General features: G+C 37.7%; 50 protein-coding genes and 1 pseudogene (1 of these 51 running past the window's edge). 31 read left to right on the plus strand and 20 right to left on the minus strand.

What is annotated here, in order from left to right:
- Positions 1–129 precede the first annotated feature (129 nt).
- Positions 130–1,572, plus strand: a complete 1,443-nt coding sequence (locus FJR05_RS04070; RefSeq protein ID WP_168642920.1) for a phosphoglucomutase/phosphomannomutase family protein — start codon at positions 130–132, stop codon at positions 1,570–1,572.
- Between the two features lie 118 nt (positions 1,573–1,690).
- On the opposite strand, the pseudogene tnpA reads toward FJR05_RS04070, so the two are convergent.
- The 4 genes and pseudogenes from tnpA to FJR05_RS04090 form a co-directional block, all read right to left on the minus strand.
- Positions 1,691–2,176: pseudogene (gene tnpA / locus FJR05_RS04075) on the minus strand (IS200/IS605 family transposase).
- 279 nt (positions 2,177–2,455) lie between these two features.
- The gene (locus FJR05_RS04080; RefSeq protein WP_168642921.1) at positions 2,456–3,442 is read right to left on the minus strand and encodes a metal ABC transporter solute-binding protein, Zn/Mn family; all 987 of its coding nucleotides are present in this window, start codon (positions 3,440–3,442) and stop codon (positions 2,456–2,458) included.
- A 219-nt stretch (positions 3,443–3,661) separates the two neighbouring features.
- Positions 3,662–3,934 carry a hypothetical protein gene (locus FJR05_RS04085; RefSeq protein WP_168642922.1) on the minus strand — a complete coding sequence of 91 codons (273 nt, stop codon included), beginning with the start codon at positions 3,932–3,934 and terminating at the stop codon, positions 3,662–3,664.
- A 71-nt stretch (positions 3,935–4,005) separates the two neighbouring features.
- Positions 4,006–5,349, minus strand: coding sequence for a Mur ligase family protein (locus FJR05_RS04090; RefSeq protein ID WP_168642923.1), 1,344 nt, complete (start codon positions 5,347–5,349; stop codon positions 4,006–4,008).
- Between the two features lie 510 nt (positions 5,350–5,859).
- Here FJR05_RS04090 and FJR05_RS04095 point away from each other — a divergent pair.
- Complete coding sequence (locus FJR05_RS04095; RefSeq protein ID WP_168642924.1) at positions 5,860–6,453, plus strand: thylakoid membrane photosystem I accumulation factor; 594 nt, start codon at positions 5,860–5,862, stop codon at positions 6,451–6,453.
- Positions 6,454–6,568: 115 nt separating this feature from the next.
- Here FJR05_RS04095 and FJR05_RS04100 read toward each other — a convergent pair whose 3' ends face one another.
- The 3 genes from FJR05_RS04100 to FJR05_RS04110 form a co-directional block, all read right to left on the minus strand.
- Positions 6,569–8,863 (minus strand): ATP-dependent helicase, encoded by a 2,295-nt coding sequence (locus FJR05_RS04100; RefSeq protein WP_168642925.1) that lies wholly within the window; start codon positions 8,861–8,863, stop codon positions 6,569–6,571.
- Positions 8,864–8,967: 104 nt separating this feature from the next.
- Positions 8,968–15,051, minus strand: a complete 6,084-nt coding sequence (locus FJR05_RS04105) for a PAS domain S-box protein (protein ID WP_168642926.1) — start codon at positions 15,049–15,051, stop codon at positions 8,968–8,970.
- Between the two features lie 202 nt (positions 15,052–15,253).
- Positions 15,254–16,330, minus strand: a complete 1,077-nt coding sequence (locus FJR05_RS04110) for a RuBisCO accumulation factor 1 (protein WP_168642927.1) — start codon at positions 16,328–16,330, stop codon at positions 15,254–15,256.
- A gap of 257 nt (positions 16,331–16,587) precedes the next feature.
- Between FJR05_RS04110 and FJR05_RS04115 the strand changes: the two genes are divergently transcribed.
- The 4 genes from FJR05_RS04115 to FJR05_RS04130 all read left to right on the plus strand — a co-directional run bounded on the left by FJR05_RS04115 (position 16,588) and on the right by FJR05_RS04130 (position 19,746).
- Positions 16,588–17,541: a response regulator gene (locus FJR05_RS04115; protein ID WP_168642928.1), complete on the plus strand. Its 954-nt coding sequence runs from the start codon at positions 16,588–16,590 to the stop codon at positions 17,539–17,541.
- The gene (locus FJR05_RS04120) at positions 17,513–17,692 is read left to right on the plus strand and encodes a hypothetical protein (protein ID WP_168642929.1); all 180 of its coding nucleotides are present in this window, start codon (positions 17,513–17,515) and stop codon (positions 17,690–17,692) included. The genes FJR05_RS04115 and FJR05_RS04120 overlap by 29 nt, the downstream gene beginning before the upstream one ends.
- Positions 17,689–18,378, plus strand: coding sequence for a bifunctional demethylmenaquinone methyltransferase/2-methoxy-6-polyprenyl-1,4-benzoquinol methylase UbiE (gene ubiE / locus FJR05_RS04125; RefSeq protein WP_168642930.1), 690 nt, complete (start codon positions 17,689–17,691; stop codon positions 18,376–18,378). The genes FJR05_RS04120 and ubiE overlap by 4 nt, the downstream gene beginning before the upstream one ends.
- A gap of 129 nt (positions 18,379–18,507) precedes the next feature.
- Positions 18,508–19,746: a DUF445 family protein gene (locus tag FJR05_RS04130; protein ID WP_168642931.1), complete on the plus strand. Its 1,239-nt coding sequence runs from the start codon at positions 18,508–18,510 to the stop codon at positions 19,744–19,746.
- Between the two features lie 56 nt (positions 19,747–19,802).
- Here FJR05_RS04130 and FJR05_RS27135 read toward each other — a convergent pair whose 3' ends face one another.
- Complete coding sequence (locus FJR05_RS27135; RefSeq protein ID WP_254446706.1) at positions 19,803–20,093, minus strand: cupin domain-containing protein; 291 nt, start codon at positions 20,091–20,093, stop codon at positions 19,803–19,805.
- 240 nt (positions 20,094–20,333) lie between these two features.
- Here FJR05_RS27135 and FJR05_RS04140 point away from each other — a divergent pair, with 240 nt between their 5' ends.
- The gene (locus FJR05_RS04140; protein ID WP_168642932.1) at positions 20,334–21,275 is read left to right on the plus strand and encodes a DUF1186 domain-containing protein; all 942 of its coding nucleotides are present in this window, start codon (positions 20,334–20,336) and stop codon (positions 21,273–21,275) included.
- Between the two features lie 377 nt (positions 21,276–21,652).
- On the opposite strand, the gene FJR05_RS04145 is transcribed toward FJR05_RS04140, so the two are convergent.
- Both FJR05_RS04145 and FJR05_RS04150 read right to left on the minus strand, forming a co-directional pair.
- Positions 21,653–23,365 carry a diflavin flavoprotein gene (locus FJR05_RS04145; protein WP_168642963.1) on the minus strand — a complete coding sequence of 571 codons (1,713 nt, stop codon included), beginning with the start codon at positions 23,363–23,365 and terminating at the stop codon, positions 21,653–21,655.
- Positions 23,366–23,554: 189 nt separating this feature from the next.
- Complete coding sequence (locus tag FJR05_RS04150) at positions 23,555–25,273, minus strand: diflavin flavoprotein (RefSeq protein WP_168642933.1); 1,719 nt, start codon at positions 25,271–25,273, stop codon at positions 23,555–23,557.
- A 420-nt stretch (positions 25,274–25,693) separates the two neighbouring features.
- Between FJR05_RS04150 and FJR05_RS27555 the strand changes: the two genes are divergently transcribed.
- The 12 genes from FJR05_RS27555 to FJR05_RS04205 all read left to right on the plus strand — a co-directional run bounded on the left by FJR05_RS27555 (position 25,694) and on the right by FJR05_RS04205 (position 37,207).
- Complete coding sequence (locus FJR05_RS27555) at positions 25,694–25,825, plus strand: hypothetical protein (protein WP_256376170.1); 132 nt, start codon at positions 25,694–25,696, stop codon at positions 25,823–25,825.
- Positions 25,826–26,497: 672 nt separating this feature from the next.
- Positions 26,498–26,788 carry a hypothetical protein gene (locus FJR05_RS04155; RefSeq protein WP_168642934.1) on the plus strand — a complete coding sequence of 97 codons (291 nt, stop codon included), beginning with the start codon at positions 26,498–26,500 and terminating at the stop codon, positions 26,786–26,788.
- 120 nt (positions 26,789–26,908) lie between these two features.
- Positions 26,909–28,090: an acyltransferase gene (locus tag FJR05_RS04160; protein ID WP_168642935.1), complete on the plus strand. Its 1,182-nt coding sequence runs from the start codon at positions 26,909–26,911 to the stop codon at positions 28,088–28,090.
- A gap of 660 nt (positions 28,091–28,750) precedes the next feature.
- A complete protein-coding gene (locus FJR05_RS04165; protein ID WP_168642964.1) occupies positions 28,751–30,166 on the plus strand; it encodes a SulP family inorganic anion transporter in 1,416 nt (471 codons plus the stop codon).
- Between the two features lie 43 nt (positions 30,167–30,209).
- Complete coding sequence (locus FJR05_RS04170) at positions 30,210–31,073, plus strand: universal stress protein (RefSeq protein ID WP_168642936.1); 864 nt, start codon at positions 30,210–30,212, stop codon at positions 31,071–31,073.
- Between the two features lie 578 nt (positions 31,074–31,651).
- Positions 31,652–32,293 (plus strand): hypothetical protein, encoded by a 642-nt coding sequence (locus tag FJR05_RS04175; protein WP_168642937.1) that lies wholly within the window; start codon positions 31,652–31,654, stop codon positions 32,291–32,293.
- 143 nt (positions 32,294–32,436) lie between these two features.
- The gene (locus FJR05_RS04180; RefSeq protein WP_168642938.1) at positions 32,437–33,246 is read left to right on the plus strand and encodes a pentapeptide repeat-containing protein; all 810 of its coding nucleotides are present in this window, start codon (positions 32,437–32,439) and stop codon (positions 33,244–33,246) included.
- Between the two features lie 50 nt (positions 33,247–33,296).
- Positions 33,297–33,524 (plus strand): hypothetical protein, encoded by a 228-nt coding sequence (locus FJR05_RS04185; protein WP_027402827.1) that lies wholly within the window; start codon positions 33,297–33,299, stop codon positions 33,522–33,524.
- Positions 33,525–33,549: 25 nt separating this feature from the next.
- On the plus strand, positions 33,550–34,899 hold the full coding sequence (locus FJR05_RS04190) for an AAA family ATPase (RefSeq protein WP_168642939.1): 1,350 nt from the start codon (positions 33,550–33,552) through the stop codon (positions 34,897–34,899).
- The gene (locus FJR05_RS04195) at positions 34,896–35,654 is read left to right on the plus strand and encodes a retron system putative HNH endonuclease (RefSeq protein ID WP_168642940.1); all 759 of its coding nucleotides are present in this window, start codon (positions 34,896–34,898) and stop codon (positions 35,652–35,654) included. Before FJR05_RS04190 ends, FJR05_RS04195 begins: the two co-directional genes overlap by 4 nt.
- A gap of 282 nt (positions 35,655–35,936) precedes the next feature.
- A complete protein-coding gene (locus FJR05_RS04200) occupies positions 35,937–36,455 on the plus strand; it encodes a hypothetical protein (RefSeq protein WP_168642941.1) in 519 nt (172 codons plus the stop codon).
- 128 nt (positions 36,456–36,583) lie between these two features.
- Positions 36,584–37,207, plus strand: coding sequence for a 4Fe-4S single cluster domain-containing protein (locus FJR05_RS04205; protein WP_168642942.1), 624 nt, complete (start codon positions 36,584–36,586; stop codon positions 37,205–37,207).
- 128 nt (positions 37,208–37,335) lie between these two features.
- Here FJR05_RS04205 and FJR05_RS04210 read toward each other — a convergent pair whose 3' ends face one another.
- Both FJR05_RS04210 and FJR05_RS04215 read right to left on the minus strand, forming a co-directional pair.
- Positions 37,336–38,031 (minus strand): DUF305 domain-containing protein, encoded by a 696-nt coding sequence (locus FJR05_RS04210; protein WP_168642943.1) that lies wholly within the window; start codon positions 38,029–38,031, stop codon positions 37,336–37,338.
- A 181-nt stretch (positions 38,032–38,212) separates the two neighbouring features.
- Complete coding sequence (locus FJR05_RS04215; protein ID WP_168642944.1) at positions 38,213–39,106, minus strand: hypothetical protein; 894 nt, start codon at positions 39,104–39,106, stop codon at positions 38,213–38,215.
- An 82-nt stretch (positions 39,107–39,188) separates the two neighbouring features.
- Between FJR05_RS04215 and FJR05_RS04220 the strand changes: the two genes are divergently transcribed.
- Positions 39,189–40,088, plus strand: a complete 900-nt coding sequence (locus FJR05_RS04220) for a metallophosphoesterase (protein WP_168642945.1) — start codon at positions 39,189–39,191, stop codon at positions 40,086–40,088.
- Between the two features lie 118 nt (positions 40,089–40,206).
- On the opposite strand, the gene rpmB is transcribed toward FJR05_RS04220, so the two are convergent.
- Complete coding sequence (rpmB, locus tag FJR05_RS04225; RefSeq protein ID WP_168642946.1) at positions 40,207–40,443, minus strand: 50S ribosomal protein L28; 237 nt, start codon at positions 40,441–40,443, stop codon at positions 40,207–40,209.
- A gap of 195 nt (positions 40,444–40,638) precedes the next feature.
- Positions 40,639–42,606: a molecular chaperone HtpG gene (htpG, locus tag FJR05_RS04230; RefSeq protein ID WP_168642947.1), complete on the minus strand. Its 1,968-nt coding sequence runs from the start codon at positions 42,604–42,606 to the stop codon at positions 40,639–40,641.
- A gap of 253 nt (positions 42,607–42,859) precedes the next feature.
- Between htpG and FJR05_RS04235 the strand changes: the two genes are divergently transcribed.
- The 10 genes from FJR05_RS04235 (at position 42,860) to FJR05_RS04280 (ending at position 51,153) form a co-directional block, all read left to right on the plus strand.
- Positions 42,860–43,249: a hypothetical protein gene (locus FJR05_RS04235; protein ID WP_168642948.1), complete on the plus strand. Its 390-nt coding sequence runs from the start codon at positions 42,860–42,862 to the stop codon at positions 43,247–43,249.
- A 7-nt stretch (positions 43,250–43,256) separates the two neighbouring features.
- Positions 43,257–43,442 (plus strand): type II toxin-antitoxin system HicA family toxin, encoded by a 186-nt coding sequence (locus FJR05_RS04240; RefSeq protein WP_168642949.1) that lies wholly within the window; start codon positions 43,257–43,259, stop codon positions 43,440–43,442.
- Positions 43,442–43,699: a type II toxin-antitoxin system HicB family antitoxin gene (locus FJR05_RS04245; RefSeq protein ID WP_174783572.1), complete on the plus strand. Its 258-nt coding sequence runs from the start codon at positions 43,442–43,444 to the stop codon at positions 43,697–43,699. Before FJR05_RS04240 ends, FJR05_RS04245 begins: the two co-directional genes overlap by 1 nt.
- A 26-nt stretch (positions 43,700–43,725) precedes the next feature.
- Positions 43,726–44,157, plus strand: a complete 432-nt coding sequence (locus FJR05_RS04250) for a DUF29 family protein (protein ID WP_168642950.1) — start codon at positions 43,726–43,728, stop codon at positions 44,155–44,157.
- Positions 44,158–44,264: 107 nt separating this feature from the next.
- Positions 44,265–46,985, plus strand: coding sequence for a tetratricopeptide repeat protein (locus tag FJR05_RS04255; RefSeq protein WP_254446712.1), 2,721 nt, complete (start codon positions 44,265–44,267; stop codon positions 46,983–46,985).
- Positions 46,986–47,218: 233 nt separating this feature from the next.
- Complete coding sequence (gene hisF, locus FJR05_RS04260) at positions 47,219–47,992, plus strand: imidazole glycerol phosphate synthase subunit HisF (RefSeq protein ID WP_096671580.1); 774 nt, start codon at positions 47,219–47,221, stop codon at positions 47,990–47,992.
- Between the two features lie 99 nt (positions 47,993–48,091).
- On the plus strand, positions 48,092–48,283 hold the full coding sequence (locus FJR05_RS04265) for a hypothetical protein (protein ID WP_168642951.1): 192 nt from the start codon (positions 48,092–48,094) through the stop codon (positions 48,281–48,283).
- A 189-nt stretch (positions 48,284–48,472) separates the two neighbouring features.
- Entirely contained in the window at positions 48,473–49,159 is a 687-nt protein-coding gene (locus tag FJR05_RS04270) for a hypothetical protein (RefSeq protein WP_168642952.1), read from the plus strand.
- Between the two features lie 76 nt (positions 49,160–49,235).
- On the plus strand, positions 49,236–50,009 hold the full coding sequence (locus tag FJR05_RS04275) for a DUF1350 family protein (protein WP_168642953.1): 774 nt from the start codon (positions 49,236–49,238) through the stop codon (positions 50,007–50,009).
- Between the two features lie 7 nt (positions 50,010–50,016).
- The gene (locus FJR05_RS04280; protein ID WP_168642954.1) at positions 50,017–51,153 is read left to right on the plus strand and encodes a PP2C family protein-serine/threonine phosphatase; all 1,137 of its coding nucleotides are present in this window, start codon (positions 50,017–50,019) and stop codon (positions 51,151–51,153) included.
- Positions 51,154–51,260: 107 nt separating this feature from the next.
- On the opposite strand, the gene FJR05_RS04285 is transcribed toward FJR05_RS04280, so the two are convergent.
- Entirely contained in the window at positions 51,261–51,587 is a 327-nt protein-coding gene (locus FJR05_RS04285; RefSeq protein WP_168642955.1) for an STAS domain-containing protein, read from the minus strand.
- A gap of 194 nt (positions 51,588–51,781) precedes the next feature.
- Positions 51,782–52,450, minus strand: coding sequence for a helix-turn-helix domain-containing protein (locus FJR05_RS04290; RefSeq protein ID WP_168642956.1), 669 nt, complete (start codon positions 52,448–52,450; stop codon positions 51,782–51,784).
- Between the two features lie 548 nt (positions 52,451–52,998).
- Here FJR05_RS04290 and FJR05_RS04295 point away from each other — a divergent pair.
- Entirely contained in the window at positions 52,999–54,576 is a 1,578-nt protein-coding gene (locus FJR05_RS04295) for a SpoIID/LytB domain-containing protein (protein WP_168642957.1), read from the plus strand.
- 57 nt (positions 54,577–54,633) lie between these two features.
- Here the strand turns inward: FJR05_RS04295 and FJR05_RS04300 are convergent, their stop codons facing one another.
- From FJR05_RS04300 to FJR05_RS04315, 4 genes are all read right to left on the minus strand, one after another.
- A complete protein-coding gene (locus FJR05_RS04300; RefSeq protein ID WP_168642958.1) occupies positions 54,634–54,933 on the minus strand; it encodes a ferredoxin in 300 nt (99 codons plus the stop codon).
- Between the two features lie 289 nt (positions 54,934–55,222).
- On the minus strand, positions 55,223–55,522 hold the full coding sequence (locus FJR05_RS04305) for a ferredoxin (RefSeq protein WP_168642959.1): 300 nt from the start codon (positions 55,520–55,522) through the stop codon (positions 55,223–55,225).
- A 255-nt stretch (positions 55,523–55,777) separates the two neighbouring features.
- Positions 55,778–57,187, minus strand: a complete 1,410-nt coding sequence (locus FJR05_RS04310) for an MFS transporter (RefSeq protein ID WP_168642960.1) — start codon at positions 57,185–57,187, stop codon at positions 55,778–55,780.
- Positions 57,188–57,343: 156 nt separating this feature from the next.
- The coding region annotated (locus FJR05_RS04315) for a condensation domain-containing protein (protein ID WP_168642961.1) crosses the window boundary (this coding region is incomplete at its 5' end): on the minus strand, positions 57,344–57,671 show 328 of its 2,361 nt. The annotated region continues 2,033 nt past the right edge of the window.

Raw genomic sequence — 57,671 nt, forward strand, 5'->3', positions numbered from 1 at the left:
GTAAAGGATTCACAGAATTAACACACTAGATAGAGCCTGAATGTTGCCACATCTCATCTTCAACCGCTTTGTCACCTGTTAAGAACTGACTAATGTTAAAATTCTCAGTGAGAAATTTAGGATATTTTTATGTCAGTTGTAACTAACCCAATCAAGTTTGGTACAGATGGTTGGAGGGGTGTGATAGGTGAGGAGTTTACCTTTGAACGCTTGGCATTAGTCGCAACCGTAGCAGCCAAAGTTTTACATAATACTTACTTTTCTGAAGTGGGTAGCCGAACGATTATTATCGGTTATGATCGCCGATTTATGGCAGAAGAGTTTGCCCGTGTGGTTGCCAATGCCGTCACCGCAGTTGGTTTTGATGTCCTGTTTAGCGAAACCTTTGCCCCCACTCCGGCTTACAGTTGGGCGGCTAAAGAACTCAAGGCTTTAGGGGCATTAGTTGTCACAGCTAGTCATAATCCTGGCGCATATTTAGGATTAAAAGTTAAAAGTGCTTTTGGTGGTTCAGTACCACCGGAAGTTACTCAAGAGATAGAGGCTTTATTATCAGAAAAAGTTGCCCCAGCAGCGATTCCAGGTAAGGAAAAAACCTTTGATCCTTGGCCGAGTTATTGTCAAGCATTAGCCGCTAAAGTTGATATTCACAAAATTAAAGAAGCGATCGCAACTGGCAAGTTAACAATATTTGTGGATGTCATGCACGGGGCAGCGGCTGGAGGATTAGCACGATTATTAGGGGAACAAGTTAAGGAAATTAATAGCGATCGTGATCCTCTATTTGAAGGTGGTGCGCCTGAACCTTTACCAAAGTATCTTTCCCGACTATTTACAGTTATGAAAACTCATCGGCAAACCCATAAAACCGGTTTAACTGTGGGTTTGGTATTTGATGGAGATTGCGATCGCATTGCCGCCGTAGATCAAGATGCTAATTTCCTCAGTTCCCAGATCCTAATCCCCATCTTAATTGACCACCTCACCCTGCGCCGCAACTTTCAGGGCGAAATCGTCAAAACTGTCAGTGGTTCGGACTTAATGCCCCGTGTAGCCGCATTACATCACCTTTCTATCCATGAAACAGCAGTAGGTTATAAATACATTGCTGACCGAATGTTAGCTACCCAGGTACTATTAGGTGGTGAAGAATCCGGTGGCATTGGTTATGGTAGCCATATTCCCGAACGCGATGCTTTATTATCGGCACTGTATGTATTAGAAGCTGTGGTAGAATCTGGTTTGGATTTAGGTGAATATTATCGCTATTTACAACAACAAACTGGTTTTTCATCCAGCTATGATCGCATTGATTTACCTTTAGCAAATATGGAAGTCAGAGGGCGACTATTAGACCTTTTACAATCCCAACTTTTGACGGAAATTGCGGGTAAAGAAGTCATTGGTTGTCAAACAATTGATGGTTATAAATTCCGACTAGCTGATCAAAGTTGGTTAATGATTAGATTTAGCGGCACTGAACCAGTTTTACGTCTTTATTGTGAAGCCGCAACTCTGGAAGAAGTTCATAAAACTCTAGATTGGGCAAAAACCTGGGCAGAATCAAATTAATTGATAACTGTAATTTCTAGTCGGTTTTAACCGACTTTAGCTATAAGACGGGGAATTTATTCCCCGGCTATTGATTTAACTATAAGACGGGGAATTTATTCCCCGGCTATTGATTTAACTATGAAACGGGAAATTTATTCCCCGGCTATTCGCTTATTTTTAACTGATGTTTTTGCAGTTTGCGGAGGTTTATCTAAATCAGTTTCTTGTTCTAATAATGGAATTGTCGTTCCCTACAAATGATGTATTTTTTGATTATTTACATAATTAATAGCTTCTGGTAATTGTTTACCTCCTAAAGAAATATACCATATCCTTCCTGCCAACTAAATTTTTGTTGTCCATCACTTAAAGAATGATTATAATGATAAGCACTACTGCCTTTTAAGGTTTTCACGAATTCAGCAATAGATAATTTAGGAGGAATGGAAACCACTAAATGAATATGATCTTCAATTCCACCAATGGCATGAATTATACAACCTAAATAATCGGCTTTACCAATTAAATAACCATATAATTTCTGTTCTATATCATTGGTTATCAAAGGTTCGCGTTTTTTAGTAGCCCAAATAATATGATAATACAATCTCCACAAAGCCATAATTGATTTTGAAATAATCAGGAGTTTATTGATTCAGGAAATACGTTTATCCAGTTTATCCAGGAATACGTTTATCCAGTTTATCCAGTTTATCCAGGGAATAAATTCCCTGTCTTATAGCTAAAGTCGGTTGAAACCGACTAATTTTTAAGATGTTGTTTGAGTATTTTGTCAGGTTTTGGTGATGATTTGGTTGAAACTGACTAATTTTTAAGATGTTGTTTGGGTATTTTATCAGGTTTTGGTGATGAGTAGATAACAATTTTCAAGTATCAGCAATTATTTTCTCACCGGAAATTTTAAATATGTTCCTCCCAATCCTTCTACAATGATTCTTGTATTAGTTGTCATCATTTTTTGATAGGTTTCGCCGTCACTTCCTGGTTCACCTAGTCCGTCAATATAAAGTGGTTTTTGAGAAACTTTTACTTTCGCTGCTGTCGCTACAGGTACGAGTAAATTGGAATTGGTATTTGTATCTGCAAAAATTGTTGGTACTTTAGCTTTTTGAATATCCTTAGCCAAATTTCTGATTTTTGTATCTGTCAATTTTCCTATATTTTTGACATTATCTAAATTGACTGAATAGGGAATATCATAAGCTTTGACATAATAAATCATTGCTGAATTTGTTGTAATTAATTTTCGATTTTTATCGGGAATACTAGCTAATCTCCCTTTAATCCAATTATTGATTTGATTGATTTCTTGGGTAACTCTTTTTGTGTTTTTATTATAGATATTTTTATTTTTTGGTGCTAGTTTAATTAAACTACTATTAATTACTTTGACTATTTTGATGGTATTATTTGGATTATGCCAAACATGAGGTTCAACAATTTGTTTACCGTTTTTTCTAATTTTGATGAAATTTACACCCATAGTTTTAGCAACGGCAATTTTTAATTTAGGCTTTTTAATCTCTTCAATAATTTTAATTAACCCTGGTTCAAAGTTATAACCATGATATAATACTAAATTAGCATTTTTAATAGCTTGATTATCTTCTGGCATGGGTTTATAATTTATAGGATTCATCCCAGGAGGAATTAAACAAATCAGATTAATTGTATCTTCAGCAACTTGTTTTGTTAAATCGCAAATTACGCTATTAGTTGCTACGACAAAGGGCAAATTATTATTAATATTATTATTGGTGGTATTATATGTTGTATTAATAGTTTTATTTCCGCATCCAAATAAACCCACCATTACACCTAAAATGGTAGTTTTCAATAAATGTGAAGATAGTTCTTTTGCTGACATAATTTATTGTAATTAATGAATATATTCAAAAGTCTAGAATTGAAACCTTCTAATTTTGAGAATTATAGCATTTCTCAATTACATCTTAGTCCCCTCCTCGCTTGCGGGGAGGGGGTTGGGGGTGGGGTTTTTCTATATTTATCAATCGAGAAGCGCTATATATAAAGTAATAAAGACACAGACTCGCTGTGTCCCTAAAACATTGGTTATTCTAATTTCTTAAATTCCCACCATAGGTAACTTACCTTGTAATTTTTGTAAATTAGCTTGAACACAATTAGTACAACTGCAACCAGTTTGTTCTATTACAGAATGTGTGATGCTATTTATTTGCGGTGAAGCTAGATCAAGATTTGCTTGAGTAGATGAAACCACAATTATTTGCACAGCAGATGTAGGTTTGAATTGGGAAGCGTGTGCTGGGTTAACTACCAATAGCAGAGATGCGAAAAACATAGGAAAAGCCAGCAAAATCAGTTTGACTATTTTCATAATTCACATATAAACAGTTCTGTCAGTTGTCAGTTGTTAGTTGTTAGTTGTCAGTGGTCAGTGGTCAGTTGTTAGAGAATTTTCCTACCAGTTAATACTTCTCGCACTTCCAGCATGGCTGAATAGGTGGGGAGAATGTGTAAAGTTTCATTTGCTGGTGTATGCTCTAGAGCAGTAGCGATCGCTTGGTGCAAATTTGACTCTACAATCAGATTGATGTCACTGTCCAGAGACTCCTGACTATAACGCAGACGTAAAGCCATATCATACACGCGATCGCCACTCACAATCAACGTTCCACCCCTTGCTACCAACTTTTCTGTATCCACATCCCAAATCCATGATACATCAGTACCATCGGGAGTCCTATCATTCAAAACCAATAAAGTAGTTTTATCGGTACTTTGAGTGACGACACGAATAGTTTCATTTGTTCCTACAGGGTTTTTTGATAATAGAATCCGCACCCGTTTACCGTCAATCACTAAATCTTCCGCACGACCAAAAGCAGCTTGAAAATTATTAATTCCATCCCTAATATTCACCTCATCAACTCCTAATGCTTGCGCTGCTGTAGCTGCGGCTAAAGTATTATATTTGTTGTACAAACCCACAAGAATTTGTGGCCATTCCTGACTTAATAAAGCAGGTTTACTTTTAGTAAAACCACAACTAGGACAAGTAAAATCTCCCAAATGGGACAAATAAACCCCTTGATAATCTAAAGCATGACCACAGCTAGGACAATAAATAGAATCAACAGCATGAGGAATAGCTTCTAAATAATTTTCAGGCTCATTTAAACCAAAAAATAACACCTTTTGGGGTAACTGTTGACCCAAATAGGATAAAGTCGGATCATCAGCATTGGGAATAACTACAGTTGTTGGTGGTAAAGTAGCAATCACCTTAGTCCACCGCTTACTAATACTATCCACTTCCCCATATCTATCCAACTGGTCACGGAATAGATTCAAACAGAGAATAATTCGCGGTTGTAATGGTTTTAAAACCTTGGGAACTATATTTTCATCAACCTCCAAAATTGCATAATCTACATTCAGATTTCCTAACAAACTAGCATTGTCTATCAAAGCTGTTGCTAACCCATTTTCCAGATTTGCACCCGTAGAATTATGGGCAACACAAAAACCATTCCGTTCTAAAATAGTGCATAACAGTAACGCCGTAGTAGTTTTCCCATTCGTCCCCGCAATGAGAATTATCCCATTTTTAACCTGCTGACTCAATAACTCCAAAATCCGAGGTTCTATCCGTCGCGCAATCGAACCTGGTAAAACACTAGCAGCACCAAGACGCAATGACCGCACCAAAAACGTCACACTTTTAGCCATTGATACCGCAAAACCCAAGCGGAGTCTATCTATAACCTTTATTTTCTTACCCAGAGTCATGATTTATAAATAACCTATAATTGCAAAAAGAATTTTAACCCGTAATCCCAACTTTATGTGAAGCTGCACAGAATCATAAAATCCATAAATTCATCCGTCTTTATCTGCGTTTATCTGCGTTTATCTGCGGTCAATTACTCTGGAAATCTGATTCTATAGAGTTTCATCTTAACTTGGTATAAGTTTAACTCATAAGGCTTACACATTGACAAAGTTTCTTGAATATGCAATGTGTATTTTATCTCTTGTAGGGTGCGTCAGACCCGATAAGTTAGTAAAAAACAGATTTCCTTTATCTGACGCACTCTACTCAATAAGTTATTTCCAAAGCCGAAAATCCGGTTTTAGCTTTCTTCAGCAAGCCCTAACTAACAAATAATTTTTTCTCTGAAAATACCATGTAAAGGTTATCTTAAAAAATAGTGCGTGCGTATGATTATTATCCAAACCAGTTAACATCAGTTCAGCACAAACTCACAAAAAATAGTAGCAAAGACAAGGTTTCTGTTAATGAATAGCATAAAGTGGCTTTTTTCACAAACTCAAATAATTACTAATTGGCAACGGTTAGTGTCGAAATGCTTATTGCTGCTTGTTTGCTTATTCGTAATTAGTATGCAGCCAGCTTTAGCAGGTATTAAAGATGATCGATATGATGGCAATATTTTTGTAATTTATGCTGGTAATGGTTCTCTCGTTCCCTCCAAAGAAACACTAGCACAGACATTAGCAGAACATAAACCAGCCATAGTAACATTCTACATTGATGATAGTAGCGATTGCAAAAAATATGCCCCAGTTGTTTCCGAGATGCAAGCATTCTATGGTCGCGCAACGGAAATAATTCCTATCAGCGTTGATACTCTTTTAGCTGACAAGACCTATCAACCCACAGAACCGGGATATTACTATGGAGGAAGTGTTCCTCAAGTTGTAGTTTTTGACCAGTCAGGTAAGGTAATCTTGAATAAAAAAGGTCAAGTACCTTTTGAGGAAATAGACGATAAATTGAGAGAAATATTTGATTTATTACCCCGCACTGAGTCAGTCGAGTTAAAACGACGTTCACCTAAAGAATTCAGCAGTCAGTTAGAAGACCAATAGAATAGCACAAGTAGGGGTTTAGGGTAGGGGTTTAGCAGTGCTAAACCCCTACAAATATTAGGTTTTCGTGATTTTATAAAAGTCTATGTGCCAACCGTTTTGAGTATACATTATATCACCGAGAAAATTGGCGTTTTAAAGCTGTAAAAACTGGACAAGGGGCTGATGTTTGTAAATTCTCCGGTTTATTCCAAGTAAAAGGCGCTTTTTGAGCCGCAGACATCCATAATAGTCTTTTGGCTCTAGTCATGGCAACATAAAGTAATCGGTATTCTTCGGCAATTTTCAGGTATTTTGATTCTTCCCACGCTTGCTTAATATCTGGTATAGGTTTTTTGTGAAGTCCGGCACGAATTTGGGCGCGGGCAACTTCTGATAAAGTAAAATCACCTAAAAATTGTCCTTGGGGGGGAATCCAAAATCGTCCAGGAATTAAATTTTCATGGAGAAAAGGCAAAAATACATAATCCCAGTCTAGCCCTTTGGCTTTGTGCATGGTGATAATTGTTAATTGTCCGGCTTTGGTGTATTGTGCTTCTACATTTTCTGGTTCTACAGATTCAAATCTTTCGGAATTGACAATTTCACTTAAAGTTGAGATCATTGCCCCCATAGAACTATTACCAAAAATTTGCAGATTTACCCGTTCTGCAAGTTTGTCAGCGGTTGCTAATTCGGCTTGATCATATTTTAAAGATAAGGCGAAAAAAGAAATTATTTGATAAAATGGTAATTCTAAATAAGCCCTGAGTAGACTCCGACAAAGATGAGCGGCTTTTTGGACTATTTCTGTTTGAGGTGTGGCTAAAGGACCTGGATATAGAAATTCTTCAGGTAAACTAGCTAGAGTGTTAATGTCTTGGGTAGGAATTAATTGCCGTTCGACAAGGACTTCTAAGGTAGCTTTGAGATAATCGGGGGAATGGGGGCGATCGCAAAACTGTAATAATGATAGAATTTCTTGAGGAACATGAGAACGGCGTTCTTTTTCTCCCACATCATAAAGTTTAATTTTATGTTGTTCACATATTGGTGCTAAAGCCGCACCTAACCATCGTCCTTGGCGATTTTCTCTGACTAATATCGCTGCACAAGCTTGGGGATTTTCTGTAAATAACTCAATTACTCTTTGGGAAAGTAATTCAACTGTATGATGAATATCTCTAGGGATATGAATTTCTAAACCTTGTCCCACAGGTTCAGGATTGCCATTTTCTTGATTAACTGGTTGAATTTTCTGATTTCTAAATGGTGCTTGTCTATGTTGAATTTTGGCAAAATCTTGATTATTGACCCATTCTAAAGCAAAGTTAGCTGCATCAATAATTATTTGCGTACTGCGCCCAGCTTGATCCATTTCGGCCAGTCTATCTTGAATTTGACAATCTTCGCAAAATTCTCGAAAATAAATTGGGTCAGCAGGTGTAAACGTAGAATTAATGGCTTGATTAGGATCACCAACTCTAATTAAATTCAAAGCTGATTTATCTAAATTATCTGCATATTCTTGACTAGCCAGTATTTCTAATAAATCGGTTTGTAATGGACTAGAATCTTGAGCTTCGTCTTCAAAAACAGCAAAAACTTTATTTTGTTCAATGCGGCAGGTGCTAGGATTTCGCAGAACTTTTAAAGCCCCCAATATCATATCATCGTAATCAATAAAATCCTGCAACTGCATGATTTTTTGATATTGTTCATATAATCCAGCGGCTATTCTTAAAATGTCATATTTATTATGAGTTTGTTCACTCCACTTTAATAAATCTGCTGGTGATATTCCCGAACTTTTGGCTTCATGAATCACCGTATAAGCTAAATCTGGTAATATTTCCGTTCGTAGCACCGATTGACGACGGAGTTTTTCGGTTTCTTCTCCATCAAATTGATTTCCTGCAAGTAAGCGTAGATAAATTTCTGGATAATTAGTAATCCATTGTTCTACTGCTGTGCGGATGAATTTATGACTTTGATTTGGCGTGATTAAAGTCGCATTTTCTAATTGTAATCCCGATAAATGAGGATGACGACTAGCGATAATTAAAGCTAAACCATGCAAAGTATAAACAGCAAATCCTGTTTGTGGTAAAGATAATTTCTTTAAGTTTTCCCGAATTTTAAGTTTAATATTAGCAGTGGCAGAACGGGTAAAAGTAACAACAATTAACTGTTTATAATCCTGATTGCCTGTATTTAAATAATACTCATATTGACGAGCAATGGCGATCGCTGCTGCTGCCGCCATCCCCGTAGATTTGCCCGCCCCAGGCACAGCAGACACCGCCAATGGTCCCCCTTGCCAATCCGCCATTTGCGTTTGCCCTGGGCGCAATTGGGCGCGAATAACAGCGATATTCTCTTTTAATTTAGTTAGCGCTGATACTTCGGCAATAATTGGAGAATCTGGCATAAGTTAATTGGTAATTGGGCATGGGGCATGGGGCATTGGTGAAAACTATTCTTCTTCCTCCGAACTCCGAACTCCGAACTCCGAACTCCGAACTCCTGACTCCTCTAATTCAAAAGCTGTTGAATAGTATTTACCAAGTTCTTGAGTTTAAGAGGTTTAGAGAGATATTCATTTGCCCCTGCGGCTAAACATTTTTCTCTATCACCGGGCATAACTAAAGCTGTGAGAGCAATAATGGGTAAAGTTGCTAAATCTGGATTTAACCGAATTTGTCTGATAGCTTCTAAACCATCCATTTCTGGCATTTGAATATCCATCAAAATTAAATCAGGACGATGAGATTTAGTTAGTTCGATAGCTTCCAATCCATCTTTTGCGGAAATCACTTGGTATCCTTTAGCCTCTAAATAGCTAGAGAAAGTCAGAACATTACTTTTATTATCTTCTGCCAATAAAATCACTATATTTTTCTTGACCGTATCATTAAAAGTGGTGACAAAATTACCTGGGGATGGGTTTACAGATTGAGAAGAAGAAGTAGGGATATTAGCACAAGGTAAATCAACAAAAAAACTACTCCCCACACCTATCTCACTGCTTACGTCCACTTGTCCACCGTGCATTTCCACAATCCGCTTAACGAGAGAAAGCCCCAAACCAGTTCCAGTATATTTACGGCTCAAAGAACTATCAATTTGTACAAAAGATTGAAATAGTTTAGAGATATTTTCCGGGGCAATACCGATACCTGTGTCAATGACAGCAATTCTGATAAAATCTTGCGGATGTGTAATTTTTGATTCTGGGGGATGTTCCTTCTGTGTAACCACTAGGGTAATAGCTCCCCCTTCTAAAGTAAATTTGACCGCATTATTGAGTAAGTTAATCAAAACTTGTCGAATCCGCCGTTCGTCGCCTATTAGGGTTGGTAAATGAGGTTGAATCTTCACATGAAGCTGAATTTGTTTTTGGAAAGCTTGCTGTTTAATAAAAGCTAGACTGGATTGGCAAAGTTGATTAATACTTATGGAAGTACAGTCCAATTGTATTTGCCCCGCTTCAATTTTCGACAAATCCAGAATGTCATTAATCAGTTCTAACAAGTGAGTACCGCTGCGCTCAATAGTTTGTAAACTTTGGCGTTGTCGCTCATTAATCACGCCAAATACCTGATCTTGCAACCCTTCTGAGATCCCCAGGATGGCATTCAGGGGGGTGCGAAGTTCGTGACTCATATTGGCCAGAAACTCATCTTTGAGACGGGTAGCACGGGTGAGTTGTTCATTGGAAGCAGCAAGTTGTTGATTTGTCTCTTGGAGTTGGGTTTCTGCCTGTTTGCGTTGGCTAATATCCACAATATAGCCAATTATTTCGGTAATTCTTCCCATGTCATCCCGCACTAGACGAAATTCATCCTCTAGCCAATAATAACTACCATCTTGATGGAGAAAGCGATATTGGGATGGATGATGTTCTTGTGCTTGCAGATCAGATAGCCGAGCCAAAACCTGGGGTAAGTCGTCTGGGTGAATATGATTGATCCAGAAATTCGGTTCTGCTAACCATGTTTCTTTTGTATAGCCTAAAACGTTCTGGACGTTTTTGCTGATGAAGGTTGTTTCGTAGTTTCCACTGGCTTGACAGGTATAAATAATGGCTGGACTGGCGGCAAGAACAAATTCTAGGCGGTCTTTAAGGCGTTTATTTTGTAATTCTTCGCGTCGGCGATTGGTAATATCGTAGTTAATGCCGATCATCCGTTGGGGTTGTCCTTGGGAATTGTATTGAACAACTCCATGTCCTTTGATGATGCGAATGACACCATTGCGGAGGACAATTCTGAATTCAACATCTAGTTCTTGTTTATTGGCAATGACTTGTTGAGTGGCCTCACGAAGAGCTACTCTATCATAGGGATAAACAAATTGTTCAAATTTTGCCCAAGCTCCCTGACTGGGATCAAAATTGACAGCAGAGACACCGAATATTGTATACATTCTCTCATCCCACACCAGGGAGTCGTTTATTAAATCAAAATCCCAAATGCCCATTTTTGCCGATTTTACTGCTAATTTGAGGCGATCTGAAAGGCTACGCAGTTGTATTTCTGCTGCTTGTAATTTGGCTTCTGATTTTTTGCGATCGCTAATATCAAAGTTAATACCGATCATCCGTTGTGCTTTTCCCTCACTATCACGCTGGACAATTGCATAGGCTTTGATAAATTTGATTGTGCCATCAGCCCAGATAATTCTGTATTCAGTATCAAAATCTTTTGTACCGGCGATCGCTTGTTCAATAGCAATGTAAGTAGACAGAGCATCATCGGGGTGCAAACTTGTTTTCCATATCTCATAAGTATGGACAAACTCTGAAGGGGTCATCCCATAGAGTTCGTACATTCGCTCATCCCAGATAACATTGTTATTAATAATATCCCAGTCCCAGATGCCTATTTGACCGGACTTAATCGCCAAATTAAACCGATCTGAGAGGTTATGGAGTTGTTCTTCTGCCTGTTTATTGGCTGTAATATCACGAGCAGTGGTAATTAAACGCAGGATATTTCCATGTAAATCAAACACAGGCGCGACTAAAATATCCCACCATTTGGGGATGCCCTTATGGGTGGGAGAAAATCCTTGAAAATGGCTCACCTGTCCGCTTTTTGCGGTTTCTAATGCTTGAATTGCCAGTGATTGATCCGGTTCTGTCCAATATTGTATCCATTGTTTGCCCAGCACCTGGGAGGGATCATCAATTTCCATCAAGGTTAATCCGGCCTGATTCATGGAAATAATGTTGCCATCAGGGTCTAAAATTTTCAGGCAATCGGCGTTGTTTTCAAAGATGCTGCGGTTAAACTCTTCGCTGTCACGGAGGGTAATTTCGATTTGTTTGCGGACGGTAACATCTCGATCCATGCCTCGATAGCCGCGAAATTGTCCATCTTCATCAATAATGGGGGCGGCGCTGGTTTCTAAGGTAATCAGTCTGCCATCTTTATGGAGATTAATATTTTCTAAACATTGAAACGGAGCTTGCACTGATGCAAATTTACTAACCTCCTGGAATACTCTGGCGGCTTCTTCCGGTGGCATAAAGTCAAAGGGACTTTTACCCAAAACTTCTGCGGGGAAATAGCCCAAAATGTTGATAATTTGGGGACTGCTGTAGGTGTAAATTCCATCTTCATTAACTTCCCAAATCCAATCACTAGAAGTTTCTACAAGGTTACGGAAGTGTTCTTTGCTTTGTTGTAATTCTATGGTGCGTTGGGCGACTTGGGCTTCCAAAGTCTGATTTTGCTGCTCTAAAACTTGTAGTAGGCTATCGCGCTCCTGTTCTGTTGCTTTGCGTTTAGTAATATCCTCAGCAATAGCACCAATACGGTAAATTTTCCCAGAACTATCTCTGATGGGAAAGCACCGTCCCCAGATCCAGCGAATTGTGCCATCAGATCGCATAATCCGGTATTCTTCATTCAAGAATCCTGAGTTATGAGTGGTTTTATAGGCGATATTCATGCGTTCACGATCATCAGGATGGATAAAAGTCATCCAGGAATCAGGATTTTCATACAAGCTCTCGCAGGGTTGCTGCCAAATTTGTTCGTATGCAGGGTTAACATAGAGTAATTTCCCAGAATCAATCTGACGCAACAATATTACTCCCACACTGTTCTCTGCAAACTGCCGAAATTTCTCTTCGCTTTCCTTAAGTGCATTTTCATACTGCTTGCGTTCAGTGATGTCCTGGGACATGATCATACCTGCAATCACCTTACCCTGGTCATCTCTTACAGGCAGATAATAGGTTATATAGATGCGATCGCCATAAGAAACTTCCGTGATATTAGTTTGGCCATCCAATGCTTGTCGAAAGCTAGGGGCAATGATCTCACATACTTCGGTTGAAAAAACTTCCCAAATTGTTTTCCCTTCTAATTGCTGTTTACTTAAACCCGAATCAGCGAGTCCTAAACCCCCCGCTACAATGTATCTCAGGTCATGGTCAAAAAGTAAAACTGCACCATTAGGAAAATTACTGATTAAGGTGCTATAAAGCTGTTCGCTACGCCGCAGTGCTGATTCTGCTTGTTTGCGACTACTAATATTAGTAATTGTCCCTACATATCCTGTCACCATGCCTGCGGAGTCTTTTTCGGGAACGGCTTGCCCAAATACCCAAGTTTCTTCCCCGTCAGGTCGCACATAGCGATATTCTAAACTAAAAATTTCACCTGTTTGCACCAAATTATCCCATTGAGTCTCAACCAAATCTCGATCTTCTAGATGTAGGGCTTTTTTCCAGCCTTCCCCCCTGGCTTCTTCAGGTGTCAAGCTAGTATTCTCACACCATTGATTATTAACATACACACAATTACCTGCTGCGTCAGTGCGATAAATACCTACCGGGGCTGATGCTACCAGGGCGGCATAGCGTTGTTCACTGGCTTTTAATGCTCTCTCTATTTCTTTTTGTTCTGTAATATCTTCATAGCTGGCAAGAATACCGATAATCTCACCATTAGGAGTTTTTAGCGGCATTTTGTTAGTGCGTAACCATCTAGGAATATTGTCACTTTTTGTAAAGGGTTCTTCAATATTCAACTTAGGTTGACCTGATGTGATGACGATGCGATCATCTGCCTGATAAAGTGGCGCTTGTTCTTGCCAGGGCATATCAAAATCTGTCTTGCCAACAATTTCTTCAATCAGGGATAGCCCAGCATCTAACATTAGTTGCTTGTTGCAGCCTAAATAACGACTATTGCAGTCTTTCCAAAAGACGGCTAGAGGCAGGGTGTCCATGATCAGTTGCAAGAGAATTTGGTTTTCCTCAAGTGCCTGTTCTACCTGTTGATAAATAATTTCGCTGCGTTTAGCTGCGGTGATGTCTCTTGCTGCCCAAATTACAATTTGTTCGGAAATGGGTGAAACTTTAGCACTAAACCAAACTATTTGGTTGTTAATCTGTAACTGGTATTCACACTCTGAGGTTTGCTGTGTCGCTAAGGTTTGCCCAATCACACTCACACACATATCTGCCAGGTGAGTGGGTAAAACCTCATGGACTGTTTTGCCAATCGAATCTTCCACCGGTTGATAAAAGTTATCTGTTTTAGTGGGAGCAATTTTCAGATAACGTCCCTGTTGATCTAGCACCAAAATCACATCAACCATTGCATTGAACAGTCCACGCAGTTCAGCTTCTGAGGCTACAAGAGCTTCTACAGCCTGTTTGTATTCACGTTCAAGATGATTTTTATCAGTGATATCTCGTCCCTCTGCAATCATCATGATCACCTGCTCTGATTCATCTTTCAGAGGACGTAGTGAAAAGTCTATGGTGGCTATCTGATTCCCAGATCCCAATACATCCACTTCATAGCGAATAAATTCCCCTTGGGCAGCACGGGCGATCGCTTGCTTTAACTTGTCCTGATTTTCTGGAGAATTTGTCCACCAATAAGTTTCCCAGAATGGCCGATTGACTACATCTTCTAATTGGATTCCACCAAAAATTAAAGCTGTCTGATTGGCTTCTAGTAAAATTCCGGCGGTTGTCAGCAGTCCTGTAAACTGAAAAGTATTATTGAAAATGGCTCGGAATTTTTGCTCACTGGCTGCTAATTCTCTGGTGCGTTCCTCTACTGTATGTTCTAAACAAGCATTCAGAGTTTGCAGATTTTTATAGAGTTCTGCCTGTTGAATAGCAATTAGAGCTTCTTGATCTTGCAACTTCGTGACTTTACGATTAAGTGCCGTGACATTAAGTAAACTATCAATCCTGTGACATAAGGAAATATCCGTAATATCCTGTTTGATCAAATAGTCCATTGCCCCTTTTTTTATGGCACTCACCGCCATCTTTTCATCCTCTTTTCCTATTAGGATGATCACAGGTAGTTTTGCTAAATAGTCTTTACCCATAGCTTCTAGTAACTTCCAGCCATTTTCATCGGGCAAATTAAAATCTATCAAGACCACATCAAGATCGTGAAATTTCCGAATTTCTAGAGCTTCCTGGACAGTTTCGGCTTCTAAAATTTGATACCTAGTAGTTACATCAGAATGAAGATACTGGGAATATGTGGCCCGATCCATTTCCGAACCGTCCACAATCAAAATAGTTGCCGACAATTTATCAAGGTCAGTATCAATTGGACTAGGGATGTTAGTCATGGCTGGATTGAACCATAAAGCAAGCAAATACATTGAGACTTTATGTCTATCACAAAAAAAAGTTCTAGGATATGTCTCACATCACACATTAGTTATTGGTCAGTTGTCATTGGTCAGTTGTCAGTTGTCAGTTGTTATTGGTAATTTTCTTCTTCCTTCTGACTGGTCACTGAGCGAAGTCGAAGTGCTGACTCCTCCAAACTCATTCATCAATCTGCCAAGCATCCTTGGTATATTCTTCATCAAGGACTTTCTTCGGACGAACCAAGACAATCATTTTTCCTAAGAGGGGAATTGCTGGTGCAGTTTCAAACCATTGAAAGTCAATACTATCGCCGTTTTCAAACACAAAGTAATTAGAAATATCCCATTCGCGTTGAGCGCGATCAATAACGATCATGATCGGTTCAACCTTGTTTTGATGGGGATTAGGGAAAATATCACTGTTACCAATAACGACCACCGGATCTTCGGCATTTAGTAGCACTTTCCAACCCGGTAAGGCTACCCAAGCTTGTTCTCCAGCAAATTTAACCATCCGAAATGGTTGAATTTCCGTAATAAAGGGTACGGCTTTTAATTCCTGTGGAGTTAATGGCAATTCTCCTACAACTGGTAAAATTCGGGGTAAATCTTCGTCAATTTCTAGACGATAAAATGGCAAAATCGGCGGCGCTACTTTAGGAGTAACGCTGAAATCCATTAACAGTTGTTCTAGTTGTTTTCTAGCTGTTTCGGAGTGAGCAAAGCGTAAGCCTTTGGCAATTAAGCGCGATCGCTCGGATAAGTCAGATTTTTGTTTAGCATATTTCCAAGATTGATAAGCGATCGCATCTCCTGGATGTTTACTAAAACCTTCTGGTAAACTAGGAAACCAAGAATAATCTTTAACTGCTTTGGCTATATCCCTGACTACATCGGCATCAAGTTTATATTGATAGGTCAAATCCGCAGTGGTGGCTCGATCTTCTTGGGTTAGTCCACGCAATTCATATAACACATCACTACTCTTGGTGCTATAATATGCCAATGTTGCCGATGATGAGCCACATTTTTCCATAGAATTGTAAACTTGAGAGCCAACAATTACCTGATTTTGTTGAATCGGTTCAAATCCAGTGGCTTCAAAAATGTCTTGGGGATTGTAACCGTTTTTTTGTAGATAAGCGATCGCTTGTCCCCATTCCACCCAAGTTCCCTGTTTTTGTCTCAGCTTAACTAATAATTCTGTGGCTGTTTCTTGGTCAGGATTTGGCAAATTGGGCTGTATTTCGGTCATAATTAAAAGGTGCGTCTTAAAAAGTGAATACTGTTTGATGAGCGTGAAGAAATATAAAGTTGGGAAACTATCTTCTTCTCTTATGTGTATTTTGACTTATTACTCATAAAAATAGTCATAAAAAATAAGTGAGATATATAGTTGTATAATTAGTGTATCAAAAAAATTTGCATCTCACTTGAGTCTTCAGTGCTATTATTAACATCATACAGATAGAAAATATAACAAAACAGCAGTTAACATGACTATATTTATTTATGGATAACCCCAATCTTGAGTCTAACCAAATTCGCAGTCAACGCACAACCTCTGAAAGTGCCAAAAAACTCAAAATCCTAGTTGTGGACGATGAACCAGATAATTTAGACCTACTTTATCGGACATTTCGCCGTGATTTTCAGGTACTAAAGGCTGATAGTGGAGTCAAAGCCTTACAATTGCTAGAACATGAGGGAGAGGTAGCAGTAATTATTTCCGATCAACGGATGCCGGAAATGAAAGGTACGGAATTTCTTAGTCGGACTCTACCACAATTTCCTGATACAGTGCGAATAATTTTGACTGGTTTTACCGATATTGAAGATTTGGTAGAAGCAATTAATTCCGGGCAAGTGTATAAATATATCACCAAACCCTGGGACCCAGGAGAATTAAAAGCTGTAGTCCAAAGAGCCGCAGAAAGCTATGATGTGATCAAACAGCGTACAGATAAATTACGCTGCGCTCACGGACAAATGGATTTGTTAAATGTCTTAGTAGAGCTAACTCAAGCCGGCCGTTCTGTAAAAGATGCCCTCAACCCTATAGCTCAAGTCATTGCTGAGACTTTAGCCGCCAATGGCTGTATTTTACAGCTAATAGAGCAAAACACCTTCAGTAAGACCCAAGGCGTTTACAGTGAGACGGGAACTATAGAAAATTGGTTAGAACAAGATCAATTGACTCAACAAGCGATCGCTACCAAACAAATTCAACTCTGTCTAAATATACCTGAAGATCCTAATTTAAATAGCATTAGTTACTATCAAGATCATAATGTCAAAGCACATCTAGTAATTCCCATTAGCCATCGCAGTAAAATCTTAGGAATATTATCAATCCAGTGGCAAAAACCATACACTTTACAAGAACATGAACTCAAACTGATTCATTTATCAGTAGAATTAATAGCGATTTTTTTGGTTGGTAATTGTTCTTGTTTGGAAGAATGATAGAAGAAGGAGTCAGGAGTCAGGAGTCAGGAGTCAGGAGGAAGAATGGAGAAGGGAGAAGGGAGAAGGGAGAATAAAGAAGAAAATTACCAATTACCAATTACCAATTACCAATTACCAATTACCAATTACCAATTCCCTTAATAAATGAGTAACGAAGTCCGCGCTATATTTAATCGTATTGCTCCCGTTTATGACCAACTTAACGATCAGTTAAGCTTGGGACAACACCGCATTTGGAAAGAAATGACAGTCAAATGGAGCGCAGCTAAACCCGGTGATATTGGTTTAGATTTATGTTGCGGTAGCGGGGATTTAACCTTTCGGTTAGCACGTCATATAGGGATGACAGGCAAAGTTTATGGAGTAGATTTTTCTGCTAACTTATTAAATACTGCTCAAGAACGCTGCAAAAATTACTATCCCCAACCTCCTATTAATTGGATAGAAGCAGATGTATTAAATTTACCTTTTGATGATAATTATTTTGATACAGCCACGATGGGTTATGGATTAAGAAATGTTAAAGATATTCCTGGTAGTCTCAAAGAAATACACCGTGTTCTCAAACCAGGTGCAAAAGCCGCAATTTTAGACTTTCATCGTCCCGACAATCAACAGTACCGTGCTGTGCAACAGTGGTATTTGGATAATCTGGTAGTTCCCATAGCCACTAATCTAGGTTTAAAAGACGAATATGCTTATATTAGCCCTAGTTTAGACCGCTTTCCCACTGGGAAAGAGCAAATAGAGTTAGCGCTTCAAGTTGGTTTTATGGATGTCACACACTATCCCATTGCTAACGGTATGATGGGAGTATTAGTAGTAATTAGGTGATTGGTAATTGGTGATTGGTAATTGGTGATTGGTGATTACCCTCTTCTCTACCTATTCCCTATTCCCTATTCCCTATTCCCTATTACCCATTACCTATTACCCATTCCCCATTACCTAATCCAAAAGCCTGTGGATTTGTCTAGAGTTTTATTATATGTATCTCCCCCACTTCTGGGTGGACTAATTGGCTATTATACCAACGATATAGCCATAAAGATGTTATTTCGTCCCTATAAAGCAGTTTATATTTTTGGACAAAAATTACCGTTTACTCCTGGTTTAATTCCTAGTAATCAGGAACGGTTAGGACAAAATATCGCTAATGCGATTATGAAATCGCTCCTCACACCAGAAGAAATGCAAAATCTGGCGCGGAGACTGCTGGAAACTGAACGGCTACAAGGGGGAATTTTCTGGTTATTACGTTTGGTTGTTGATCAAGTTAAAGGTGATAAGAACCCTCGCAGCACTAAGATTTTAGCGGGAATTTTACGTGATTTATTAGGTGAATCCTTACCCCGGCTTTTAAAGGTTTTAGCGCGACAAGAAACATTTTTGGAAACGCAAATTAACCAGATATTTGATAAAGTGTTACTGGAATTTCAACTTAGCGATGAACAATCTATCCGGTTGGCTGATTGGTTATTAGAGATAGTTTTACCTCCAGATAGATTGCGACAAATTATTATTGATTTTTTAACAGATAGGACAATTCAAACTATTGATGAAAGTTTTCGAGAAAAAACTAGCGGTACTTATTGGGTAGTTGCAAATTTGTTTGGGTTAAAGAATACGCTGACTCGGTTGCGGACATTTTGCTTAGATGAAAAAGAACCAACTAATAAAAGACTACAAGAATTAATTAAAGATTTAAAAATGCGCGATCGCATTAAGGAATTGTTACAAAATTTATCTTTACAAAATCTCCCCGTTGGTACAGTGCGTCAACTGCGAAAAACGATTAGAGATAGTGTGCGTCAATATCTACAAAATAGTGGTAGTGATTTGCTCAAGGAATTAACGGAATCGGCTGACTGGGAAAGGATTTCTATTGTTTTACTAAATCGTTTAAGTAGTTCACCAGTTGTTAACACTTCTTTAGAAGTTGTGGCACGGGATTTGGCATTAATTTTAGAAAAGTATCTAGAAAAAGATTTAGAGGTGATTGTCGCTCAAGCAATTCCTGTTTTATCTATAGATCAAGTAATTGTAGAACGGGTAAAGGCTACTCCTCCGGCCGAGTTAGAAGATGCAATTGAGGGAATTGTCAGAAATGAATTACAAGCAATTGTCACTTTGGGTGGTATTTTAGGTTTTGTTGTTGGTTTGTTACAAGTAGGATTTTTATTTTTGAGTCAATCTATGTAATGGGTAATGGGTAATTGGTAATTGGTGATTTCTACTGACAACTGACAACTGACAAATCAAGATTGTTGTTTACCCTTAGAGGCACAATTTTTCCTCCAGCATTGTTCTAAAAGTTGAATGTGCCAAAGTATAGCAAACCTTTGGGGATTCCAGATGATTTGAATATGATGACTAAATAATGGCTGGTTTAAATATTGCCACAGAGGAAAGTTAATTTTTGTATATTTGGGATTCATGGGAGAAAAAGATACTATATAATTAATCGCTTCCGAAGTATCTGGCAATCTAGTTAATAAATTTCGACGGCTTATACCTTCATAATTTGAGATTAAACTAATATTTAACAATTGTCTTTGTGGAAATTACGGAACTTAAAGAAATTTAACTTTTGTAAGATTTAAAAAAATATCAGCAAATTCCGAATTTCTTGCTAGTCAATACGTTATTCCGTGTTTTCTATCTTGAGGGAGTAACTATAGCTACATTATTTCATTTATAATAAATCAAGCAAAAATGGTATACTATGTACTTTATGCTTTTCGCGGAAGCATAGGCACGGCCTGTTTTTAGTCAACCCAATATTTGATATGCAGTTAGAAGAAATTTTATCGGAACTAAAAAACAATACTGGAGTATTTCCTCGTCTAGCTTTGGAGAGAGCTATTGAAGAACAGGAAGCTATTACTCCTTTGTTGTTAGCAACTTTGGAAGAATGCAAAAATAATCTGGAAGAATTATTTGAAGAAGAAGCATATATTTTGCATCTTTATGCTCTATATTTATTAGCACAGTTTAGGGAGGCTAAAGCTTATCCGCTAATTATTGACTTTTTTTCAATTCCTGGTGATATCGCAGTAGATTTTGCTGGAGATGTAGTCACTGAAGATTTAGCAAGAATTCTGGCTTGTGTTTGTCATGGAAATATTGAGCCAATTAAGCAACTAATAGAAAATCAAGAAGCTAATGAATATGTGAGAGATGCGGCTCTACAATCATTAGTTGTTCTCGTTGTTCAAGGTATTCTTCCTAGAGAGCAGGTTATTCAATATTATGAGGAACTTTTTACAACTAAATTTACTAATGAACCTGATGATTCCTTGATTTGGACTCATTTAGTAATTAATAGTACGGATATTTGTCCTATTGAATTAAAGCATCATATTGACAAACTTTATGAACAGGATGTAATTGATAGGTGGTTTATAAGTCAAGAGAATGTAAATGATGTTATTGAAAGGGGTGTAGAAGCTGCCTTAGCTAAACTGAAAAAGAATCAACGTTATTCTTGGATTGATGATACTGTATCAGAAATGGAACGTTGGGCTTGTTTTCGAGCTAATACAGATAATAAAAGGGATATGTCGTCGCTATTAGAAAACTTTAAGTCATCAAATAAAAACTATATTTCCCCCATTGCTTTGGAAAGAAGTGATGGTTTCTTAAGAACAAATACAGATAAAGCTAAAGCTAATAAAAAGAAAAAAATGCAGAAAGAGTCTCGAAAGAAAAATCGTTCTAAGAAAAAATAATTTCCCAAGGGAGTCAGGACTTACGCAACTGGCACATTAGTAAGAGGATGTTTGAAAAGTTTTAGGTTGTGATTTTAGGCACTTACAGATCCCCCCTAACCCCCCTTAGCAAGGGGGGAACTAGAGTCAAAGTCCCCCTTTTTAAGGGGGATTTAGGGGGATCTAAAAATATTTGATACACCATGAGGGACTTTTCAAACACCCTCTAAGGTGTGGTTCGGCAAGCTCACCAACCACGTCAGATATCAACAATCTGGTTATTTGCAGTATTTATGCCGTCTGGCGCACCCTACAACAGATTTTTAGAAACACCAATTAAGGGCGGGGTTTCCCCGCCCCTACAGGTTTTACAATATTAAAGTGAAACGGTATATTCTTTAATAATATGAACCTGTTTTTCGGTGGTTAATAGCAGTCATAGCATCCGGTTTGAGTAATTTACCGTTGTCTACGGTTGCATAGATTACCCAATGATCACCACATTCTAGGCGCTGCTGCACTAGACATTCTAGATATGCACAAGCTTCTGTTAAAATGGTACAACCATTATCAGCTTCTGCTGTGGGGAAGTTAGCAAATCTGTTTTCTCCAGGTTTAAAACTTTTGCGGAAATGTTTCATGTATTCCACATGAATACCTTCAGGGAGAATATTGAGGACAAATTTACCACCAGGATATAATAGTGATTCGACGGCTCGCTCTTTGGCGATCGCTACAGTAATTCCCGGTGGATTAAATGTAGCCTGAGATACCCAAGCCCCCATCATGCCTGTCGAAAATTCTCCTTGTTTGGCGGCGATGACACAGACAGAACCAATAATTCGACCTACAGCTTGTTCTGTGGGGGTTGCAGCTTGTTGGGGAACGCGCACTTTCTTGGCTTTTCGCAAACTTTGAGCAAAGTCTGTACCGACTTCTTCGCAATATTTGAGAGTGACTTCATCTGGTTTAAATTTGACTTTCAAGGTATCAAAACCGAAGCGATAACCAGCGTCTCGGAGTTTGCATTCTACCAAGTCTAAAGCTTCACCACTCCAACCGTAAGAACCAAATACTCCCGCAGGTTTGGTGTTGTCTCCTGTAGAGAGGACGATACCTAATGCGGTGTGAATAGGCGTAGGTGCGTGTCCACCAATGGTGGGAGTACCAATGATAAAACCGTCTGCTTGTTCTAAGCTGGTGCGGATTTCGTCAGCGGAAGCAAATTCACAGTTGACAGATTTCACCGCAACGCCACCTTTGGTTAATCCTAACGCCATTGCTTGTGCTAAGGTGGCAGTGTTACCATAGGCGGAAGCGTAAAGAAGTGCTACGGATATTTCTCGATCTTTTTGAGCGCGACTCCATTCACCGTAGGATTTAGTTAGTTCGATTAAACTGGTGCGTACTAATGGTCCATGACCGACAGCATACATTCTTACCTGTAAATCGGAGATTTTCTCCAAAGCTGATTCCACATGAGTTGCATGGGGAGCCATGAGGCAATTAAAGTAATAACGTTGGTCTTCTTTGAAAGTTTCCCAATGATCATCAAATACTTCTTCTCCACAGATGTGAGCGCCAAATAGCTTATCTGTAAAGAGAATTTGGGTTTGTTGGTCATAAGTACAAAGTGCTTCTGGCCAGCGGGGACTGGGTGTAGGTAAGAATTTTAAGATATGACCTTTACCTAAATCGAGGGTTTCTTTCCCCCGCATGACGAGAACTTTGATATCTTGGTCGGTGAAAGCAGCGCGTAAATTATTCGCAGCGGGAAGAGAACAAACAAAGGTAATTTGTGGTGCGATCGCTAAAATTGCTTTTAAAGTAGGAATACGATTGGGGTTAAAATGTCCCAAAATTACATAATCCAACTTTTGCACATTAATAGTTTTCTGTAATGCTTCCAGATAAATTTCTGTAAATCCTTCTGCGGGAGCGTCTGTTAATGCAGTTTTATCGGCTTCTATTAAATAGCTATTAGAAGTAGTTCCCCGTTCTAAAGCATATTCAATTTCAAACCGCAACCGGGACTTACTACGCGATCGCATTACTTTTGTGTTAGTAGCAATTGGTAGTATTTGTACGTCCCTGGGTCTGGAATCGCTCATGGATACTTGTTGGGTTGAAAAAACTTGAGAAACCCAATTTTTAGCTGATGCAACTGCATTAGAAAATGAATCTGGAAGTGTCATAGTTATTATGAAAGATGGTTAGTTAATAATTAGGTAATGGGGTGCAGGGGTGCAGAGGAGCAGGGAGAATTATATTCTTCTTTCTTCTGAACTCCTGAACTCCTCTTAATAGTAATTCCCTACTTTGCGATGACGAACTGCGGTAATTCCATCAGGTTTGGAAACTTTGCCATCTTCAACTGTGCAGTATAAAATCCAGTGATCACTACATTCCATACTATTAACAACTTCACATTCCATGTATGCGAGTGCGTCGGTAAGAATGGGTGAACCGTTTTTAGCAGTTTGGGTTTTTACGTCTGCAAATCTATCAGCACCGGGATTTAAACGTTTGAGAAAATGCTTTTTCAGGTCTTGATAGTTGCCTTCTTCCAAAACATTAAGAACAAAGCGATCGCCTACGTGCAATAAACTATCTAAAGCGCGATCTTTGGCTACAGCAATCGTAAAACCTAAAGGCTGTAAACTGGCTTGTGTTACCCAAGAAGCGATCATTGCGCCGCTAATATCACCTTTTTTGGCAGTGACAATATACAAACCATTGCTAATTCTTCCCAACGCTTTTTCCATGTTCACGTCGAGAGATTTGATTTGTTTAATATTGCGTTCCCGGACTAATAATTGTCCCAAAGCATTGCCAGCTTCTATAAATTGTTTACAGGTGGAATCTGTGGGAGTTTCTTTAATACGAATAGCTGGGAAAGCTTCCTTAATACCTAAATCAATAAATTTGCGTCTGAGAGTATCAATCGGTTCATCATCGCCACCATAGGACTCAAATAAACCTACAACTTGCTTATTTTTAGCAACGGCTAATAAAGAACTAATTGCGGCTTGTGCTTTAATTGCACTAGTAGAAGGCATCCCTACAATTAAACCAGATGCTCGACCAGCTAATTCTTGAATTTCTTGACTTTCAGCGGTGTTTAAATCCAATACTTCTACACCAACACCAGCTTTTTGCAAACCATCACCAATGGCGTGTCCTAAGCGATCGCTATGTCCATAACCAGAGACATAAAACAAACCTACAGTAGTTTCTGTTTTTGCTTGTTTTTGACTCCAATTGTGATAATATTCAGTGAGAACATCGAGATTATGATGTAGTAATGGTCCGTGTCCATTGGCAATAATTTTAATTTCACCAAGTTCACCCATTCTCTTCATTGCATTCAGCAAAGAACGAGCATTTGGTCCCATTAAACAATCATAATAAAAGCGAAAATCAGCTTCAATTGCTTCTAAATCTTCGTCGAAAGTGCGATCATCACAGTAGTGCATTCCGAACGCATCACAAGTGTAGAGAACTTGGGTTTTGCGATCAAAGCTAAAAATAGTATCAGGCCAGTGTAAATTCGGCGCACTGACAAATTCTATTTCATGTTCTTTACCAATTTTAATGCGATCGCCACTTTTGACAATTCGCTTAGAAAAAGGTTCATGTACCAAACCTTCCAAAAATTGTAAAGCTACTTTAGAAGCTAAAACAGTCGCTCTTGGTGCTAACTGTAAAATATCTTCTACCAGACCACTATGATCAGGTTCAGTATGGCTAACAATTATATAATCAATCGTTTTAGGATTAACTAAACCCTTGAGAGTTTCTAAATATAATTCACGAAACTTCTGGTGAGAAGTATCAATTAAAACTGTTTGTTCACCTCTAATCAAATATGAATTATAGGTTGTACCATTTTGTAAACCAAATTCAATATCAAAACGATCCCGATCCCAGTCAAGAGAACGAATCGCAGTAGTATTAGGGGCAATTTCTACAGTTTGTATAGTTAATCGGTTCTGAACGTTCTCTGAGATAGCTACCATTATTTCACAAGAGTAAATAAATAAACAATCATTTCTTCTGCCCCCCATTGTCGCTATTATTTTTTTTTAAAGCTGTAATGAAAAATATATTTCGGAAAATTAAAGTTATAACAATAGATACAGTTTTTACTTGAGATTAGATTAAATTAGACTACGAAATCACAAACTACAGCAATAATCAATACCCTGTTTTTTGTAAGTATTATTTATACTTGTGTCCTATTGATAAAGTATACTAACTGTAGCCGTATTAATTATAAAACTAAGTTTACTTTTAAATCTTTATAATTTATGTTTAAACTTTACTATTGCTTGATATTTATTTTGTAACTTTCTTTTAGGATAGGAAAAGGACATTATTGATGTCAATATAAAAGTGTTTTATACAAAGAGTGCATAAGTAAATTTTATTGGCATACTATGATTATAACAGCGGCAGATTCTAAAAATTGGCTGCAAGGAAGCCGTTATAGTAATCGGGGAAGTGTTTATTTGTTTGCTCCGATGGTTAACTTCAATGTGATGGCGGAAGTTGGAGACACTCCCCCCTAATTTAAGATAATTGTACTTGCTTGAAAATTTAATGAATAATTCAACAATTACATCTTGATAGTAGTGAAAAAATTCCACACCTATTTTGATATAGCGTAAACAGATGTGATTGAATTGAAAGAACTATTTTGATATTTGGTAACTGAATCACTGAATTATAATCGCTTATCAAATTACTAACTTATATACAGCAATAGTTAGAAATTTGATGTTATGTCAAAGCTTTTAGCTTCAGTATTTATGAGTTCCAAATATAAAAAAGTATTTACTCTAATTTTCCACAAGTACATATAGCTTATGGCAAAATTTGCTGATGAATCAATACAGCATCTTTTGTATAGCAATTTATAACAATTAAATAACTTCTACTTAAGAGTCCTTTCTAGAACTTGAGGACTTACGTAAAAAATTTCTGAACCTCTCTTTTATCAGTGTTATCTAGTTTCCATTTCATTCAATATTTAGTGACTTTTGCGTAAGTCATAAACTTGTTGTGGGTTCTGCAAATACTTGAAAACTTCATATTATATTTCTTCTTGATCATTTGCAAACCCAAAATACAAATAGAGAAAAACTTGTTGGGAACAAGGTGTAAATAAAGAATGTCTCAACTTAGATATTTTACAATGGTGTAAATTTTCAATATCCCAATTTAGCCAAGCTGATAAACCTATGAATAAATGGCAATATTTTTCACAATTGAACCGCTTTAAACAAGTTTTATTAAATATTTTCATAGAAAGTGCTATCCTAACAGTTTTCTGGGGCGTAAAGTTATGTAATTTCCTATATCGCACTATTTTTGTCTGGATAGTTAGCTCAGTTTATATTCAGGATGGTGTTAAATCTAATGAGAAAAAACTTGTAAGGTCACATTATCTAACAACAAAAATTGATGAATCCTTAACACTAAATTCTAAAACTAAAGTCCTTGATTTAGCGATAAAAACTAAAAAAAAGTAATCTAACTTTGTTAGGACTTCTTCTAGCAAAACAAGGATTTTAGCAAGAGATACAAAATATAAACCTGCAACTCTTGTGGTTTGCAGGATATCAACAAAAATATCACAGGAGATTAGTTGAATGACTATAATGATAGAAAAATCTGCCGAAAAAAGACTTCATCTTCCTTATTTAGATGGATTACGTGGATTAGCATCTTTGTATGTTGTACTTGTTCATGTTGAACCAGGAATTGGGGATCAATTGCCTGAATCTTGGTCATTGTTTGTGAGAGCTATGAAATATGGCGCATTTAGTGTCATCAGTTTTATTGTTCTTTCTGGTTATGTTCTGATGCTGCCAGTAGCGCGTTCTGAAAATGGTCAGCTATCGGGAGGTTTCATGAATTATATTAAGAGGCGATCGCGGCGAATTCTCCCACCTTACTATATGATTTTATTTATCTGTGTACTACTAGCCGCAGTTGTATTTATTTTCGAGAAATTTACCAGTTTTCAATGGAATGAAATAGCCGGTCTTGGCTCATTTTCACCTAAATTCTCTTTTGTTGATTTTTTGCTTCACTTACTGATAATTCATAATCTCGACGGTAGTTCATATCTAACCATTAACCCACCAATGTGGACTGTGGCCTCAGAATGGCAAATATACTTTTTCTTTCCCCTATTGTTTTTACCTATATGGCGAAGGTTTGGATTATTTGTAGTTATCATTATTGCCTTTTTAATTGGTTTAACACCTGTATTTTTATTGAGTGGATTATTTGAATCCGCCAATCCTTGGTTTTTAGGTATATTCTGTTTAGGAATGGCAGCAGCAGATATTGGATTTTCTCGAAAACCCCAGTTAGTAGCTATCAGAAATTCTTTACCTTGGGGTTGGTTGACTGTTATCTTTACTGGTATTGCTTTTATAACTGAATGGCGACGATTAGGACTGCATATATGGATTAATCAAACTTTTGCCGGTCTGGCATTTGCCTGTCTATTTATTTCCTTAACTAAGTCAATAATTGAGGACAAACAACCATCTTTAATCCTACGGATCTTACAACATCCTTTAGCGATCGCCCTGGGAACATTTTCCTATAGTCTCTATCTCACTCATGGACCAGTTTTAGTTTTTGTGCGTTACTTCCTGTTTTACCTACCAATCTCACCAGATATGTTTGCAGCAGGATGTTATTTACTAGGTACAGTAATGTCACTCATTATCGCTTACTGGTTTTACTTATACTTTGAGCGTCCATTTATGTCTAGTTTTTTGAAAAAGCGGAAAGTTAAAGATGCCGTGATTGAATAAAAGTCTCAATTAATACCAGTTTTTGCAATTTCTAATTGCGGCTACGCAGACAAAACCCAGATGCTGCTTGGGTTAAAAATACCTGATTTTTGCAATAGTCCACTCAGGTGGACTTTGTTTGTGTATTAGCGACTTTTAGTCGCCCCATATTTTTATATTTTCTTTGCCGAGATTAACATTTCCATGATATTGTAAAAATTAATAATCAAACGCTAGTCAGATGTTAAGACCAGAAAAGCCTTTAACCATTAATACACAGAGAAACTGTCCACCTTGAAGATTTAGCTACAACTCTTAGGGTAGAGGTAAGCGCATCAAGTTTCTAAATATAGCTTTAGGTGATTAACCTTGTCTAAATTTGCTGCCAAGATAAATCAATTAAAAATTAATAATTAAAAATTTAAAAAAGCAGATAACACAAGCTTCTTTGATTTTACTCCTGGCTACTATTTATGTTTGAAAATAGCTAAATATTTCTGTGTAGGTAATTCTAGAACCGCAAAGAATTACGAGTTATTAATGACGAAATTATATAGGCAAGTGGGATACTTTAAGTGCAAATGATGCCCTGACAATTTTATTTTCATGAAAACATGAGGAGGAAACTTGAACAGAACAATTTTGAAGCGGGAATGGTTTTTTAACACCCAGCGAGACATTATGGCGGGTGCTGTGGTAGGACTAGCTTTGATTCCAGAAGCGATCGCATTTTCAATTATTGCCGGGGTAGATCCCAAAGTTGGGCTGTATGCTTCATTTATTATCGCCGTCATCACCGCGTTTTTAGGCGGCAGACCAGGATCAATTTCCGCCGCTACAGGAGCGATGGCTCTACTAATGATTGATTTGGTCAAAGATCATGGTTTGCAGTATTTATTCGCTGCCACCTTCCTTACAGGGGTCTTTCAAGTTGTGTTTGGGTTGCTCAAACTCGGTCGCCAAATGCGATTTGTCCCCAGGGCAGTCATGATTGGCTATATCAATGCGTTAGCAGTATTAATTTTCCTCGCCCAGTTGCCCCAACTAAGTAATGTCCCGCCTACCGTATATGTGTTAACTCTTCTTTCCTTGGGAATTATTTATATTTTGCCTCGCTTTACCAAAGCAGTTCCTTCGCCATTGGTAGCTTTAGCGGTGATGACCATAGCAGCGATCGCTCTCAAATTAGATGTTCCCACAGTTGGGGATATGGGACAATTACCCACCGCATTACCCAGTTTTGCCCTACCCCAAGTTCCATTCACCTTGGAAACATTAAAGATTATTTTGCCCTATTCTCTAACTTTAGCGATCGTTGGTTTATTAGCTTCATTCCTCACCGCTTCATTAGTAGATGAACTCACAGACACCCCCAGCGATAAAAATCAAGAAGCCAAAGGACAAGGTATTGCAAATATAGTTACTGCCTTCTTTGGCGGTATGGCTGGATGTGGCATGATTGGACAATCAGTAATTAATGTCCAGTCTGGTGGTAGAGGCAGACTTTCAACTTTAGCGGCTGGTATTTTCCTATTAATTGCCATTTTATTTTTGCAAGATTGGGTGAAGCAAATGCCCATGGCCGCCTTAGTTGCTGTCATGATAATGGTGTCAATTGGTACTTTTCGCTGGTCATCTTTCAAAAATCTTCCTCGCATTCCCCGCACAGAAACCGCCGTTATGTTAACGACGATGTTTGTAACAATTTTCACCCGAAATTTTGCTTTGGGTGTAGTGACAGGCATAGTTATGAGTACAGTATTTTTCTCTAACAAAATTGCCCAATTGGTATTTGTAGATAAAGTATTAAGTGAAGATGGTTTACATTGCATCTATAACGTAGCTGGGCAGATTTTCTTTTTATCCAGAGATGAATTTTTAGCATCTTTTGATTTTACAGAACTTGTAGAGCGTGTCACCATTGATTTAACTCATGCTCATCTTTGGGATCAAGGGGCAGTAGAGGTACTTGATCGAGCAGTGCTAAAATTTCGCCGCAATGGTGCAGAAGTAGAACTAATTGGACTCAATGAAGCTAGTGCTACCTTGCTGAATAAATTAGCAACTTCTCAAAAATCCGCTGCTTCCAAAAAGTAGTAGTTTACCTTTTACCCTTTAATTCCCAGCGAATAAAACCAGCATGAAAAATATTTTACTTTGTACCGATGGTTCAGCCTTTGCTGAAAATGTTTACAAATATGCAGCTTGGTTTGCTAATCAATTCCATGCCAAAATCAATGTTTTGTTTGTCACCGATATTCGCAGCCAAAAAGTAGTTTCTACTATCAATTTCAGTGGTAGTCTGGGACTTGGTGCTTCTGAAGAATTACTAAATGAATTAGTGAATTTAGAACATGAAAAAGCCAAGCTAAACAATAAACGGGCAAGATTGATCTTACAAAATGCCGCTGAAACTCTTAATGCAGAAGGCTTAGAAGATTTTACTGTCACTAATAAAACCGGATTCCTGGTAGATTGTTTTCAAGAATTTGCAGAAAATTCCGATTTGATTGTTTTAGGTAAACGGGGAGAAGCCGTAGATTTTGCATCTGGACATTTAGGATCAAATGTAGAGCGAATTGTCCGTAGTACCAAAAAACCGTGTTTAGTTACCACCCGTGAATATAGACCCATCGAACGAGTTTTAGTTGCTTACGATGGTAGTTTAACAGGGAAAAAGACACTAGAATTTTTAGTCAATTCTCCTTGCTTTCAAAATTTAGAAATACATCTATTGAAAGTAACTAAAAATGAAACCTATTCCAGAGCAGAAAACAGAGTCAATGAAGCTAGATATATTTTAGAATCAGCAGGTTTTCAGATAATTTCTAGTATTAGAGAAGGTGAATCGGAAGAGGTTATTAATAAATATATTTCTGAGCAAAATATCAGTCTTTTACTGATGGGAGCTTATGGACATAACCGCATTCGTCATTTAGTAATTGGTAGTACAACTGCCCAATTACTCAGAAGTAGCAATATTCCGGTTTTACTGTTCCGTTAAGATTAACTGCTGCCATTGTAGCTAAAAGTATCTCTCGGTAGATAACGTTGGTGCAGAACTATCAAGCATTGGTGTTAGATTTGAGTGAAGTTCCCAATATTGGCATTACGGCGGCGCTGGCCATTCATCGGAAAAATTTCTGGAAAGATTGCCGCTTATGTTATTAGTTCTCTCATTTCTTGGGCATTGACGGATAGAGACATTTTTGCGATGCCAGAGTTTTTACCTAGTTGGCAAATACCTATTGCAATGATCTGGTCAAGGAATAATATGGAATGTCTTTGATTGGCATCCAATAGTAATCAAAAAGCAAAACAATGTGTATTTAACTGTGATTTTGTCCATAACTATAGCAGTCCGATTTGATTGACGCAGATAGGGGTTTAGGATTGCTACATCCCTACTTGTCACTTGTTTTAATACCTATAGAACATTCTTTTGCAGAGAAATTACCAATTACTATTTACCAAATCAGTCCACTTTAACGGTAAACTCATATATTGCAGATCCCCGACTTCTTTGAGAAATCGAGGATCTAAATCCAAAATGTTTACCCTCATGACTGGAGAATTAAGACTTTGGGCATAGAACTACGCAGTTTCGTATTTCTAGACAATCTGCAACCTCAACACGCCGCATACATGGGAACAGTAGCCCAGGGTTTCTTACCATTACCGGGGGATACATCCCTATGGATTGAAATTTCCCCTGGTATCGAAATCAACAAGATTACCGACGTAGCCCTGAAATCCGCTTCCGTTCGTCCTGGAGTGCAAGTAGTAGAACGACTATATGGACTATTAGAAGTGCATTCTGGCTCTCAAGGGGAAACAAGAGCCGCTGGAGATGCGATTTTGGCATTCATGGGAGTGAAAAAAGAGGAATGTCTCAAACCTCGCGTAGTTTCTAGCCAAATTATCCGCAATATAGACGCTTACCAAACCCAACTGATTAACCGTACCCGACGAGGACAACTGCTATTAGCAGGACAAACCCTCTATGTATTGGAAGTTGAACCAGCCGCTTATGCAGCACTAGCAGCTAATGAAGCAGAAAAAGCAGCGCAAATTAACATCCTCGAAGTTCAAGCTGTAGGTAGTTTTGGCAGACTTTATTTAGGTGGCTCAGAACAGGATATTTTAGCAGGAGCAGCGGGCGCTTTAGCCGCAATTGAAAACTCACCTGGAAGGGAAAATTCCCAAGGTAAGCGTAACGAATAAAGGAACAAGATTGACGCAACTAACATATTAGTAGGGTGCGTCAGATGTTAAAAATCTGTTTATTCTTACCCCATAATCGAGTCTGACGCACCTTACAAGAAATATTAAATGTGAAACTTGCGTAAGTCCTAAAGGAGCAAAAAATGGCAAATCAACAACATCTCAATGTATTACGTTCAGGAGCAGTTACCTGGATAGAATGGAGAAACAAAAATTCCCAAATTGAAATTGATCTTAGTGCTGCAAATCTACTAGGAGAAAACCTCCGGGGTGCAAATCTCCAAGGGGTCAATTTGAATAAAGTAAATTTAGCTCATGCTTTATTAGTGCGAACTAACTTCAGTTATGCCAATCTCAGTAATGCTATTTTTTATCAAGCCAAATTAATCGAAGCTAACTTGACTCAAGCTAACTTGAGTATTGCTAATTTGAGTGGGGCAATTTTAACCCAGGCTAATTTAAGTTTTGGCAACTTTATTGGTGCTAATTTTAGTAGTGCAAATCTGGAAAATACTATCATTAACGATGCCAATTTAATTGGTACAGATTTCCAAAATGCTAATTTAAAAAATGCTGATTTAGCAGCGTCCCAACTGATTCGCAGTAACTTATGTTTTGCAACTTTAATTGCAGTTAATTTAATTACCGCTAACTTGAGTGAAGCAAATTTATATGAAGCAGAATTAATGACTGCTCAACTTTATCAAGCCAACCTACATAAAGCTAATTTAACAAAAGCTCATTTAGGAAACGCATTTTTATCTAAAGCTAATTTAACAGAAGCAAATTTAACAGAAGCAGATTTAAGTTGGGCAAATTTAAAAGGTGCGAACTTAGCAGGAGCAAATTTAAAAGGTGCAAATATTCGCGGCACAAATTTTCAGGGAGCAAATCTAAAAGGGACGATTTTAGAGAATAACTTAGAATTATTAACACCCAAGAAATGCAATTAACGGTAACGAGGGTTAAAATAAAATCAACTGTAACACACCAGATTGATAATATGAATGCTCATAAAATCGAAACATCCTTAACTGAAGATGGAACTTTGGTATTAAAAGGTTTACCTTTCCATGCTGGTGATGTTGTGGAAGTGATTATTTTACAACCTCAAACCGCACAACATCAAATTAAATCTCTAGAAACACAAAATACCAATCTTTATCCTTTACGTGGCAAAGTGATCCGTTATGATGATCCTACTGAACCTGTAGCTTTAGAAGAAGATTAGAAATTTTATCAAGAAAAATAAATCAATGCACATTCAAAAAGTTATGATCAAAAACTTCCGCTGCTTTGAGCATTTAGAAGTTAATTTAGATCCCGATATTAATATTTTTGTTGGCAATAATGGATCGGGTAAAAGTGCATTATTGGATGGTATTGCTGCGGCAATGTATCCGTATGTGGCTGAAATTCAAAAAATTGTAAATAAAGAACAAGAAGTATCTCCAGTTTTGCAACGAGATTTACCTGTCAAGCAAAATAGCAGTGAACAAAGGAATCATCCAGAATTTACTTTATCAACTACGAGTTTACCAGAGTGGACAATTATTTACAAAGATCCGCCAAGTGAGAATGATGTAGATGATAAAAAAAGGAGAAAATCGTCAATGTTACTTGTCTCACACACCTCAAGAGCTTTACAAGAAGGGACTAAAAAGCTTTATTCTGAATTACTATATAACTGTGATACTTTACGGTATGACAAAACATCTGAATTTTCTGTCATAGCTTACTATCAAAGTAATCGTAACTTAACTAATATTGCTGATATTGAAAATATTTCCAATCAGTCTTTTGATAGATTTGATACTTTAAATAAAGCCTTTAATGCAACAGCTAACTTCACAGATTTAGTTAACTGGTTTTTTGTGCGGGAGTACGAAGAATTAAGAGAGGGAAGAAATCGCAAAGATATCAATTTTGAACTTTCTGTTTTAAAGCAGGTAAGAAATGCTATTTCTACCATTATTGCTCCTAATGCTCGTGTTTATTTTTCAGGTGCAACATCTGCAAAATTGATGGTTGAGTGGACAATGGAAACAGGAGAGAAAAGAGAACTTTTACTAAGTCAATTAAGTGCAGGTTATCGCAATATGTTGGCGTTGGTAATGGATTTTGCGCGACGTTTAGCACAAGCAAATCCAGATATGGAAAACCCATTATCAGCAGAAGCCATTTTGATGATTGATGAGTTAGATTTGCATTTACATCCAACTTGGCAACAAAAGATTATTCCTGATTTAAAAAAGGTATTTCCCAATACTCAAATTATCGCCACTACCCACAGTCCTGAAGTTGTAACAACTGTGAAACAAAATCAGGTGAAGATATTAGAAAATTATCAAATAAAGGAATGTCCTGAACCTACAAAGGGAAGAAACAGTTCAGATATTGTCAGATCAGTTTTAGGATTGAGTGATTTAAGACCAGATACAGAAGAATCAAGAACACTTACACGCCTTTTTGAAGCAATTGATAATGGTCAATTAGAAGAAGCAAAACGCCTTAAAAAAGAATTACAACACTGGGAATCTTTTGATCCAGATATGACTAGAGCAGATATGCAAATACGCCGATTAGAACGGAGGAATGCGGTGTGAAAAAAGTGCTGAAATCCCCAGAACCAGCGGAAATTAAAAACTATAAAAAGCGATATTATTCTCAATTTAAACGATGGAATGATTTAAAAAAGAATAAAGAAACTTTAAATGCAATTCGTAAAACTTTAGTATCTGATCAAAAAGGACTTTGTGCTTATTGCGAAATAAATCTACATGAAAGAGATAGATCAGTTGAACACTTTATACCCTGTCACACATCAACTTCAGAGAAAAATCATGATCTAGATTGGCTAAATATGATGGCTATCTGTCAAGGTGGACTGCAAAACGTAGAAATTCCTGGTGAAGATGATAGTATAAGAAACTCACGACCTCCGAATAATTTTCCTTGCTGTGGTGCAGCAAAGCATGGGTTCATCCCTGATGGTCAATTATTAAATCCTCTCAATTTACCAACATTACGTTTATTCAAATTCAGTAGTAAAGATGGTGAAATTAGACCTGATGAAGACGCTTGTTTAAAGTCTGGTATTCCTATAGAAAATGTTCAATTTACTATTGATACCCTGGAACTTAATGTTCAAAGATTGAAAGATCAACGATTAGTTGTAATTGATGAAATAGAAAAAGAACTTGATGATGAGACAATTGATATAAATGATTTAGAAGAGAAAGTTGCAGCCGAATATTTTGGTCATGGTACAGACGATTGGCCTCCGTTTTTCACAACTCTTCGCTGGGTTTTAGGTGCAGGTGCAGAACGACATCTTATGAATATTTCGTATTCAGGTTAAGATTATCCAGAACAATAAATAAGATCCGCTAAGATCCCCGACTTCTCTAAGAAGTCGGGGATCTGACTTGAGCAACATTTGATTAAACAAAATAAAATCTGCCCTTTCATCTATCTAAAGAAATAGATTTTAGTTTGTAATTAATCTAAAATTAACCTATTGATAAAAAAACTCTTTTTTTTGAACAAAGCTTCAATTTTTGGAAAAAGTCTGATAGATTATCGGTATTGAGTTTTTCATTGTCCACTCAATTCTCTATTATTAATTTAGTTGGTGCATATTATGGATATCTTATTTGTTCACGGTGAAGAAAGTCAAAACATCATCGGATGTTATGGAAATATAGAAGGGATTGCGGCTGTGGTTGTCACAGTATTTCCAGACAATAGTAAATATGAAATTATTGATTCCGTTTTCCGTCGTCGTCTGGGATTAAAGCCAACTGCTGATGATTTACTGGGACTGGCCAACACCCATAAAGTTAAATATATTATCGGCAATAAACTCATGGAAACCGTTTACAGTGGGGGAACATTAGAAAAAAATTATGAGTTTCCTGTTGAAATTCAATGGGAAAGCAATGAAATTAATGTTGAGAAATTACTATTTTTAACCGAATGTTATCTCAATGAAGGTAGGTTAAATTTAGCTGCTGATGTCGAAAACGTCATAGAGAAAGAATTACGGTCTTTCGACCTGCAAAAATGCCGTGATTATGGGCAAGCCAGCCACAGGATATTTGCATTCTTTCATGCGATCGCTGCCGCGCGTTCATTCATCCCCTCCTGGTCAAAAGCTTAAAAAAACCTAAAGGTTGACTGCACAAAATAATCCAATTTTAAAAAGCTTATCTTTTCTTTCTCCACACTTTTTCAGAGTCTCGCTATATTAGCAAGTAATAGGAAAAGTTGAAAAGGAGTTGAGAAAAGATGGAAACTAAGCCCATGAACCCATCTCTAGCACTCACGGACATTCCCCCCGGTTATCTGAACATTATGGGTTATGTTGACCAATCAGAAGTTAATGGACCCGGCTGTCGGGCTGTTGTCTGGGTACAAGGTTGTAACCGTGAGTGTTCTGGTTGCTTTAATCCCGACTCCTGGGCATTTGAGATTAATGATTTAGTTGCTATTGATACCCTTGCTGAAAGTATTCTCAAAAATCCCCAGAATACGGGTGTAACTTTTTCCGGTGGTGAACCATTTTGGCAAGCACCTGCACTAACAATTTTAGCCAAAAGGTTAAAAGCCGCAGGTTTAAATGTCATGTCTTTTACCGGTTTTACACTCCAGCAATTACAATCTGATTCCGCACCTCCTGGTGCAAAAGAATTATTGGCAGAGTTAGATATTTTGATTGATGGTCCTTTTGTCAAGTCTCTAGCAATTAATTCTCCTGATTCTCCTGTTTCTTCTAGTAATCAAAAAGTCAATATCTTTAATCCAGAATTTGCAGATAAAATCACTTGGGCTAGTGATCAAATTGAAGTGCATATTCTCAAAGATGGTAATCGCATTGTTACAGGTTATCAAGGTTTATTAGAATTAAGCTAATTTTAGGGAGGCTGAAAAATCAAGGTAGGTTCATTTTTCAGTCTCTCAAATTTGGAAATGCTAAAATTCTGCATACAACCAGCCGTACCGATTATAAATCAGGCGCAATATACGTTTTTCACAATAGTTTATACAGGCTTTGACTTATACCAACTTTGATACCATTGCTGCATTTGGTTAATTTCTGCTATTTGAGTTTTAATGATAGACTTAGCCAAATTACGGATTTGTGGTTTGGCAGTTTTTTTAGCAATCATCTGTGACATTTTGACAGCCATACGATGATGAGGAATCATTTGACGAATAAATTCTTTATCGAAATCTGGGGCATTTTTTAATGTTTCTAAATCCATATTCATGCAGTTCATTTTACCATTCATCGGCATTTTCATCGTGTCTGATGGATTCATCTGTTGGCACATATTCCCATGACCTGTCATCATTTCTTGATCAGTCATAGTCATTACAGGTACTTCTTTACCGTACCATGTCTTATACCAGGTTCGCATCTGTTCAATTTCGCGGGTTTGGTCTTTTTTGATAGCAACTGCTAGGTTCTTAATTTCTGGATGTTGTGCGCGAGTTGATGCGATATCAGCCATTTCTACTGCTTGCTGATGGTGCGGAATCATCATTTCTATAAAATGCTGATCTGTTTGCATCATCATTCCTTTTTTGGAGGGATTAGCTTGTTGAGATGAATGATGAGAATTGTGTTCAGAATTGGGACTTTGTGCTTGTGTGTTACTGACAATTAATAATCCACTAACAACACTACTGCTTACTAATCCAATCAAACCATAAATCAAATTTTTGCTTTTCATAACTTGTTTTTCCTTGAAAATATCAAGATTTGACAGTAAAAGTCATCAAACCTAACTGTTGCAAATACTGGGGAATAGTTATGTGTTTAACTATAATTCTAGCTTTTCATGGGAATATGAAATCAAGATGAAATGTTTTGTGATATTAATCTTTCTTAACAAAATAACTATCTATCAAATTTCAACGATTAAAAATTATCATTTCATTACCCACAACTGGACTACGGGCAATTATTTTCTCTTGAAAATCAACAACTTCTAAGTGGATAAAATTAAGTTCTTGAGAACGTTGCAATATATCTGCTGCTAGTTTATCCTGTTGAGATTTTTCCAGATTATACCAAATATCGCTAATTTTTACAGTTAAATCGCTAGTACGAAAGTTAGCTTGAAGAGGTTTTATTAGTTGAGGAATAATATTTTTATCCTTCGTATTTTTTACAGCAATGGTAATATCCGAAAACTGATTTTCAATTGCTGCTAGTAAAGCTTGTTCAGGTGTTAATTCGACAACTGGAATCGGGGTTGGTTCTGGTTCTATAACGGGGGTTGGAATTGGTTCTGGTTCTATAACTGGAGTTGGTTCTGGTTCTATAACGGGGGTTGGAATTGGTTCTGCTTCTATAGCTGGGGTTGGAATTGCTTCTGGTTCTATAGCTGGGGTTGGAGTTGGTTCTGCTTCTATAATTGATTTTGGTGGGATAACCTCTTCTACTGGGGGAACAGTTGCGACTTCAACCGATTTAGGAATAAACATAAATGTAGTTATTCCTATTGTCACCACAAAAATTACTGCAAAAATCCCTGTCAGCACCGTATCTGATACATTGTTAGATATATTTGATGGTAAAAATAAGCGGAATGTCCTTAAAAATCCATCCCAACGCGATAAAAAATTAGTTTTTTTCTGAGTATCAGCAGGTGTTTCTGTCTCCAGTTTAACTACTGTAGTTTCTAAAACACCAATCGTTCCCCGCAAAACTTGGATAATTGCCGTTTTCCAAATTGGTTGATTTTTTTGATAGAGTGTAGGTGCGGGTTCACTTCTTGTTTTTCTGCGTTTGTCTCCTGACATGGAACTTTTACCCAAATTAGCGAATCAAGAATATAGAAAACATATTTTGACTATAATCATCTATTGTGCCATTTAATAAAATATGAATATTAATCGCCGTCAATTTTTGTTTTTAAGTGGAATCAGCACCATAGGATCTGGATTTCTGGGTTGGAAATTGTCAAATTCAAATTCTCTCATAGAATCAGCAACAGCAGCGAAACCAGTCAAAAAAGATTTATTATTGCGTTTTGTCTCTGTTGCTGATACAGGAACTGGTGCAAAAGGACAATATGCTGTAGCAAATGCTATGAATTTTTATTATCAGCAAAATCCTTATAATTTAGTAGTTTTAGCTGGTGATAACATTTATAATAATGGCGAAATTGAGAAAATCAATGCAGTTTTTGAACGTCCTTATCAACCTTTACTAAAAAATGGTGTCAAGTTTTATGCTTGTTTAGGTAATCATGATATTCGCACGGATAATGGTGTTCCCCAAGTTAAATATCCTGGTTTTAATATGCAGGGACGTTATTACACATTTAGTCAAAATAAAGTTCAGTTTTTTGCGTTAGATACTAATGGTAATGCTGATTGGAAAAATCAGTTAGTTTGGTTAGATAAAGAATTAAGTCTGAGTAAAGCACCTTGGAAAGTTGTCTTTGGTCATCATCCCATTTATTCATCTGGTCATTATGGGAATAATGCAAGTTTTATTAAAACCTTTACTCCGCTATTTAAGAAATACAATGTTCAACTTTATATCAATGGTCATGAACATAATTATGAACGAACTCGCGCTATTAATGGAACTACATATTTAATCTGTGGTGCTGGTGCTGGTAATCGTCCGGTTGGTCGTTCTGAATGGACAGAATATTCAACCAGTGATTTGAGTTTTGCTGCTTATGATGTATATGCAGATAGAATGGAAGTGAGTGCTATTGGTACTAATAATCGCGTTTTTGATCAGGGTATAATTAAATTAAATAGTGTTTAATGAAAGGAATTGTAGGGGCAACCCCCTGTGGTTGCCCAAAGTCAGAAAGAAGAATAATCAATATCAAAGAAATTTTCCTCCCCCTGTTCCCTGTTCCCTGTCCCCTGTTCCCTACTATTTAGTAATGGTTGAGGTTGATTCCTGCTTCTTTGGCCATTGCGTCTAAACCTTTAAATTCTAAGGTTTTAATGGCTTTGGTGGAAAGTTTCAATTTTACCCAACGGTTGCCAGCAGCCCACCAAACCCGCTTGTTTTGCAGATTAACGTGCTGTAGACGCTTGGTGTGACGGTTAGAGTGGGAAACGGAACAAGCGTTATTGGCTTTTTTACCAGTTAGTTCACAACGACGGGACATAATAAATATCTCCTAGAGTTCTATTTTAAGACAACCTTCCTATTGTAGCTTCTGAAAGCCTGATTGACAGCTTATGTTTTGATTTGTAGGTTGGGTTGTTCGCGTGAGCGTTGCGGAGCAATAGCATGAAACCCAACAAATGCTTTGGGTTGCGCTGTCGCTTAACCCAACCTACAAAAAATGGCTAAGGTATTGTTACTTGCTGGCTTGTTCTGTTAGCTTGGTGAGTACGTCATTGGAACGTTCTACAAAGGATTTCATGCCTTCTGCATCAAAGCCTTTTTGAGATATCAGTGCTAGATCATAAACGTGCTGACACATCATATTTACTAATTGGCTGGATGGTGATTCACCATCACCTTGAATAATACTACCTTGACTCAGATTAACCAAGTTTTGAATTAACGGGTGAGCAGTATTTACTAGTAAAATATGTTCTTCGGGGAACTCGACGGTTTGCTGCTGCATCATAGCACTCATTTCTCGCATCCGGCGGAGAAATTCGGGTAATAACACCATTGCAGGTGGTGTGCCTTGAGGATCATCTGATTTCAAGGATTCGGTGCGGATGTTGAGTTTTGGCTTGTTGAGGGCTTTCTCAAATAGTTCTTTAATGACTTCTCCTTTGGTTTTGTTGGTGGTGGGGTCAACAATTTCGCCAGTTTTGTCATCGAGGAGGGTGTTATCGAGGTCAGAGTCTACCCGTGTAAATTTGACATCTCGATATTCTTGTTCTAGGAAGTTGATGAAGTGGGTATCAATAAAGGAGTCCATATATAGGACTTCCAAACCTTGATTTTTGTGCAGTTCGATGTATGTGGATTGAGTAGCTGCATCGGTGCTGTAGAATACCTTGTTTTCGTGACGTTCTTTGTTCCGTTCTAAGTATTCTTTCAGGGTGGTGTAGGGGATGCTAGTGGTGTTAGCTGGAGTGACATCTTGCCACGCATCACCTTCAGCAGATTGGACTTCAACGGCTGCGGTGTCGGCTACAGCGGCTTCTAATTTGGCTGTGCTGCGGAAGATGATGATGTCTTCGACTTGTTTTTTAAATTTATCATCGTTGAGAACGCCAAATTTTACGAATGTTCCCAAGTCTTTCCAGGCTGTTACGTATTGTTCACGGTTGTCGCGGTATAATTCTTTGAGTCTATCGCCAACTTTTTTGGCTATATAATCACCAATTCGCTTGATGGTGCGATCGCCTTGTAATGCACTCCGTGATACATTCAAAGGAATATCTGTACTATCAATTACCCCTCGCATAGGCATTAAAAACTGGGGAATAATTTCCTCACAGTTATCACTGACAAACACCTGATTGCAGAATAACTTAATTTGTCCCTTCGTCACATCTACATCAGGACGCATTTTGGGAAAGTACAAAATCCCGTTAATCACAAAGGGATAATCTGTATTCAAATGCACCCACAGCAAGGGTTCTTCTTGGAAAGGATACAAGTAGCGGTAAAAATCTAAATAATCTTCTTCAGTAAGATTGCTGGGAGATTCACGCCATGCAGCTTTTTGTTTATTTAAAACTTCCCCATCCATCTTAATGGGAACTGACATGAAATCGCAGTAGGTCTTGACAAGATTCTTAATTCGTGCTGGTTCGAGAAACTCCTCTTCTTCTCCTTCCAATGTGAGAATAATTGTAGTTCCGCGAGTGGTGCGAGGAGATTCATCTAAAACAAATTTAGGTGAACCATCACAAGTCCAACGCACAGCCTGTGCGCCTTCTTGATAAGATAGAGTATCAATTTCTACTTGTTTCGCTACCATGAAAGAAGAGTAGAAACCTAAACCGAAATGACCGATAATCGGTTGATCTGCCTTACCTTCATACTTGTGAATAAATTCCTCAGCACTAGAAAAGGCAACTTGGTTAATATATTTTTTTACTTCCTCTGCGGTCATGCCAATACCATTATCAGTAATGGAGAGGATTTTGTTGTCTTTATCAATGCTAATGGTAATTTCTGGTTCGCCAATTTCCCCATTGTATTCCCCAGCGCGGGATACCATATTTAACTTTTGGATAGCGTCTACCGCGTTGGATACCAGTTCCCGCAAGAAGATTTGATGATCTGAGTAGAGAGACTTCTTGATAATCGGGAAAATATTATCGGTATGAATACTGATATTGCCTTGTTCTAACATAGTTATCCGTCGGTTTTACTTGCAGATATATTTTATGAAAATCATTTTTCCGTGATTTTATCTCTTTTGGGGTAAGGAATACCTCTTCATTATGATTCGGATTACACTACCAGGGTTATTGTTAATGGTTTATTTTAACCCACGAAGGTGGGTTTTGCCTGTGTAGACGCGGTTTCTAACCGCCCTTTAAAACAACCTCTTAGGCATTTATAATAAAAATTAAGTATATTCAACCATCTTTAGGAATAATTCTATGGAACCGATAACTCTAGCTACTGCTATTGCTACCATCTTTCTCACTGGAGTATTACAGAAACAGGGTGAAAATTTTAGTGATTTTCTCATGCAAAAGGTTGGTGAAGCACTTGCGGTAATTCGCAAACATTCCCCAGAAACAGCAGCAGCGTTAGCAGCAGGGAATCCAGAAGTATTATCTCTCAAGCCGGAAGTTTTACAACAAATTCCCTCAGATCCGATTTTTGCAGAATTGGTTACTACTGCTGATGTAGAAGAAAATGCCACATTTCAGGAAAAGTATCAAGCCGTGAAAGCAGGAGGCACAATTAATATTATTGGTAAACAGATTAATATTTCCCAAACTGGTACAGGCAATACTCAAAATAATAACTTTAGTAACTTCTGAACTTATTATGAAAATACGAGAAGTTATTAATTTGCTTGAATCAGATGGTTGGTATTTGGTAACAACAGAAGGTAGTCATCGCCAGTTTAAACATCCCATTAAATTAGGTAAGGTAACAGTATCAGGGAAAATGGGTGATGATGTCAAGAAAGGAACGTTAGGAAGCATTCTCAGACAAGCAGGACTCAAATAATGGATAAGTATCTGATCGTTTTAGAAAGAACTGAAACAGGATTTTCCGCATACTCTCCTGATGTGTGGGGTTGTATTGCTACAGGTGAAACACTAACAATAACTTTAGAGAATATGCGTTCAGCTTTAGTTTTTCATCTTCAAGATAGCGAATCAATTCCCTCACCTCGTGGTATTGATGCTTATTTGGATGCGTTGCGGGAGTCAGAGGGTGAGGAATTTTATCTCACACATATTGGGGTAGAAGTTTTGAAGTGAGAATTTTAATTCAGGAGGTTTGAGTTATGGAAGAATTACTAGAACTTCAACAATTACTGATTAATGGCAATATTCCTGGTGCATTGCTGCTAGTTGAAGAGATGGCTGAAATGAGTAAAGATGATAAATTGAATAAGATTTTCAGTTTTGGCAAAATTATTCTTCTGCATCTAATTCAGCAAGCTGCGGAAAGACGGACAACTAGATCATGGAATTTGTCTATTGCTAATGCAGTGAAAGAAATTCAACGCACAAACAAACGTCGTAAATCTGGGGGAATGTACTTTACAACTGAAGAATTGCGAGAAACCCTAGAAGATGCCTATGATTTGTCATTAAATGGTGCAGCCAAAGAAGCATTTGAAGGTAGATATGAAACTGAAGAATTAGCAGCAATGGTAGATAAGGAAATGATATTACAACAAGCTATTAATTTAATTTTAGAAAATGCTATATAGACAAAATAGTCAAATTAAGTCTTTTCTCGTTCCCATACTCTGTATGGGAATGAATTCTAGAAGTCTCTGACTTCAATAATAGCAGAAATAGCAGAGGCAGAGCCTCGATGATAGCATTCCCAGTCGAAGACTGGGAACGAGATAAACGAGATAAATTACTTTTTAATTACAATTTTCCTATGAACTTTAACCACATTGACAAACACATAGAAATCACACAATCCGGTGATAACAATGTTCAAACTAACATCTTTTCCTCCCAACCTACACAACTAGAAGGAAATCCTTTCACACCACCAAAACCCCGTGAGGGTGGATTGTTTGGACGGGAAGACGAATTAGAAAAACTCCATCAATTATTGCAAAGTGGTAAAAACGTTTGTGTTGTCTCTGGAATGGGTGGAGTTGGGAAAACTGGACTGGTGCGAGAATATGCCAATTTAACAGAATGTATATCATTCTTTACTGGTGGAGTCTATTATATTGATGCCAGAGATAGGCAAAATATGGCTGCGGAAATTATCGCTTTGACTAAATGGAGATTTAAAGCCGAATTACCAGCCAATTTATCTACTCAACAAATGGTAACGGCTTGTTGGCAACAATGGAAATACCAAACAGAAAATGTATTGTTGATTCTTGATGATGTATCTGGGTTAGCTGACATCAAAACCTATTTACCACCAAAAGATTTAGTTTCTCTGCGGTTGTTGATGACTTCGCGGGAAACACCAGATAAACGCATTGCGGAAAAGTTAGAGTTACAAGTATTGTCAGAAGCAGCAGCAGTAGATTTATTAGCTGCAATTATTGGACAAGAAAGAATTGATGCAGAACCAGAACAGGCTAAACTACTTTGTTATGAGTTAGGATATTTGCCTTTAGCTTTAGAATTGGTGGCATATTATTTAGATGATGAAGACTATCAGGATTTATCACTGTTAGCAATGCGTGGTAAGTTGCAAGAAAAAGTTAAACATCCTGCACTGTCACCAGAAGAAGTTCCAGGAGGAATGGAAGCACAAAGAGGTTTACAAGCTGCATTTGATTTGAGTTGGGAAGAATTGAAACCAGAAGCTAAACATCTCGCTTGTGTGTTTGGCGCTTTTGCAGCTTCTCCTGTTTGTTGGGATTTTGTTACAGCCATTTATCAACAGTTGCAAGGTGAATCATTTAGTGAGGATGATTTAAAAGACCGTTGGTTAAAATCTTTAAGAAAACTGCATCTGGTGATGACTATTGAAGAAAATATTTATAATTTACATTTACTTATTCATGACTATTTTAGTGAACATCTAAAACAGCATTTTAATCACAACCAAATTAAACAAGTATATTGTGATGTGTTTATTGATTTTGCTAGTAATATTAATGATTTAATCAATCTAGAAACATTTAATTTAATTGAACCACATTTAAAGAAGATGATTGCTTGGTGTGAAGATAATGAAAATACTGAATTTACTTTTAGTTTAAACGGTTTAGCTGTACTTTATTATTACCAAGGACGTTATAGCGAAGCTGAACCTCTCTATCTCCAATCTTTAGAAATCAGAAAACACCAACTAGGTGCTGACCATCCTGCTGTCGCACAAAGTCTTAATAATTTAGCTGTACTGTATAAAGCTCAAGGATGTTACAGTAAAGCAGAACCACTTTATTTACAATCTTCAGAAATCTGGAAACACCAATTAGGTACTGATAATCTCAGTGTGGCTCTCAGTTTTAACAATTTAGCAGAATTGTACAAAGCTCAACGAAATTACAGTAAAGCAGAACCTCTCTATTTGCAATCTTTAGAAATGAGAAAACGCCAACTAGGTGCTGACCATCCTGATGTCGCACAAAGTCTCAACAATTTGGCATCACTATATGAACTGCAAGGATATTATAGTAATGCAGAACCTCTCTATCTTCAGTCTTTAGAAATCAGAAAATGTAAATTGGGTACTGACCATCCTGATGTCGGACAAAGTCTCAACAATTTGGCACTATTTTTTTATTTACAAGGACGTTATAGCGATGCTGAACCTCTCTATCTTCAGTCTTTAGAAATCGCAAAATGTCAATTAGGTATTGACCATCCTGAAGTCGCTACTAGTCTTAATAATTTAGCAGGACTGTACTATTCACAAGGACGTTATGGCGATGCTGAACTTCTTTTTTTACAATCTTTAGAAATCGAAAAACAAAAATTAGGCACTGATCATCCCAATGTAGCACAATGCCTCAATAATTTAGCAGAATTGTACAGAATTCAAGAACGTTATACTGACGCTGAACCTCTCTTTTTACAATCTTTAGAAATTAAAAAACGCCAATTAGGTACTGATCATCCAAATGTAGCACAGGGTCTTAACAATTTAGCATTACTTTATTCTTCTCAAGGACGTTACAACGATGCTGAACCTCTCTATCTTCAGTCTTTAGAAATCAGAAAACTCCAATTAGGTACTGACCATTTCGATGTTGTTTCCAGTCTCAATAGTTTGGCATTTTTGTATGAAGCGCAAGGTAAATATTCAAAAGCTGAAGATTTAGCTAAACAAGTATTAGCAATATATCAAAAAAAATTAGGCAATGAACATCCAAGTACGCAAAATGCAATATTTGCAATAAAAGGCTGGCATATACAGAATCTTCTGCATTGCAATACGGAAATATTAAGTTATGTTCTCCATACACTTGCACAACAAGCAAACTTTCCCGTACTTAATACAGAAACAGCATTAATCTTGCTAGAAATGATAGAAAGCAATCCTGATCTATTGTCATTTATTCGAGAGTTGTTGCAACAGCAAACAAAAACATCTGATGGCGATATATAAAAACAGGTTTGTAATGCAATCATAAAATTGTCAGAATCAGGATGTCCAGGATTATAGGATTTACAGGATTATCAGTGTTAAATTACTTGTTCCCATGACAACCGACCACTGACAACTAGCAACTGACTACTGACAACTGACAACTGACTGATATTAACCCTCTCTTGTCATCTATTCCCCAATTGCCTTTACAATTTAAATTCCTAGCAATTACCGGGAGTGAAAAAGTCGTTATGTTGTCTAAAAGAATCTTACCTTGTCTAGATGTCAAGGCCGGCAGAGTTGTGAAGGGAATTAACTTTGTGGATCTTAAGGATGCGGGTGATCCTGTAGAACTGGCCAAGGTTTACAATGAAGCCGGTGCTGATGAGTTAGTGTTTCTGGATATTACGGCTACTCATGAAGACAGGGACACGATTATTGATGTGGTTTACCGGACTGCTGAACAGGTCTTCATTCCCCTGACTGTGGGTGGTGGGATTCAAACCTTAGAAAATGTTAAAGGTTTGTTAAGAGCAGGGGCTGATAAGGTTAGTATTAATTCGGCGGCGGTCAGAAACCCAGATTTAATTAATCATGCCAGCGATCGCTTTGGTAATCAGTGTATTGTTGTAGCTATTGATGCTAGACGTAGACTTGATCCTGAAAATCCTGGCTGGGATGTCTACGTTCGCGGTGGTAGAGAAAATACTGGTATTGATGCCCTTCGCTGGGCGGAAGAAGTCACAAAACGAGGCGCTGGAGAGTTGTTGGTGACGAGTATGGATGCTGATGGTACTCAAGCTGGTTATGATTTGGAATTGACAAAAGCGATCGCTAATGCAGTAGAAATCCCCGTCATTGCTTCTGGTGGTGCTGGGAATTGTGAACACATTCACACTGCTTTAACGGAAGGTAAAGCCGAAGCGGCACTTTTAGCGTCTTTGTTACATTTTGGGAAATTAAGCGTAGCACAAATTAAAACCTATTTGCAAGAACGCCATGTTCCTGTCCGCCTTCCCACTTGAGATCCAATACAGCGACCAACTGCATCTATTGAAGACAAAACACAGTTATCCAAAACAGTGTTAAGATAAGGGTACTTCTATGAAGAAATATTAAGAAATATGTTGATTCCTATTTTAATCTTTGATGTCGCACTTGTAGCATGGTCGCTACACCTAATGGAAAAGGCTTATCAGCATAAAGAATTTTCGCTAATGCTCGCTGGTACACTGGTGGCATTAGCCGCAGCCGCCATGCTAGTTGTTTACTTTTTGATGGGACACTGCATGAGTTATTTATTACAAGTAAATTAAATCAGGAGTCAGGAGGAAGAAGGAAGAAGGAAGAAGGAAGAAGGAAAGTGGTTGATTTTTGATGATATCAACATTTATTTCTGGCACATTATCCACATTGAATACCCCTAAAATCACCGATTAATTGCCATTCTGGAAATCCAGTTGTTATATTAGACTAAATCAATAGTAGTTAAGGATTTAGCAACTGTGCGAGATGATTTACAGGGATTGGATATTAGTCATGATCAACTTCAAGATGCGACTAACTTACCTGTTGATAATAAATTAATAATTATTACTGATATTATCCAGCAATTCAGTATAAGGTTGCTAAAAAAAGCTCAAAAAACAGAAATTGCTACTGTGGTTTTCGCCGGACTTGCTATTTCTGTTTGTACTTACCTATTAGTAAAACTATCATCTTGGTTATCACTAATTATCTTTATTTTATGGACAAGTGGGAGTATCCAAATATTATTATATTTGTTATGGAAAGGTAAAAGTAAGTTTCTCAAGCAGAATATGACCAATTCTTTGCGGATTTTATTAAATGATGTGGAAAGATATAATTCCGTGATTAAAGCTATAGATATTAACGACCAAATTGAAGATGTTGGCAATTTAGGAGTAAGTATACAAGAAAGAGAAAAAGTATTATTAGCACTTGAATTAACTAGAAATGATTTAATCCGCGCTTTAAAAACAGAGAGAATTTTGCGAGAAAATAAAAGTTTTATTATCACCAATGCTGATTTATTTACCAATAATTTAGCCGCTTTGGCATCAATGCAAATTACCGAAGAAGCCACCGAACATGGTAAATTATTAAATGAAGCTTTGCAAATTTCCCTAGATGTACAGCGGGAAATGAAAAATTTACAAAGTCAGAGTTAATACTTGAGATATATTCCACCCGACAACACCGAATGGGCGCAGGCCCTGCGCCCCTACCTCCTGACTCCTATTTAAAATGAACTGGCAAGAAATTAGAGGCAATTGGGTACTTATTCCCCATAATCCTATCGGGGTTATTCATTTTTTAGGTGGTGCATTTGTCGCCACTTTACCACATTTAACGTATCGTTGGTTACTGGAAAACTTAGCAGATCAAGGATATGTGATTATTGCCACACCTTTTGTGAATACATTAGATCATATAGCGATCGCACAATCTGTCCTCCGTAAATTTGAATATACCCTAGAAAAACTACAAGACTCTGGAAAACTCCGCAAAATTTATCTTCCCACCTATGGAATCGGACATAGCATGGGTTGTAAATTACATTTACTAATTGGTAGCCTGTTTCCAATTCAAAGGGCTGGTAATATTTTAATATCCTTTAATAACTTTGCTGCCAATGAAGCCATACCATTAGTAGAACAGTTCAATTCCCAATTCAATTCCCAATTAGACATTGAATTTACACCCACACCCGCACAAACTAACCAAATAGTCCAAGACAGCTATCAGATTCGGCGAAATTTATTAATCAGATTCAATAAAGATACCCTAGATCAATCAGCAAACTTAACAATAATTTTACAACAACTCTTTTCTGATATGGTGACAACACAAACCTTATCAGGCACTCATACCACACCTTTAGGACAAGATGTAAAATGGCAACCAGGAACTTCCTTCAGTCCCTTTGATGCTTTAGGACAATGGTTAAAGCAAGAAGTTTATCGAGATTTAAATCAATTAAAACAAGTTATATTGTTTTGGTTAAATCCCCTTTCTTAATAATCTCATGTTTGAAATACTAATTATTGATGATGACCGCTCCATTCAAATGTTTCTCAAAAGAATCTTAGAAAAACAAGGTTATCAAGTTATTACCGCCAATACGGGAGAAGAAGGAATTTTAAGAACTCTGGACTCCCCTCCAGCCTTAATTATATGTGATTGGATTATGCCGGGATTAAGTGGGATAGAAGTATGTAATGCCATTAAAAAAGATCCCAAATTATCTACCACATTTTTTATTTTATTAACATCTTTAGATTCCGTCGCCGATAGAGTTAAAGGATTAGATGCTGGTGCTGATGATTTTATCTCCAAACCTATCGAACAAAACGAACTGCAAGCAAGAGTTAGAGCCGGTTTACGTCTACATCAATTAAGTCAGGATTTACAGACCCAAAAGCTACTTTTAGAAACAGAATTAGCCGAAGCTACAGAATATGTAAAATCCCTTTTACCCCTACCTGTAAATAACCCCCTGAGTATCCAGTTTAAGTTTTTGCCATCACGCCAACTTGGTGGGGATTGTTTGGACTATAATTGGCTTGATGCTGATACTTTAGCTATTTACCTCCTAGATGTTGCTGGTCATGGACTCAAAGCAACTCTTCCTTCCATTTCTGTATTAAATCTCTTACGTTCCCGCGCTCTCAAAGATTTAAATTACTATCAACCGAGTGAGGTATTAGCAGCTTTAAATAATACCTTTCAAATAAATTATCAAAATGATAAATATTTTACGATTTGGTATGGAGTTTATAATCGAGTTAGTCGGCAGTTAACTTACTCTAGCGCTGGACATCCACCAGCTATTATCATTTCTGGTAACTCTCCTACTAATACAGAAGTAAAAAGATTAAAAACTCCAGGAATGCCGGTGGGGATGTTTCCTGAAGCTAAATATGTTGATGCTTATTGTCAGATTGAAAAATCTAGTACCCTTTATATCTTTAGTGATGGTGCTTATGAAATCACTCAATCAAATGGGAATCTGTGGAGTTTGGAAGGTTTTACTCAGATTTTAATTAGCTTACAGTATTCTGTTGATAATCAACTAGATTATATACTGGATTACCTAATTAACTTAAACTCTAAAGATATATTTGAGGATGATTTATCCATTCTTCAAGTTAAATTTGATTGATTAAGTAGGTGAACACAATAAAACCAATCTGTGTAAAGAAAAGTAAAATCGCCAAAACCCTCTTCACTCTTGCCTTGCCATAACGACAATTTTTAACGCCAACCTACTTAAGTGGCAGAAAGCAAAAGATTTTCAAATGCTTCTTGACTAGGAACAATTGTAAATTTGCTATCCATTCCAGTTAATTCAAATAGCATTCTTACTTGCTCATTAATTGAACAAATCACCATCTTTATACCTGATTCTTGTAAAGCTTTAAATGTTAAAACCAGAGTGCCTAATCCAGAACTATCCATAAAGGTGACATTATGACAATCAACTAAGACAATGGACATTCCACTTTCCATTACTTCTGTAATACTTTGTCGAAAGCTTTGAGAACTATTGGCATTGAAGCTCCCACTGATGGCTATCACTTTTACCTGTTGATTCATAATATGCTAATTTTGATTTATTTAAGAAGGTTCTGATTTTGGTTTTATCAGTATATCTTAACGTTAAATTGAATAAAGACATTTTGTACACAAAAATATTGAGCAATTTTTCGTGACGTATTTATTCCGGTTTCTTATAACACAAAATAGTGATCCTTGAGAGCGTTTTTGGTAGATTGAGTTGCAACGAATAATTATATGGGACTGACTCTAGCTCGGTATAAAAGCTGATCATGTTGCATATAACCTGGATAACGGACTTTAATCATTTCTCCTGGTTGTGCTGTTCCCGCCAATAACTGATGAAATTGTGGATTATAGGGAATTTGGTCGCCGACAGATGCGATCGCTTTTACGTTCCAATCCTGTAATAATCTTTCTAGAGGCGTATCTACCAAAGGTAGTATTTTTACTGCTGATAACTGGTGATCCTCCCTGGCTCTTTGTGCTGCCATTGGCCATTGTAATAGTAAAGATTCCAATATTTGTAAACTCGACCGCTGAAATTCCCGTTTTAATACTTCTCGTTGTTCTAACATTGACAATGTTAATCTTTGATGCTCAGACTGTAAATCCGTGATTTGCTTTAATAAGTCTATGTTTTTATGAGAGGAATGAGTTTTATTGCAACTTGAGAATAAACCATCAACACCAAAAGTTTCTACCAACTCCATCCAAGATATCTGTAAAATCTCTGACAGTTTTACCAATACTTCCATCCGCATCTTTCCAATTTTCCCCCTCCGCAACTGCAAAATTTGCCATTGGGAAACACCAGCAGCACGACTTAAAGCGTTAAAACTATCACAACCAACTTTTTGCATTAAATTTCGCAAATTATCAGTTAAGTCAACTTGCGCCATAAAATTTGGGGTCTAATATATTGTTAGCTATTATACGTTTTTTTTCATTATTCTATGGTTTGGGAACTCAAAAATCGCTTAATAAATCATACTCATAATGAGTTTGATTTGCAAATGTGCCGAAGAAAAGACGTAATGGTATTATAGAAGCGCATAAGTAAAAAATATAGCAGGAGTCAGGAGTCAGGAGAAAAACCCTTTGGTAGCAAGAACTTGACCGTTGATTGATGTTCTAACCGCCTTGGCACTTGCTATATATACAGCAAATCGCAAATCAATGACGTACAGGATAAAACGGCAAAGCCAGACACCAAGCCTGTTTTACTCTTGACTTCTTTCTTATTCCTTCTTATTTCTTCTTCTCTCTTCTTATTCCTTCTTCTCTCTTCTTTCTTCTTCCTCCTGACTCCTGACTCCTGACTCCTGACTCCTATCTTCTGCTATATTTGTGATTCTTCCTGCCCCCCTGCATTTTCTTATCATTAGTAACTTGAGTTAATTAATTTAAAACCTCTCCGACAGCATAAGGGCAATCAGAATTAGTTTTCATGAAAATATTTATTTGGCGTTCTTCCTACAGATTAATAACAACCTTGTGCTTATTGGGATTGGCTGCCGCATCAGAACCCGTAAGCAAAAACCAGGATGTAAAATTGCAAATTGGTATTGTCCAACGGTTTGGGGCTAAACCCACAGACAAGTTAGAATTATCTCCCACAAAAGGCGATCGCTTAACATTAAAATTTGCAGTAGGTAATCAGCAACAAACCCTAGTTACAGACAAACCCATCCAGTTAGCAACAGTCATGCAGCCCTTAACCCAAACAGTGGTTCAGGAAGTATTAGTCCTGGGTGACTTTCGCACCTTTGAAACGGCGGAAGATAGCGCTAATCGCTGGCGTTCGCTGGGGATAGAAGTGGAAATATCTCAACCAGAACGTTGGCAAGTATGGGCAAAACGGGACGTTTACAGCACTCCTTTAATTCGCCGCTTACTATTAAAAAGTATAGAAACATCCGGTGATAAAAATGCTTACTTAGCAACCAATATTTTATCAAAAGTCCCTAAAATTACTTGGGTAGTAAATGGTAAAAATTATAGTCCTAATTATCTAGAAGTAACTGCGGATAAGGAATTGGTCAAAGTCAGTACCGACAAAAAACTCGAATCAAAGCGTGTCTACCCAGGAAAAGTGACCTTACAGCCTAACGCCTATGGGCATTACACCTTAGTGAATACTGTCCCCTTGGAAACTTATGTGCGAGGAGTTTTACCCCATGAAATTGGCACAAATGCGCCAATGGCAGCCCTAGAAGCACAAGCGATTATTGCTCGCACCTATGCTTTGCGAAATGTTCGCAGATTTGCGGTAGATAATTATCAGTTATGTGCGGACACTCATTGTCAAGTTTATCAAGGACTGAGCGGAATTGCTAAAAATACAGATCAGGCGATCGCCACAACCAGAGGTCAGATCCTCACTTATAATAATGAAATAGTTGATGCTTTGTATTCTTCCACGACAGGTGGCGTTACCGCTAACTTTAGTGATATCTGGAATGGAGAAGATCGTCCCTATTTAAAACCGGTCATAGATGCTGCTAATCAAAATCTTTGGAACTTATCAAGTCAAAATTTAGCAAATGATCGTAACTTCGAGAAATTTATCAATCTGAAAGCCGGATTTAATGAAAGTAAATGGGATGTATTCCGTTGGCACAGAGAAACGGACATCAATAGAATTACCAAAGACTTGCAAAAGTTTTTACAAGCAAAAAAAAGCCCCTATAGCAAATTCAAAAAAATTCAAGCCATGTCCGTCGTTCAACGCAGTTCCAGCGGCCGGATTTTAAAACTGGCTGTAAAAACAGATATCGGCGTTTTTACCTTACAAAAAGATGAAGTTCGCAGTGCCTTTGCTGCCCCCATTAGCACGCTTTTTTACATTCAACCACTGAATAAAGGACAAACGGATCTGTGGGGATATGCTTTTATTGGTGGTGGTTTAGGACATGGCGTGGGTTTAAGTCAAACAGGCGCTCAGAATCTAGCCAAACTGGGTTGGTCTAGTTCCAAGATTCTGGAGTTCTATTATCCGGGGACTAAAATTAAAGCAAATAGGTAATTGGGGAATTGGTAAAAGTCTGACTCAGTAGCCAATTCCCAATCCCCTTTCTAAAACTTAGTAAAGGTCTTCTTCTCTGTGGGTTTCGATGGTGACATCAGAAGTAGGATAAGCAACACAGGTCAATACATATCCAGCTTCAACTTGGTCATCATCTAAAAAAGACTGATCAGATTGATCTACAGTACCAGAGATGAGTTTACCAGCACAGGTAGAACAAGCGCCAGCCCGACAGGAGTAGGGTAAGTCAAGTCCAGCTTCTTCCGCTGCATCTAGAATATATTCATCTTCGGGGCATTCAATAACTTGGTCTAAACCTTCGGACTCGTTCTTAAGTCTTACCTTGAAAATAGCCATTTAATTATCCTCTCTTGTGAAATCGGCAGTATAAGTGATGTTTCAGCAAATTTTACAGCTATTCTGATGGGATTAACCGCTGGTTTCAATTTGCTTCAGTTCTGCTCCCCAGGAAAAGGTCACAAGGGATAACAGAAAATATAACTTTGTTAGGTTGCTTTAGTTCCAAGATTTTAGAGTTCTATGATCCAGGAACTAAAATTCAAGGAAGAAATTGGGAAATTGGCAAAAACTCTACTCAATAGCCAATCCCCAATCCTCTTTGTAGAGTGGACTTTTTTACTAAAACTTAGTAAAGGTCTTCTTCTCTGTGGGTTTCGATGGTGACATCAGAAGTAGGATAAGCAACACAGGTCAATACATATCCAGCTTCAACTTGGTCATCGTCTAAGAAAGATTGATCTGATTGGTCTACAGTACCAGTAACGAGTTTACCAGCACAGGTTGAACAAGCACCAGCGCGACAGGAGTAGGGTAAGTCAAGTCCAGCTTCTTCTGCTGCATCTAGAATGTAGGTATCGTCGTCAACGTCAATGGTTTTGTCTAAACCTTCGGCTTCGTGGATTAGTCTTACTTTGAAAGTAGCCATTTAATTATCCTCTGTTGTGAAATCGGCAGTATAAGTGATGTTTCAGCAAACACTACAGCTATTCTGATGGGATTAGCCGCTGGTTTAAATTTGCTTCAATTCTGATACTAAGGGAAAAGTTAAAATTTATGACAGAAAATTGACCCCGATTAGTAATGAAATTTAGTTACTTATTACCAATAAGTTTTTGTTATATGAAATACCGGCTGGGATAGATGTTAAAGTGCATCTTGGGGATATTTTTTGATGTCGGCTTTATGAAACCTCTGGTTGGTCAGGAATTGCATCAGGTAGTTCCTTTTCTACGCAGCAAAGACGCGGATACAAGTAGGCAATCAAGGTTGTGATTAGAGAAAACAGACCCATAATGATAAACATTAAACCAATACCACGACCGTGACCAACTCCAATAATTTTACCAATGCTATTGGCTAAAGCTCCATCTGTTGCCATAATTGGTTCAAAAAATTGGTCAGCTAATGCCCCAGAGGTTAGATAGGAAAGCGGTAAAAACCCCTGGACAACAGCGCTGCGAAAGGCAAAGACCCTTCCCTGGACTTCTGGCGCTACTTTTTTCTGATAGATGACTTGAATTGAGCCGTTGACAATGGGAACTATCAGAAATATCGAGAAATTGGCGATCGTAAAGACAATTGTGGAAGCCGTCAGTCCTGCTAATACATAGAATATGCCCAAAAATGCCATTGACACAAATATGGTATTCATCTGGCGTTCTAACCCTCCCCAAATGCTCATCACCACGCTACCCACCAATAGCCCAGAAGCAGCAATAGAATAGATCGTTCCCAGAGATTGTACAGAAGCAAAGGAAAGCACGAAGGGTGTAGTTAGGGCTTCATCGCTGCCAATGAGAAAGTTGGTAATGGCAATGAATATTACTAATGCGAGGAGTCCAGGACGTGCCACTAAATAGTTCCAGCCAAAGGTCATTTGTTGCCAAAAAGAGTTAGTTTCGGGATGGGGATGTTCTGTGGAATGAATTTCGGGAAATTTAACCACAAGTAAACAGATCAATGCCAAAGCTAATGTAGATAAATCAATGATGATAATTCCTGGTAATTGGACAGTTACTAACAAAGCTGCTGCTAATGCTGGGGAGAGAATTTCAGCGATCGCTAATCTGATCTGTGTCATCGAACTGGCACGACCAAGTTGTGCTTTTGGCACAAGTAATGTAGTCGCTGAGGAATAGGCTAGTCCCTGAAAAGCATTGAAACTGGAACTAATCCCACTGACTAGACACAGACTCCAAACTTCTAAGTGATTACTGATAAATAACCAAGCAATTAGTAAGGTACATAAACCTGCACAAAAATCACTAATAATCATAATCCAGCGCCGAGAAAAGCGATCGACAATCACACCAGCAATGGGAGAGATCAAAATTGTCGGTAGGGTTGTGGAGAGAATCAGCAGTGTAAATTGAATTGTGGAATTTGTGTGTTGATAAACCCAAATACTGAGCGCAAAAGCGGTTGTCCGCGAGCCAACCAGAGACAACACTTGTCCAAACCAGATCAAGATAAACACGCTCATGCTTTGAGTTATCTCTCCTTCTGGGTTGGAGAAATACTCAGTCCATTTCAATAAAGATGATCTAAATTTGGGTTGTTGTTTCAACTCTGGTGGGCTGTTTTCTAACATGGCAATAGTGATTATTAGTGAACTGGTGGCAAAGCCTCATGGTTTAATGTAACATTTATTTCTCATTTTTCAGTTACATAGCAGTCAGTACAAGTAGTCGAATAAATAAGATCCCCGACTTCTCTAAGAAGTCGGGGATCTGGAGTCTTGCAATGTTCACCAATCAAAAAATTCACAAACTTGACTAGTTGGATCTTCAATAAGTTGCTGAAGAATTTGCTGGTAATAGTTGAACAAAACCTCGATAGTTTCACTTGTGAATAACTCCGTGCTGTAGAAAACCTTAATTTCCATAGTGGGATTATTGACTGAAGGTGAAGAAACATAAATTTCTAAAGGAATTTCTCCATCCCACAAGTCGAGATCGCGCTTAATTGTGACAAAATCTACATCTAACATCCAATTATGCCAATTTTGTGGAGGTAGCATAGCCAGGGCTGCTGAGATATTCAGTGGTTGTTTACTGGTGATAGTTTCTGTGACT

The sequence above is a fragment of the Dolichospermum sp. UHCC 0259 genome (assembly GCF_009711935.1).
Taxonomy (GTDB): Bacteria; Cyanobacteriota; Cyanobacteriia; order Cyanobacteriales; family Nostocaceae; genus Dolichospermum.

Excerpts from the sequence above, each read along its gene's own strand:
- FJR05_RS04070 (WP_168642920.1), top strand. The coding sequence starts at position 130 with ATGTCAGTTGTAACTAACCCAATCAAGTTTGGTACAGATGGTTGGAGG.
- FJR05_RS04080 (WP_168642921.1), bottom strand. The coding sequence starts at position 3,442 with ATGTCAGCAAAAGAACTATCTTCACATTTATTGAAAACTACCATTTTA.
- FJR05_RS04085 (WP_168642922.1), bottom strand. The coding sequence starts at position 3,934 with ATGAAAATAGTCAAACTGATTTTGCTGGCTTTTCCTATGTTTTTCGCA.
- FJR05_RS04090 (WP_168642923.1), bottom strand. The coding sequence starts at position 5,349 with ATGACTCTGGGTAAGAAAATAAAGGTTATAGATAGACTCCGCTTGGGT.
- FJR05_RS04095 (WP_168642924.1), top strand. The coding sequence starts at position 5,860 with ATGAATAGCATAAAGTGGCTTTTTTCACAAACTCAAATAATTACTAAT.
- FJR05_RS04100 (WP_168642925.1), bottom strand. The coding sequence starts at position 8,863 with ATGCCAGATTCTCCAATTATTGCCGAAGTATCAGCGCTAACTAAATTA.
- FJR05_RS04105 (WP_168642926.1), bottom strand. The coding sequence starts at position 15,051 with ATGACTAACATCCCTAGTCCAATTGATACTGACCTTGATAAATTGTCG.
- FJR05_RS04110 (WP_168642927.1), bottom strand. The coding sequence starts at position 16,330 with ATGACCGAAATACAGCCCAATTTGCCAAATCCTGACCAAGAAACAGCC.
- FJR05_RS04115 (WP_168642928.1), top strand. The coding sequence starts at position 16,588 with ATGGATAACCCCAATCTTGAGTCTAACCAAATTCGCAGTCAACGCACA.
- ubiE (WP_168642930.1), top strand. The coding sequence starts at position 17,689 with ATGAGTAACGAAGTCCGCGCTATATTTAATCGTATTGCTCCCGTTTAT.
- FJR05_RS04140 (WP_168642932.1), top strand. The coding sequence starts at position 20,334 with ATGCAGTTAGAAGAAATTTTATCGGAACTAAAAAACAATACTGGAGTA.
- FJR05_RS04145 (WP_168642963.1), bottom strand. The coding sequence starts at position 23,365 with ATGAGCGATTCCAGACCCAGGGACGTACAAATACTACCAATTGCTACT.
- FJR05_RS04150 (WP_168642933.1), bottom strand. The coding sequence starts at position 25,273 with ATGGTAGCTATCTCAGAGAACGTTCAGAACCGATTAACTATACAAACT.
- FJR05_RS27555 (WP_256376170.1), top strand. The coding sequence starts at position 25,694 with ATGATTATAACAGCGGCAGATTCTAAAAATTGGCTGCAAGGAAGCCGT.
- FJR05_RS04155 (WP_168642934.1), top strand. The coding sequence starts at position 26,498 with ATGAATAAATGGCAATATTTTTCACAATTGAACCGCTTTAAACAAGTT.
- FJR05_RS04160 (WP_168642935.1), top strand. The coding sequence starts at position 26,909 with ATGACTATAATGATAGAAAAATCTGCCGAAAAAAGACTTCATCTTCCT.
- FJR05_RS04165 (WP_168642964.1), top strand. The coding sequence starts at position 28,751 with ATGGCGGGTGCTGTGGTAGGACTAGCTTTGATTCCAGAAGCGATCGCA.
- FJR05_RS04170 (WP_168642936.1), top strand. The coding sequence starts at position 30,210 with ATGAAAAATATTTTACTTTGTACCGATGGTTCAGCCTTTGCTGAAAAT.
- FJR05_RS04180 (WP_168642938.1), top strand. The coding sequence starts at position 32,437 with ATGGCAAATCAACAACATCTCAATGTATTACGTTCAGGAGCAGTTACC.
- FJR05_RS04185 (WP_027402827.1), top strand. The coding sequence starts at position 33,297 with ATGAATGCTCATAAAATCGAAACATCCTTAACTGAAGATGGAACTTTG.
- FJR05_RS04190 (WP_168642939.1), top strand. The coding sequence starts at position 33,550 with ATGCACATTCAAAAAGTTATGATCAAAAACTTCCGCTGCTTTGAGCAT.
- FJR05_RS04200 (WP_168642941.1), top strand. The coding sequence starts at position 35,937 with ATGGATATCTTATTTGTTCACGGTGAAGAAAGTCAAAACATCATCGGA.
- FJR05_RS04205 (WP_168642942.1), top strand. The coding sequence starts at position 36,584 with ATGGAAACTAAGCCCATGAACCCATCTCTAGCACTCACGGACATTCCC.
- FJR05_RS04210 (WP_168642943.1), bottom strand. The coding sequence starts at position 38,031 with ATGAAAAGCAAAAATTTGATTTATGGTTTGATTGGATTAGTAAGCAGT.
- FJR05_RS04215 (WP_168642944.1), bottom strand. The coding sequence starts at position 39,106 with ATGTCAGGAGACAAACGCAGAAAAACAAGAAGTGAACCCGCACCTACA.
- FJR05_RS04220 (WP_168642945.1), top strand. The coding sequence starts at position 39,189 with ATGAATATTAATCGCCGTCAATTTTTGTTTTTAAGTGGAATCAGCACC.
- rpmB (WP_168642946.1), bottom strand. The coding sequence starts at position 40,443 with ATGTCCCGTCGTTGTGAACTAACTGGTAAAAAAGCCAATAACGCTTGT.
- htpG (WP_168642947.1), bottom strand. The coding sequence starts at position 42,606 with ATGTTAGAACAAGGCAATATCAGTATTCATACCGATAATATTTTCCCG.
- FJR05_RS04235 (WP_168642948.1), top strand. The coding sequence starts at position 42,860 with ATGGAACCGATAACTCTAGCTACTGCTATTGCTACCATCTTTCTCACT.
- FJR05_RS04240 (WP_168642949.1), top strand. The coding sequence starts at position 43,257 with ATGAAAATACGAGAAGTTATTAATTTGCTTGAATCAGATGGTTGGTAT.
- FJR05_RS04245 (WP_174783572.1), top strand. The coding sequence starts at position 43,442 with ATGGATAAGTATCTGATCGTTTTAGAAAGAACTGAAACAGGATTTTCC.
- FJR05_RS04250 (WP_168642950.1), top strand. The coding sequence starts at position 43,726 with ATGGAAGAATTACTAGAACTTCAACAATTACTGATTAATGGCAATATT.
- FJR05_RS04255 (WP_254446712.1), top strand. The coding sequence starts at position 44,265 with ATGATAGCATTCCCAGTCGAAGACTGGGAACGAGATAAACGAGATAAA.
- hisF (WP_096671580.1), top strand. The coding sequence starts at position 47,219 with ATGTTGTCTAAAAGAATCTTACCTTGTCTAGATGTCAAGGCCGGCAGA.
- FJR05_RS04265 (WP_168642951.1), top strand. The coding sequence starts at position 48,092 with ATGTTGATTCCTATTTTAATCTTTGATGTCGCACTTGTAGCATGGTCG.
- FJR05_RS04275 (WP_168642953.1), top strand. The coding sequence starts at position 49,236 with ATGAACTGGCAAGAAATTAGAGGCAATTGGGTACTTATTCCCCATAAT.
- FJR05_RS04280 (WP_168642954.1), top strand. The coding sequence starts at position 50,017 with ATGTTTGAAATACTAATTATTGATGATGACCGCTCCATTCAAATGTTT.
- FJR05_RS04285 (WP_168642955.1), bottom strand. The coding sequence starts at position 51,587 with ATGAATCAACAGGTAAAAGTGATAGCCATCAGTGGGAGCTTCAATGCC.
- FJR05_RS04290 (WP_168642956.1), bottom strand. The coding sequence starts at position 52,450 with ATGGCGCAAGTTGACTTAACTGATAATTTGCGAAATTTAATGCAAAAA.
- FJR05_RS04295 (WP_168642957.1), top strand. The coding sequence starts at position 52,999 with ATGAAAATATTTATTTGGCGTTCTTCCTACAGATTAATAACAACCTTG.
- FJR05_RS04300 (WP_168642958.1), bottom strand. The coding sequence starts at position 54,933 with ATGGCTATTTTCAAGGTAAGACTTAAGAACGAGTCCGAAGGTTTAGAC.
- FJR05_RS04305 (WP_168642959.1), bottom strand. The coding sequence starts at position 55,522 with ATGGCTACTTTCAAAGTAAGACTAATCCACGAAGCCGAAGGTTTAGAC.
- FJR05_RS04310 (WP_168642960.1), bottom strand. The coding sequence starts at position 57,187 with ATGTTAGAAAACAGCCCACCAGAGTTGAAACAACAACCCAAATTTAGA.